The organism is Pseudoalteromonas phenolica (assembly GCF_044788725.1).
Classification (GTDB): Bacteria; Pseudomonadota; Gammaproteobacteria; order Enterobacterales; family Alteromonadaceae; genus Pseudoalteromonas; species Pseudoalteromonas phenolica_C.
Genome location: NZ_CP173162.1, coordinates 807,400 through 865,070 on the forward strand (window position 1 = coordinate 807,400; position 57,671 = coordinate 865,070).

The window sequence follows — 57,671 nt, forward strand, 5'->3', positions numbered from 1 at the left end:
TAATGTCTTTATCAGTATTGCTTGATTACACTCAATTTTGCGAATTAATCACTTATCAAGCGCACAAACACATAGTTTGATGAAAGGAAAGTTCATCATTAATACCTGACTTAGTCTAAAAATTGACTCAGTTTTGAATAGGCAAGTTCAAGTTCGTTTGTGCCATAGAGTCATCGACAACAGCAATTAGCGGAGCAAAAAATGGCTAACTCTAAGGAAAGTAACAAAACCCACAATATCACCTGTACCTGTGATGATGATCCCATCAAATGTTTAGAGCATATTTTTATTGATATGGTGCAAAAAGAGCGCGTGGCACAGGGGCAGTGCCCAGTTCGTCGTCCGGTATTTTTAAGAACACATGGCTGTATGCGTGGTGAAATTGAAATACATGACAGTATTAGTGACGATTTAAAGCATGGTATGTTTGAACAATCTGGTACTCACCCGGTTTATGTCAGATATTCATCAGATTTAGATGATGGTCGCCCAGATTGGAAAAGCACAATTGGGTTAGGGATCAAGATATTTGGTATAAGTGGGGAAAAAGCTCTAACCGATGATGGTGCGAATGTTGCGGATTTAATTTTACAAAATGTGCCTTACTTTTTTGTCGATAATGCTCAAGAGTTTTGTCAGTTCAACAAGGCAAGTTTTGAAGGTTGGGGCGAAAAATGGGTGCAGCAAAATTCTCCAGATACCGACATACTGCTAGATGAGATGGAAAAACCAATACGCTCTGTGTTTGGTACGTCTTTATGGAGTGTGATCCCGTTCAAATTAGGAAATGATAATCACTGCAAATATATTGTCAGGCCGGGTAAGTCTACATTTGCTGATGAAGTTAATACCGATGATCCTGATTTCTTAGGAAAAGATTTAGCTGCTCGGATGAAAGCAGGTAAGGCAACGCTCCATTTATATATACAAAAACGCCCGACCACAGCACAATTTGAAGAAGCCTATCTTAAAAAATACTTCCCGCTTGATAAAGCCAAAACGGTGTGGGATGAAACGATTGCAAAACCTGAGTTGGTTGCGACGATCACCTTGCCTAAACAAGATATTAGTAACTTAGAGCAACAGACTTATGGGGATTGGCTCGACTTCAATGTTGCTCGAGTACCTGAAGAGAATGCGCCTGTAGGCTCTATTGCAGAGGCAAGAAAAGCCATTTATGCGGCATCGGCAGCATATCGCCATGAGAAAAATGGTCAACCTAATACACAACCGAGCAGTCCTGATCAGCCAAAGATTATAAATCCATCTTGTCCATTTCCACATAAACCTAAACCAGATCCCAAGCCTGAGGCTTTAACGTCTGAGCAAATCGACCGCATTACCCAAGTGAGAATTCACCCGGGGATCGGCATTGCCCGAGTTGGCGATAGTAAAAAATTCACCATTGGCCCTGAAGTATTAGAACCTAAATTAACAAAGTTTGGTGGTACCCGTGATAAGTCTGGCGCAATTAAGCGTCAAGCAGCCCGTTTTCGTGTGTATGGATACGATGCTGATGGCAATGTGGTTGCTGAGATACAACAGTCAGATAACTCTACTATTGAATGGTCTGTGCATGTTGCGAATAGAAAAGCCCAGTGGTACGAATTTCAAGCTGCGATGGACTTGCCGCAAACAGCCAATGTGTCAGTGCCTCTCAGAAACCCAGACGTGAAGGAGCAGTATAGAAACGCTCTAGCAATAGACCCCGGAGAGTGCAAAATTCAAGGCTTGAGCATGAAAGATGCAAGCTTTGCTATGACGGGAGAGTTCCAAGGTACTGCCGTTTATTTAGGTGAATTACGAACAGATTCAGTTGGTCGCTTATTGGTTTTACCTGGTTTTGGTAAATCAGCCAGTCCTACAAATAAACCGGTTTATCGCGAAGCTGTACCGACAAGCTTTAACAATGCGGCTGGTTGGTACGATGACATAGCAGATGGACCAGTTCATGCCAAAGTTGTGCTAGGAGATAAAGTTTTTGAAGCCGATCCAGCTTGGTTTGCTTCTGCACCACCAAATTATGGACAGAACTTGGTGGGCTGGCGCACTATGGATGATTTAATGCGTGAGGTTTGGACCAACGCTGGTATGTTAAAACAGCCAGAGAAGGTTGAATTCCAAAGAGATATTCTGCCTATTTTAACGCGGCTTAACGAACTACAATGGGTTAATAAAGGCTTTTTTGCGACCTTTGGTAAAGGTGCGCCTTATGATTTTTCTGACCAAGCATTATTAGAAAAGCTTGCAACAGCGCCATTAAGTAGTGATTACCCAGATCCATATGCAGAATTACGTCGCACTGTTTTTAACAGCTTTAGAAGTGCCAATAGTGTGGTTATTTCTGATGGTACACAAGGACCTGCAGTCAGTAGCCAAATTACACAGTGGCCAATGATTTACGGTGATCTTTATGGTGAAACTGTTAATGCTGGTGACAATGCTGCTTCGACTTACTTAAAGCTTCCAGCTTATTTTGATTATGTTTTGACGTGTTGGGTAAATGGTGAGTTTGTGAGCGACTATCAACCGAAAGCAGAGTCGGAACATAAGCTGTCTAAGTTATCCCTTCAAGAGCAGCCGAAGATGCTCGACAAAGCCAATATGCACTATTGTTTAGCAGATGCGTTTCACCCAGGATGTGAATTAACTTGGCCGATGAGACATGCGTCCATGTATCGCGCACCGTATCGGATCCGAGAACGAGCTAAAGGTAAAAACGCACCTTATTATGGCACTAAATTAGATCAACAGCGGGTACTTGCTTTCGGTGGTCCACTGTATGAACAAGGACCAGGAGATTTAACTAAATGGATGGCATTGCCATGGCAAGGAGATACTGCATTTTGTCGCTCAGGCTATGACAAAGAATATGATCCGTTTATGCCAACTTACTGGCCAGCAAGGGTTCCTAACAATGTACTGACCCTATCAGATTACAACATTGTAGCCGATAAAACTCAGCCGATGGCTCTGCGTATTGCCGCATTTAGAAATCGACCAAGTTGGTTTAGGCAATTACCTGATGGGGTAGAAAATGCAATGAACTATATGGTGGCTCACTTCAATGAAATGGGGATTTTAGAGGCGAAAGACAGACCGGATGACCTTGATTGGTTGCCTGAGAAGTTATGGGTTGAAAACCTGACAGACTCAAAACAGGCTGAACTGGATGAAGCGTATAAAGTGTTCTTGAAGAAATATGCCAAGTTAGGTGCCACCGACAAGCTGCTGCAAGAAGCAGGGTGGTTTAATGAGGAGCAGCGTGATGAGTACGCAACCATAGTCAAAGGTGAATAATTTAGAAGGAAATGAATTTGTATTTTGACTGTGTAATTGCAGGTACAGGCCCCGCTGCTTGTGCCTGCGCTTTAGTGCTAAAAAAGGCGGGGGTTAATGTTGCGTTAGTCGCAAAAAAGAGTAACAAACAACCCGCCTTTTCAGTGGGAGAGTCACTTCCAGGAGCGGCTTTGCCATTACTGAATAGAATAGGCGTCACTGATTTGGCTGAGCTGCTGGCAAAGGTGCAATTTAGTCGCTGTACTGGCAATGCATCGGCATGGGGCTCGGACCAATGGCATAAAACGGATGCTATTCAAAACCCACAAGGAGGAGGTTGGCATATTGATAGAGCCGCATTTAATCATGCACTTTTGAATTTTACTGTTTCTCAAGGCGTTACTTTGCTTTGTTCACAGGTATTAGCGGCTGAGTATAAATCTTGCTGGCACGTGACGCTTAAAGCGAAAACTGATGTATTGCGCTGTGATTATTTAATAGATGGCACAGGAAGAGCATCGTCGCTCGGTAAACTGATTGGTCGCAAGAAGATTCATTTAGACAAGCAAATGGCAATAGTGGCTTGGTTTGAATCTAGTGACGATGATCAAGAAAAAATGACCAGAATAAAGGCTGTCAGCGATGGCTGGTGGTACAGCGCGAGGCTGCCAAACAAATCAGCAAAAGGCTCACCGATAAGGGTGGTTGCTAAATTTATGTTGCCTGAACAATCAAAAGCATTAAACACGCCACAAGCTTACTTGAGGCAACTCAATAATAGTGCCCTTTTACCTGTCGAGTTTAACGTGTCGCAAATACTCAGTGGCCCCTATTTTACCGATGCCAGTGTGAGTAAGTTAGATGAATGCAGTAACAATACGCTGCCATTTTTAGCGATTGGAGATGCTGCATTAAGTCTAGATCCCCTTTCATCGCAAGGCATGTTTTTTGCCCTTTATAGCGGTATTAAAGCTGGTGAACAAATTATTGAAGCAAAAGCCAATCAAACTAATCAATTCGCAAATTATGATAAAGACATCAATGCGGTTTTAAATGCTAATCAAAAGGCAAGAAAACACTATTATGTGAGTGAGCATAGATTCGCTGAAAGTGAATACTGGCAGAGCAGGGTGTTATAGTCGCTTAAAACTTGCTTAAGATTATGTGAGGGGCTAGCGCTTTTCGCCAAAGTGCTAACCCTTTTAAGTCCGCATTACGTGAGATTTTACACTGGGCTTACTCGCCTTAGTCTGAACAACGCCAATGCGGCAACAAACAGCACCAATAGCGCACTGCTGAACAAGGCGACAAATTCTATTTTTGTCGCTGATTTTTTTGCCTGAAATAATGGGAAGTTTTCTATATCTATTTTTGAAATTGGTTTGGCAAAGAATAAAAAGTCGTAAAAATAGTGACGCACTTGCTGATGGTACTGTGCCACTTCTTTGAGGTAAGACTGACGATCTTGCTCTGCCGTGTTGGTTAACTGATTCAGTTTAAGCTGAAAAAACAGAGTCGGCGATAGTTTACTTAAGTTGTTTAAACTTGTTTGACGCGCATCTAAATTCTGTAAATAACTTTGCCATGCTTGCTCAACCGCAAGATCGCTTAAATGTTGCTGAGCAAAATACCATTTCCAATCAAATGCCTCGCCAAGTGGAGCTGTATTTTGCCAAGTCGGTTCATGCTTTAAAAACGCATCAAGAGCGGCTTGTTTGTCTTTATCCCACCCATCGTTCATCGTCATTCGCTGCTGTAAGGTAATTTGCAAAGGGGTATTGCTATTAAACTGTTGGCTTAAAAACAAATGAATGGCACCGGGAATTAAAATAGCCAGCAAAACCCAGCTGCTTAAAAATGCCAAACTGTTAAATACACTGCTCTTGCCTAAGCTCATAAGCCATGCGGCTAGTGCGAACCAAAACAGCATATAGACGGTGCAGGCAATGAGTACAAACGCAAATAGCGCATCAAGTTTTATCGCAAGCGCCCAAGCAGCCGCAAATAGTAAACCGGCAACTAATCCCCAAATAACCGCAAAACGCAGGAGTAACTGTTTAAGTATTAAACTAAACGCGCTTTTGGGAAGTGCATTTAACATTCGCCATCGGCCAGCATGTTGTTCATCTGAAATTAAAGTGACGGTTAAAATACCAATGACCAAAGGCAGCAGATAAACCAGCACAAACCCTAAATCTAAGCCCCCGGCTCTTTGTTGTGTGGGGTTAATAAACTCACGATTATAAATTTGGCTTTGTAATGACAACGCGCTTACTTTTAACGCGGCCATAGCTGTGCGTGATTCTCCAACAAAGAGTGCAGCCCACGGGCCAAGTTGCCATTGTGTTGGTGAACTGGCGTAATAAGCCAACGAACCTGCCTCGGGCAGGTTTTCACGTTGGCTCACATGCTCGCGCTCTTTTTGAAACACGACTTGCGATTTGTATTGATCGACTCGGATTGATTTATAACCCTGTGCTCCCTGGTAGATTGCGAAAAGGCCAGCAACCACAAATAAAATTAGCACGATTTTATTGATGTAGCCGGCGAAAAGTCGTTTACATTCAAGCTTAAACAGTTGCATAAATCCTCCTTTGCATAGGCGCTGAAACTAAACAAGTAAATATCAAGGCAATGGCAATCAAGGGTAAAATCCAAAAAAATGAAAACCCTTTGAGAGACCAGCTTAAATTTGGTGCTTGGTAGTGGAAAGGCTCAAATTCCTGCCAATAAGATTTGCTGACTTTCTGCGCACGGTCGTTGTGCAGATGAATTTTATGAGTGTGTAATTCGTTAAGCTTTTGGATCCGCGCATAGCGATGTGCTTCAGCTTGTTGTTCAAAATCTAAGAAGTGTTGGCTATCAGTTCGAGTCAGAGCCATCGAAAAGTCACGTACAAACAAGTAGGGGTTGAGCCAATAAAACGCACGAATTACGGCATGCTGCTTAGAAAATTGTTCAAGCTGTGCCTGATAATGCTTTTTGTACACTTCAGCGTTTAGTCGCTCGCCCTCAATCATTACTAAACCGCGATAATTAACCGGCAATTGCTCAATAGTATCGACGTTATATTTCTTTAAGGTGTCGGCTTTAAATTGGTTAAAGTAAGGATCATTGGGGTTGTGGCTATTACCAATTTTTCGGTTGTCGAGTTTGATGGCTAATTCAAAGTCGTTTCTTGCTTTATGAGGATGCTGAGTGTGGGCAAATTCAGCCAATATGCGAGGCATTAAAATGGTTAAAATGAACCAAATTGAGGTGAGTAACACCAGTGCTTGTTTTGGGCTTTTTACCCAGCTCGATACTATTAATGTAATACCAATCCAAAAAACACAGTAACCAAGAAATACAAAGAATAATATCATCAGCCTAAGCGGCTCTTCTGAGCTTAATTGAAGACCCGAGATGTGAGCCAGTAGCAAAGCTAAAACAAATACAGGCAAAATAAAGATAAGAGATAGCAACAAATAGCTTAAGCTCTTGCCGAAAATGACTTGCCTGAATGAGACGCCCATCGACATAAGCTGACGCAATGTGCCACTACTTTGCTCAGCACTGATACTGGCAAATCCCATGGCGATGATAAGTAGAGGCCAAATAAGTAACAATACATTGGCACTACTGAGTTCGGAGAATCTGAGTAAGCTACCTGCGTCTTGATCGTTGGCAAAATTTGCACTGTTTTGCTTATGCGCTTCAAGAAAAATACTATCGCCAACCCAGCTATTCACACCGACATCAAAAAAGCTCAGTACGCTTGGCTCGCGAAAGGCAAAGTGACCAAAATGTGCAACCCGGTGGGGGTGTCTATCAGGTTGAGCGAGCCACTGGGCTTCTACTAAGTTTTGAGCAGCGCTTTGGCTTGACACACTTTTTTGGTATTGCTGCCATCCAGTGAACAGAGCAATCATTAGTAAACACTGCATCATAAAAAACAGCAGCCAAAGGCTGGGGCTTCTTCGTTTGCTGGCGAGCTCGTGCCGAAAAATTGCAGTAACTTTCGCATTAAACATGAGTATGGATCCCTTGGTTATTAACTGGCTTTGCGAATGAGGCTGTTACCCGAAATCAGTTCGTGATAAGTCGCTTCGAGCGTGTTGATAGACAGATTTTTATTGTCGAGTAAGGTGAGTAAACGGCCTTGATCCATAATGCCAATCTTGTTTGCTAAGGTGTGGGCGCAGTAAAAGTCATGGGTGACCATTAAAATGGCAGCCCCTTTTTGGGCTAGTTGCTCGATGATGCGAATAAACTCTAAAGTCGCACTTGGATCGAGACCTGATGTGGGCTCGTCGAGTAACAAGACTTTAGCTTGGCGCAAAATTGCAAAGGCGATCCCAACTTTCTGGCGCATGCCTTTGGAATAGTTTTTAAGGGATTTTTTGCGAGCGTTCATTTCTAACCCTGTTTCATCTAGGGCACTGTGAATATCAGACTCATTGATTGTTAAGTCAGATAAATTCGCCAAATATTGTAAGTTTTCAATGGCATTAAATTCAGGATAGAGATTAATTTGCTCAGGAATATAAACTAGCTTGTGTTTGCTGTTATCACTTTGGTGCACATTCACAGAATCGATTAAAGCGCTGCCGCCGTCGGGTTGTAAAAAATTCAGAAACAAGTTTAAAGTGGTGCTTTTACCCGCCCCATTTGCGCCTAATAAACACATGATCTCACCTTGCTCAACTTTAAAAGAAAGCTCGCAAAGCACCTGTTTGTCGGCGAATGATTTGCTTAAATTAATGGCTTCTAACATAAAGGGTTCCTTTTAATTAGCCACTTAAATAAATTTAAGCGGCTGGTAATTTAGACTTTAATAATTATGCCGATTGAGTAACGGGCACAAGAAAGCTCGCAGAGCCTGTAAATGCACCATCTTCAATAGAAAACTGCGCGTTTTTGTAATACACCAACTCTTTAGAAAGCGCTTTTTTACAGTGCGTAGGAAAGAAGGCTTCAAATTTAACTTCTGTCAGCGAATTGACCGTGCGTTTGAATTTAATATCAAAGTCTCGCAGATACACTTCGCCAGCTTTTTCGGGAAGCTGATTGTCCCAACAGCCGTAAATAATGCCCAGTTGTGAGATCCATAACATGGCACTTTGCGCGCTAAAGTGAAATTGACCATCTCCGGGCATTTGAAAATGATCAACGTTGATTTTGGCCCGTATGTAACCTGGCTTGATCTCGACGCTGCTAAACGACATTTTTTCTTCACGCCAACCATTTTCCAAATACTCAGACATGTAAGCTCGTTGCTGAGCTTGAGTGAGTTGTATCATCTGTTTTTCCTTACTTAATGATAGAGTGGGTTATTGCTTGCTCTGACTCAGTCTCGTTAGGAGCGCTGAGCAAAACAAAGTTTAAAAATGCGGTGAATAGGCCAATAACAATTAGGCAATACCAAGCGAGGTTGGTATTTATATGTGCAAAGTCGAATGCAGTACCGACTAAGCTGCTGCCTGCAATGAGCCCACATCCAGCAAACAAATAGAAAAATCCATAATGTGTTGCTACAGACTGGTTGTTCGCTAATTCAGATATTTGGCTGAGAATAAAAGGAAAACTGACTAAAGTGCCAAGGGTAAAAACGACGCTGAGCACACCTAACGCAAGCCAGAATAACAACTGATTTAGAGCGGTAAAGTTTGGGATAAGTGCTGCAAAAGCGACGCCCATAAGTGCAATGCCAATGCTTATCCAGTGGCGCGGTGTCAGATATTTTTCACAGAGTTTAGTTACAGGAAATTGCAAAAAAATCGCGATAACAGCACACAAAATCATCACCCAAGCGATGTGTTCATGCGTGTATGCCTGCTGGGTAAGATAAAGTGGTATTGCAAATGAAATCTGATTTATCAGCATAAAATAGCCGCTCATTACCAGCGAAAACATCACAAAGCGTTTATTGCTCAGCACGTTTGTTAAGATACCGCCGCTTTGATGAGAAGGATTATGAGAGTCAGAGGTTTTTTGGGGGAGGGTGCTTTTGTCACTTTTGAGTAGTTTCAAAAAGATCAGCGCAAAAAGCGCAAATGGCAATGCAGCGATAACGCATAGCAACTCAAAACTTACTGCAAGTAACAATACACCGCACAGTGGGCCAATTAGTTCTCCGGCATTTCTGGCGATGCCAACTAATGAGAACATTTGTGCGCGTGTTAATACTTGTTGAGTCGCAAAGTAAGCTTGTGCAGCAGGAGTGAACAAAGCGCCAGCAAAGCCGGTTAACAATGCGGCGCTAAAAAGCAGATAAATATTGTCAGAGAATAAAAATAGGCTAAAGCCCAACGCCCTTAATAAACATCCAATTACGATAGGCTGTTTATGGCCAAGGCGATCTGCAAGCAGCCCACCAATTAAAAATAGTCCTTGCTGGCAAAATGATCGCACTCCGAGTACAACACCCACCAAGGATGCACTAAGCATTAAGTTGTCTGTTAGGTAGCCGGCTAAAAATGGGATCAGCATGTAAAAGCCGAGATTAAAGACAAAGGCAGCGAACAACATACAGCGGAACTGCATGGGTAGTTTTAAAAATGAATGAAAAGCAGTCATGGTGTTTACAGCGGCTTTTGGGCAATCAAAATTGAATGAAAATTATCGGCATAGGTTTGAATTTTCAGTTTTAATTGAAAAGGAGAAAGCGCCTGTTCGCAAATGCTGGGATAAAGTAAAGTCCGCAAGTTAAACGCGGTTCGAATAACCATTAATGTGCCGGGCTTAACGTGTTGGTAGAGGTGTTGAATAATTTTATGCTTGATGGTTTCGTCACCGACTAATGCGGCAAGCCAAACAACGTCATAGTCAGCTAGATCTTGCTCAAGACAAATATCATTATGAATGAAAGCCATTTTTTCATTAGGGGGGAGGGCATTACATACGGCTTTACCTAACAGGAGATCGGCTTCGTTAATATCTAAATTGGTGATCTCATAATGATGTTTTGCCAGCGCAATTGAAGTAAGCGGTAAAGCCCCTGAGCCAACCATCAATACTTTTTTAATCGTATTAGGAGTCAGCGCTTGTATCGCGTTTATTTCTAACCCAGTCGCCCTTTGATAATGCTGGTAATACGGATATTGCTGCGTTAAATAAGCTTCTGGTGATGGGTTTTGAATGATCCGTTCTGCCCAATAGCGTTCATATAAACTCGATGCCTGACTAAATAAGCTTTGCATCTGTAATTTTTTCGCTTGGATTGCCGGGTGGGCTAAAACCTGTTCAGCCTGAGCTGCGCTCACTTGGTTTGAAAGTAAGTTTAAAAATTGATGAAACAGGTGCATCGTTTCATCATTTATTTGTAATTTGGACAAAGCTGTAATGGCGTTAAATTGCTTGAGAATTTTATCAGCGTGCTCGCACGCTGCAATATCATGGTGTGTTAGCGCATTCATAGTTAAACAATTTCCTTATTTAAACTGGCGTAGTAAAGAGGCGTATTTATCGGCCGCTTTGGTTGCAATTAAGTTGTGATTTAAGAGCCGCAGGCATGCTTTGCCTGCGCCTCATCATTGGTTTTAGAATTGATAAGATGTTGAGAGTAATACTTTTCTTGGCTCTCCCGGTTGTACCCACATCTGCGTATAAGAATTGGTGAAATGGGTTTTATCAAATAGGTTGTGCACTTTGGCACTGACTGACCAATTATTGTTAATCTCGTACTGGGCGAAGAGGTTAAAAGTCACATACGAGGGCAAATAAAAATCGCTGCCGCGCTGACCTAACCGCTCATCGACATATTGAAAACCTAGGCCTGCAGAGGCGTCTCGTCCAGCTATTTGGTAAGCTTGAGTAAGCTGTAAACTGGCTGAGTTTTCAGGAATATTCAGTAAGTCATCGCCTTTTTTAATGCTCACATACAAGCCCGTATCAACGGCGTCTTTTTCTACTTGGGCATCTAAATAAGCGTAAGAAAACTTCAGAGTGATATCTGCGGGCAATTGACCTGCAATATCTAGTTCAAGTCCGCGGCTGCTGGCTTCGCCGATTGCAGCGTGATAACCCGGATTATTTAGGTCGGCCACAATAATGTTGGTTTGCTCGCTGTCAAAATAACTTAAGGTGACTTCGAGGCGGTTATCAGCTAGTGAGAGTTTACTGCCGACTTCAAGTGATTCACTCTGATTCGGTGCAAAAGTACCTCCTTGATAGTCGGTACCAAAATTTAAACGATAGCCTTCGGCATAACTTGAATATAAAGACCAAGCGTCACTGAGTTGATATAACACACCAAACTGAGGGCTAAAGTGGCTTTCTGCTTGGTCGACTTTCAATTTTCTTACTTTGTCGTCAATGGTCTGCTTTAAATCATCAAAGCGACCGCCAATACGCACTTGCAAGGCATCTGTTACAGCAATCTGATCTTGAATATAAACACCTGTGGCCCACTGATTTTGTTGTCGAATTATTGCTGGTGTCATCTCGCCTGCAGTGTATTGGCCATACACGGGGTTAAAAATATTAATGGCATATAATTGCGCATCGCTCGGCTGGGTGCTTAAGTTTGGCGCACGCGCCACGCGATAGTCGCGGTCGAAGTCAAAGCGGTCGTAATCTATGCCAGCCAGCAGGCTGTGTTTTAGCCCCGTGGTTTGAAAGTCACCAGCAAGCTCAAAACGGACAACGTATTGCTCGGTGTCATAGGCTCTTTGGCGATGTTGGCGTGTTAATGTTTGACCATCGAAGTAAAACTTTTGTCGTTTTGGCGACACGTCTGCATCGCTTGATAAACTGTCTAGTTCAGTTTGTCTAAAAGCAACGGCCGAACTTAACTGCCAAGTTTCATTGATTTCATATAACCACTGTAATTGATGACCATGTACCGAAGTAGTAGTGGGGCCATCACTTGGTTCACCTAAAAAGCGTTCAATGGGTAGAAAATCAAAATTTCCGTTAGGGGCAATGATCCCGCGGTCAAAGGGAATTTCTTGCTCGGCGTACTCTAAGTCATAGGTCCAGGTTGAGTTGGCCGATTGATCAAATTGAAACGCAGCCGAAATGCCATGCTTTTGCGTTTCTATGGTTTCTCTAAAGCTATCTTCTGTTTGATAAAAACCAATCAAGCGTGCCGCCGTGTCGTTACTAAACGTGGTATTAATATCGGCTTCAAGGCGTTGATGTTGACGGCTTCCTGCAGTGACAGAAAGTTGAGTTGAAGATGCAAAGGTCGGCTTTTTAGTAATAATATTAATTGAACCACCAGGTTCGCCACGACCGAATAAAGCGGCTTTTGGGCCTTTGAGCACTTCAATGCTTTCGATCCCTGATACGTCTCTAGGCCCAGAAAATCCGCGGCCTGCATTAAAGCCATTAACCAAATACCCACTAGGTACATTTTCATCACCGAAAAAGCCACGAATGGCGAAGCTATCCCATAAACCACCTAAGCTATTTTGTCGGCTAACCGATGCTGACATATCAAGTACTTGGGTTAATCCTGTGATACCTGCTTGGGCAATCAGCTCTGAGTTAAATTCAGTAACGGCTTCAGGAGATTGTAAGTAGCTAAATTCGCCACGATAGGCTTGTCGTTGTTTGTTAACTTCAATTCTTTCGATGCTTGATACATCTTCTGCATGTGCAAAACAGGCTGAAGCAATTGAAATGGCGAGAAGACTTAAACGGCAAGTACGAACTACGGGGGTCATTATTAATCCTTTTAATATGTTATACCATATCAAATTATCATGGTATTTTACCCGTGTTAAGAATTAATAGATGAAATTAGGAAATTATTTTTCTAATTTAGAAACATAAATAAGAGGGAGAGATATTTGCAAAATAGTCAGTTGAGTATGAATTTAAAGCTTAATTCTATTTGAAAATCGGGTTTGGTTTTTTGTTAGGTTGTTGATATTTTTAGCCGGATTGTTTTGGCCGCTTGTTAGGGTTAAGCAATAGCATATAAAAACTTAGCAAGCTTCATATAGCTAGCGGCCGAGTTGGTGTTACAAGCCTTGCTCAACCATCGCTTTAATTTTTAGCGCTTTTTCGAAATGATCTAATTGATGGGTTTTTATCCACCAAGTGGCAGCTTCCATCAGTTGTTCAGGATCGTCGTTTTTATTGGCAAAGAACGCATAAAACGATACCCCGACGGTTTCGCCTTTTTTGGCAATCTTTTGCTCACATACAGAGATGATTTTATCTCTTAAACTTTGACGCATTGTTATTCCTTGAAGTCACTCTAAATTGAAGTCGCATGTTAACTGAGAGATGTATGTTTATGAAAGCAAAATAGTTTATAGAAGGTGGCAAGTAAACGTACAGTATATAAAGAAAGGTTAAAAATAACCGGCTCAACATCCTGTAAAGCCGGCCATGACGCATCTAATTTTTATTGTTGTTATGACTCTGCAAATTTGCAGAAGCTATTTTATATCAAGTAATTATGGATTGATTATGGAGTGCGTCGTTTTTGCAGCAATTTACTTGTCAGTAATTAAACGATTTACTCATTGTGCTAATTCAATCCAATTCGATAATAAAGGTTGTCAAAAGTGTTTTGTTAGCCGTTGTTGATTTCCTAAATTAATTACCATATACGGCCTGCATTAGAGCTCGCAGCACTTGTTGGTCTTTTTCGCCCTTTATCAAAGTTTTTAAACGAGGTTTTAGTTCAGGATCGGTTTTAGCTTGTGCTGCTAAAGCCTGAATAGACGCTAATCTAATCTCTCTTGGCTGTGATTGGCTGTAACTAAATAAACCATTAATTTGCTGGTTATCTAGCTCATTATTGCCCATAGCGCGCAACAATGATGCTTTAGTGTCTTTGTCAGTTTCGACACCTAGCTGCTCGGTGATGTATTTTAAGCTTTTTTCGTTGGGCATTTTGCCAAGAGAGTCAGCGGCTTGCTGCCTAAGTTTTGGCTCGCTGGCCGTTAAAAAAGGTGCAATTTGATCTTGCTGCTCGGCATTTCCGCTATTTCCGAGGGCTGCTAAAATACTGACTTGGCGTGAAGTTTGAGAAGTCTGTTTTAACTGTTCAACTAAACGTTCTCCCATATAAGTCGCAAACTCGCTCCCAGCCTGATTTTTCGCAATCACACCCAGTACCATCATGGCACTATTACTTAAGCGTCTTTGCTCACCAGTGCTGGTTTGGCTCGCAGACTCAAGCACTAAATCGACCAGTTTTGGGTCTAGGGGCTGTTCGGCATATTTTAAGCCCATTAAGCTTCTGAATCTTTGCTTGCCTTGAATTTCGTTATCTAGGTAAACGTCTACCAATAATTGGTGGGCGTTTGGCGAATCGTTTTTACCTATCATCAATAGCAAACGACCCATGGCTTTATCACTCAAGCTATTGGATTTAATCAGTTCTTTCAGAGCCTCAAGATACTGCTCGTTATCGTAAAGCAACTGGGCCAATGCTTCGCTACTGAGTTTGGCAAGATCTTGTGCTCGTAGTGTCGAAATAAAAGTTTGTGCGTCTTTCAGCGGTTGTGCTGGTGGACGAGGATAGAGCACTTTAGCACTGAGTTGTGGCCATTTTAACGGGTTTATATCTAAGCTGAGCAGCAACGCGGCGCTAGGAATAGGCGCTGGGTTTAAGCTAAATTGAATATTTTGCTCAACAGAGATTTTGATGTCTCCGCTTTTTGTTTTTACTTCGGTATGGTTTTGGCCTGTAAGCTGTTTTAGGCCGCAGTGATCTAATTGCAATTTAAATTCATCGGTATGCAGCTTTGGGGTCGCAAAATCTAATAAATTAGCACCCTGCTTAGCATTCACATATTTTAATTTTTGGCGTGTTAGGCTGTTATCTGGATTGCTTTGATATTGCACCTTGTATTGGCCTAAGTTGTCAGTTTCGGTGAGCGTCAGTGGAGTAGTAATATCGCGTTTATGAATATGCTCAATATGTAGGCTTTGGTAGATCGCCAATAGCTTTTGCTCATCGGCGGGTTTTAATTTTCCTGCAAAATGATGCTCAACAATCGCTTTTGTTTGGCGATTAATTTTTACAGCAAACGGCACACCGTAAAGCTCTGCGCTAATGGGCTTTTTATCTAAAAAAACCTTAGGATTAACCATTTGTAGCCCCAGCCAGTAGTGCTTTTCATCTTTGAGCAATGGTCGATAAAGCAAGTTGCCAGATAAGACCAATTGATTCTCACTCGGCTTATTGAGTGTAATCATGTGGGTGTTTGCTTGGGTTTTAAACTCGCCCCAAAATGTGCATTGTGTGCTCGCTTGCACGCTACCAAAAGGCAGCACACAAAGCGAGGTTAAAAGCGTGAATACTTTTTTATAGTTCATGGTTAAAACTTAAAGCTATCGCTGTAGTTGATCATTTGCCAAGTTTTATCGTACAAGGCACCCGTGTTATAGAGAGTTTTTGTTGCTGTTTTTGTTGGGAATGAGCAGCAGAACTTATAACCCGGATATTTCACCCATAAATAAAACTCACCTTCGATGGCTTTCATGTGGTTGCTGACATCAATACCGTAACCAATCTCAGAATCAGAAAGTGCTTTGCTAATGTCGACATAAGCGGTTGCAGAAAGGGTGTCTGAGATAATTAAGAAATCGACACCAATACCACCACTGGCAATCCACAAGTCAATCCCTGCCGTTGCATAGGCGTCAAGGCTTGCGCTAAGCACGTCACCACCAATACTGAATTGCTGGTTTTCGTATTTAAGTTCAGTGTTTACGCCAACCGAGCCGGTAATACCAGCCGATACACTAATAGGAACAATGACAATGGTAAAAGTGGTAGAGAATAACTTTTGTTCTTCTTCCCAGTCATAACCATAAGATTCATTCAGCGCAGTGACGGTTTCTGACTCTTTGATTAAGCTGTTACCCAATAAAGACACATTCATCGCATAACTCGCTGTACCATTTGAGCCATTTGCAATGCCAGAAGCACCAGCAGAGAATAAATTTACATGCTTGTTGAACATATACAGGTCAAAACTACCTGAGGCAACCGTCCATGCAAAGCCACCATTCACTGACATTAATTGCACCCAAGACAAAAAGCTTGGCACTACGGCCACTTTAGATTTATCACCATAGGTTGCAGAGTAAATTTCATATGCCCATAAAAACCCAGGTACATTCACAAAGCCTGAGATCCCTTGTGGGCCGTCTTTGAGTGCATGAGCTGGAGCAAAACTAGGTTGTTGTTTTGCAGCGCTGCCTTCATCTGACGTCACTGGCGCCGTTAAATTATGCTGCTCAAGCCAGCTTTCATCGGGCGCTTCATGATCGTATAACGAATATGGTACGGTGATCTTGAGGGTGTTATTCTCAACGTTTGCTTCGCTATGTGCCGATAAGTCTTCGATTGTGAAGGTTAACTCGAAGGTGTTTTCGTCGGCTTCTTTGTCATAACTTTGCTGCAGTTTGTCTAGCAAAATGCCATTAACGGCGATGTCATAAGGGAAGTAATGGCTCTGTTCGTGATCTGCAAATTTGATCTTCATGGTGTCATGATAGACATCTTCGCCTTCTTGCCAAAAGTGGGCATCAAAATCAACACCTGCCACAGTGACTTTAGCCGATACCATGGCTTCATTAATGAGGTGGCCATATTTGCTGGCATCAAAATGACCAACAATATCAGCACGTTTATGAGAAGGTGCATTTTGAGAGGTGGTTTCTCTTCTTCCTACATCAGGAAACATCGCAAAACCATCGCCGACATTTAATGTGTCAAGTGCAAAGTCATGGTAAAAGGTGCTATCGATAGTGATTTTGGCAAATGTTGGCGCGTTATCGCTATAGTCTCGAGAGCGGTTATCATCTGTGTTCGCTTCGTTCTCAATCAAGTTCGCACTATCTACATAGGCGGCAATAACATATTCATCGCTTGGTATTTCCTCATTTGGCAGCATCAGTTTTGCGGTAAAACTGTGCTCGCCGTCGGCAAGCTTTGCAATGTAATGAGTGCCAAGATCGTAGCCCTCAGGCTCTTGGTGTGAGCTTAGCTGCTCAACTTTGTCTTTTGCGATTGCCATAAAAGCAACACCAACATGCTCAGTTTCTAGCAGTTCACTACTGATTTTAAAATCAATTTCAATGGGTTGCCCAGGTTGAAAAGTGTCTTGCTCTGGCGATGACACGGATTCGAGGCGAACATTCGCAATCGGTTCAGGTTGTTTTAATGAGCTTTGAATGTCGTTGTCAGCATCACTAAAACAGCCACTGAGTAGGGTGATGACACTAATACTTAGTAGGGTTTTGCGCATGGTTAGGTTTCCTTCTCTCTAGTGTCGCAATATTGTCAGTAAAATGTGGAGCTAATATGGAGTGTTTTTCGATATCGAAATTGAGTTTTTCGTTATTGAAAAATGGCATTTCATGCTTTAAACGAAGCGGTTTAAGGGTAATTCTTTCAGTATGTTACGATTTGATGAGCCTCTTTTATAAATGCTTTGAAACAGCTTTATTACCAATTTGCGTTACCGCTCTTAGAAACTCGCTTTCACTTTGTTCTTCAGGTTAAAATTTAAGTATTAATAATAAATCTAATAAAAAGGGATTATTTTGCAGTTTAGAGAGTTTGTTTTTCTTTCATCAAAGCGAGTTTTTGCGCTTGCTTTGTTGTTTATTTCCGTGTCCTTAGCGGGCTGCACTTTTCTATTTGACGAGGCCCATGGTTACCGCGGACCTGTTGAAATAACCATTAAGACGGAAGATGGCTCAATTCCTCAGTTCCCCTTTTTAATTGATACTGGATACGCTGAACCAGGTGGACATGGTGGAAGTGGTCATGAAAGGGGATATGATTATTTAAAGTTGGCATATGCCGGTAAAGTGGTCACTTTTCCAAGAGAGCGTTTAGACTTATTACAACCTAATGCATACGCTATGGTTCACTTTGTAGTCCGTCATCCAAATTATCATATACAAACTTTAAGTGTAGGTTTGGGCCCGATTGACGCTGATGACCCTCACAAGCTCACAATTACAGTTAAGCCATTCGAAGACATGATGCAAGTGATAGCTGAGCGTGCTGAAGCCTTCAAAATTAAGCGAATGCAATTTCAGCCGGATTCCAGAGAATACAAATCAGCAGACTTCACTTATCAACAAGAACGCTTTGTACTAGGTAGGGCAATACATAGTCAAATAGATAAAACAAGAGACGTATACCTACCTGAGCTACCGTTAACTCTTCAGCAAGAAGTAATTGATAAGTATCAACCAATTTTCAAAAAGTGGTACTACAGTGTGCCAGAGACTGACTGTCATAACCAAGTGCTCTGTAAGTATCAAATATTAGAACCTCGAAGGAAAGAATATGAAGGGTTGTAAATTCGAAGGAGTGTTGTTTTAGATACATTGTTTGGTTGAATATGTCGGCTGTTATCCATTAAAAATAGTCGACAATTAATTCAACTCTTTTAAGGCATTTTTCAGCGAATAAAGTCCTTGTTGATTCGTTCTTTTCTCTCATTTTCTTCCATTAGGGTCTGAACACTATGGAAATTTTATCGAGCCCGTTTCGATTTCGATAAATTGTTTTTCGGTTTCGAAAATAACATTTCTATTTTTTCATATTTATTTTTTAAAACTCATATATTTCATGGTTTTACGTTTTGGCACGGCACTTGGTTTAACTACTGTATTAAAGAGTAAAAACAGTATGGGATCGAGTTATGGATGTGGTGTTAAAGCCTCAAAAAAATACCAAAAGGCAACTGAGCATTTTAGCGTTTGTTTGCTTGCTACTGGCGGCATGTATTTGGTTATTTTTGCAACCGAGTCATGCACAGCAAATCAAAGCCAATGAGATTTGGTCGGCGAAGGTCGAGCAAGGCGTATTAAACTTAGAAGTGTCAGGCTTTGGCCGTTTAAAGTCGAAAAAGCCGCGTTTACTCACTGCCAAAAGTCAGGCAACGGTTGATGAAATTATTTTAAAACCGGGTGCGGAAGTAACGCCTGAGAGTGTTATTTTAAAGCTTTCAGATCCGAATATTACCCAATCGGTGCGCGATGCAAAGCGTGCATACATCGACAGTCAAAATCAGCGCATTCAAACGGATATTAACCAAAAACGCGAATTGCTTGCTCAACAGGCAGAGTTAGCTCGCATTCAAGCTGATCTCGAAAGCGCTGAACTCGAAGCGAACGCACAGAGTCAATTGGTCAGCAAAGGTATCGTCTCTAATATCGACTACCAGCGTACTAAGTTGCAGGTCAGGCAGTTAACTCGTCGTTTAGAAATTGAAACTGCACGCATTACCCAGCTCGAGGCCCTGCATGCTGCCAATTTAAAAATTGCCGACTCAAATATTTTGGCGCAAAAAGAGGCTTTAGATTTAGTGCAGCAGCAACTGGACAGCCTAACTGTTAAAGCGGGCATTCATGGAGTGGTGCAATCGCTGAGTGTAGAACTCGGGCAAGCGGTGAATTTAGGGGAGCAATTGGCTTTAGTCGGCAGTACCACCGACCTTTATGCTTTGCTGAACGTGCCACAGTCAAAAATGCAGTCTATTCAACTGGCGCAAGCGGTGCGCATTAATACTCGTCGCGGAGAGATATTAGGGGAAGTGATCCGTATCGATCCGGTAATAAACAACGGCAATATACAGGTTGAAGTGGCGCTAAACGGCGCGTTAACCGACAACGCCCGACCAGAGTTAAACATCGAAGGCACAATTGCCGTGGGTCAATTAGAAAACGCTCTGTTTATTAAAAAGCCCGTCAACGTAAAAGCTTTTTCAAATTCTACCTTATTTAAATTAACCGATAACGGCTCGGCCATCGCTACTCTTATTCAGTTTGGTGCAGCAACAGACGAGCAAATTCAAATACTTGCTGGCGCACAAGCACATGAGCAGTTTATCCTTAACGATATGACTCGCTGGCAAGCACATACCCACATTGCCATTGTGAAGTAAGTCAGGCAATCGCGATATAAAAAGGAAAGACCATGAGTAATAACAAAATAAAGCTAACCAATATCACGAAAAAGTTTGTCACCAGCGAGATGGAAACCCATGCATTACGTGGCGTTGATTTAGAAATTAATGAAGGTGATTATGTGTCGATTTCAGGACCTTCTGGCTGTGGTAAATCCACTCTATTATCGATATTGGGATTATTAGACACCGCGTCGGACGGTGAATATATGTTAGCCGGGCACGATGTCAGTAATCTTAGCGTTAATCAAAGAGCGAGTATGCGAAATGAGCATATTGGTTTTGTATTTCAGTCGTTTAATTTGATTGATGAGCTATCAGTTTTCGACAATATTGCGCTGCCATTACGCTATCGTGAACAGCCGTTATCGCAAGAAGAAATTAAACAAAAAGTAGAGGCGTGTTTGGCTAAGGTTGAAATGACGCATCGAGCGGGTCATAAACCGAATCAGTTATCTGGCGGTCAGCAGCAGCGCGTTGCGATTGCCAGAGCCCTAGTCAACGACCCGGCAATTTTACTCGTTGATGAGCCAACCGGTAACCTAGATTCTAAAAATGGTGATGCGGTTATGATGATGTTGGCTGAGCTAAACCGACAAGGCACTACCATTTGTATGGTAACCCACGATCCAAGATATGCCGATATGGCAAAACGTAAACTGCATCTGCTTGATGGCGTGATGGCCGATGAGTTTAAAATGGAGCTGGCGGTATGAGCATCATCAAAGAAGAATTTAAACTCGCAGTCAGCAGTTTATTAAGATTACCGGGGTTTAGCTTAACGGTGATCACCACCCTAGCTGTGACATTAGCTGCCCTTGCGGTGGTACTGAATATCAACTATTTGGTACTGACCAAGCCCTTGCCATACCCGAATGCTGATAAGCTCGTGGTTACCGACCAAAGCGAAACCATTAACGGCGAGACGCAATACGGCTTTCAGATTTTGTCGGCGCAATATCATATTTATAAAGACGAGCAATATATTGAACAGATGGCACTTATGAGTTTGTTTGGTGCAAAGCTTAGAGATCTGCCAGATACACCTTACCTTGATGGCATTCGTGTCACGCCCGAATATTTTTCTATGCTCGATGTACCGATGCATTTAGGCCGTGCATTTAATCAACAAGAAACCATTAATGATAAACAAAGAGTGGTGGTGTTGAGTTTCGAGGCTTGGCAAACACACTTTGGGGCTGACTCACAAGTGATTGGTACTTATACAACCATAGGGAATGATAAGTATCAGATAATCGGTGTGGCAGCGAGTCATTTTAATGCGCCAGAAGTATTTGGCAATTTTCCTATGTTTGCTTGGTTTAGTTTCGATCAAGAAATTAGCCGTACCAGCAATTGGGGTAATATTACCGGTGGTGTAAATGGAATTGCGTTGCTAAAAGAAGGCACTTCAATTGAACAGGCGAGTTCAGCATTAGGTCAGCAAATAAATGAGCTATACCAAGGTCTAGATGATGTGGCTGCAAACACAGCGATTGGTGGGCGTTTCGTACCATTAAAACAAAAAATAGTCGCTGATAGTGGCGAAATGGCATTGTTGCTTTTGGCAGGTGTGATTACTTTGCTGTTCATTGCCGTGACAAACATTTGTAATTTGTTTTTATCTCGCGCGGTGCAGAAAAAGCGCGTGATGGCCATTCAAGCGGCATTGGGGGCGAAAACACAACATATCTTTTTAGGCATGTTTAGTGAAGCGCTGTTGCTATCTATGCTTGCCTGTATTTTTGGCTTGCTAATTGCCGGCTGGTCAATGGTCTGGTTAGCCAACGATTTGCAGTATATGTTCCCGAGAATGCAGCATTTAACTCTAGATCCAGTGACAATTTCGGCAAGTATTATTGTCAGTGTATTTATCAGTATCGTCATGGCGAAGCTCGCCAGTCAGCAGGTGCCTTACAAACAGCTTAATCAAACATTGCAAAGCAGTGGTAAAGGTACGGGAGCACAGATCTCAAGTCTTACCAGAAATGTACTGGTTGCCTTACAAGTTGGCCTAGCCACAGCTTTGTTACTTGGCGCGACAACCGTGTTATCTCCGGCCATTAATAAACTAGTTAAAGATGCAGGGCTGAATGCCACAAATGTGAGTTATATTCGAGTCGATACAGGTAGCTTGACTGAAGGTTTTCATGACGTTTCGCAACAAGTTAAAAACCAACTTAAATTGTTACCGCAAATTGAAGATGCAGCGCTGACAATCACGTCTCCTTTGCAAATGGGCTGGGAAAATTACTTGTACGATGAAAATAACGAAATGTTAGGCATCGTCAGTGTTGGCTTCTTTGACGAAAACAGCTTTGCCTTACTCGGTATGCCGATGCTTGAAGGGCGCAGTTTTAGTTCATTACAAGATTCAGAAAATACACCGCAAGAAATTATTATTAGTAAAGCACTCGCAGAGCGTCTGTTTAAATCAGAGTCTGCAATTGGCAAAACATTGCAAGCAGCACCGAATGAGCCACTCACTGTTGTGGGCGTAGTAGACAATATCTATGTGCCAGACAACCGTGATAGCTATGCAGAAGAGCGTTATTACTTACCGTTTGAAGCCGGTGCTCGTTTTGCGTTAACGTTTAAAAGCAATGGGCTTGTCGATAAAGCGCAATTACTAGAAGCCTTAAAAGAGGTTAATCCGCAACTGAGTATTGCTTACTTTGAAACGCTAGAGAATATGTTAACGACTCGATTAAGGGCCTCAAAACTGGTTGCGATTTTAACGATGAGCTTGATTGCACTAGCATTAACTCTGGCTGCAGCGGGTATTTATGGGGTGTTGAGTTATAGCGTGCAAATGCGTCGGTACGAGCTGGGCATTCACCTATCCCTTGGTGCGCACACAGGACATGTCATCAAAATGGTATTAAAGCAAAGTATGCAGCCTGTTGTATTTGGTGTGATTCTAGGTGGCGTACTAGCGGGCATTGGCTATTTAATTGGCACACGATTACTTGCGATGCAAATCACGGGGGAGTTCACAGTGCTATTGCTGGCAATCCCGGTTATGGTGGCGATTTCTGTATTGGCCTGCTACTTACCGGTACGTTCTGTGGTGAGCTCAGATCCTTTAAAAGCGCTACGTAACGAATAACTTTGAACTTGTATTCTGAAACATAGCAAAGCATTAACCTAGTCTTATTCAATGAGACTAGGTTAAACTCGTTTTACAGCTTACAGCTTACAGCTTACAGCTTACAGCTTACAGCTTACAGCTTACAGCTTATAACTAAATAACATCCAAGGAGCAGTATGGGCATGCCAGCAGTAAAGCAGCATATTTTGATTGTAGAAGACAGAGCCGACGTAAGGCTCAGCCTACGTTTTTTGCTAAACAATCATGGTTATGAGGTGTTTGAAGCTGAGAGCCCTGCTGTTGCAAGCGAGCTTTTAAACTCGCATCACATTGACTTAATTCTGCTCGATATGAACTTTGAGTTTGATACCACATCGGGCGAAGAAGGGCTGGCGTTTTTGCGTGCACAACAAAAAACAAGCTCTCCACCTATTCTGGCGATGACTGCTTGGTCGAGCGTCTCTTTGGCTGTTGAAGCCATGCAACTGGGCGCAAAAGATTTTTTTGCCAAGCCTTGGGATAACCATGCGGTTGTGATGATGGTGAAAAAGCACCTTGCTTTAGCACAGATTGATCATCAGAAAACAATTTCTCAACAGCATGAAGCTGCTCAGCTTTGCAAAAGCGATACTTCATCAAATGACAATTCAAAATCAATTTTGTGGCATAGCCCACAAATGCAAAAATTAAAAGCGCAGTTAGAGCGTGTTGCCAAAACTGATGCGACGATATTTTTGCGCGGTGAAAATGGCACGGGTAAAAGCTGTATCGCAGAGTATGTACACGCTCACTCATCGCGCACCGGTGAGTTTGTGTCGGTAAACATGGGCGCCATTCCAGAAAGCTTGTTCGAAAGCGAGCTATTTGGCCACAAAAAAGGCGCATTTACCGATGCTAAACAAGACAGAGCGGGGCGCTTTGAACTTGCCAATAATGGTACATTGTTTTTAGATGAAGTCGCGACAATGGGGCCCAATCAACAAGCTAAACTGCTGCGAGTGCTTGAGTCGAAACAATTTGAGCGAGTCGGTGATACACTGACCCAACAGGCGAGTTGTCGCATTATTGCGGCATCTAATGCCGACTTTGAGGCCATGCTTGAAAGTGGTGAGTTTAGAACCGATTTATATTTTAGATTGAACACCATAGAGCTCACCATTCCTCCTCTAAGTGCACGCCCCGAAGACATCATTGTGTTGGCAAAGCACTTTATTGAATTACATGCCAAACAATATGAACTAACTCCGTTACCGTTGAGCAAATTAGCCGAACAGGCTTTGCTTGATTATGCATGGCCGGGTAACGTACGAGAACTCAGTCATATGATGGCAAGAGCGGTTTTAATGGCTGAAGGTGATTGTATAGACGAGCAAGATCTTGAGTTTAAAGCGCTAGACAATTCTTCAAAGAATGGATCTTCAAAAGATGACATTCCCTTAATGACCCTAGAAGACGCTGAGAAAAAGCTCCTTAAAATGGCACTGGCGCAAACTCACAACAATGTAGAACAAGCAGGCGAATTACTTGGCATAAGCAAAAGTGCCATTTATCGTAGGTTAGAAAAGTTTGCTATGTCGACTAAGTAAGTTGCTAAATAAAACAAATAATGAGCCAGCACATGTTCAAACTAATCAACAAGCTCACAGAGCGACTAGAATTACGCTCCATCGAAAGCATCCTGACACTGTTTATTGGCAGCTGCTTGCTGGTTTTATCGGGCCTTATGGGCTTTATTCTTTGGTATAGCTCGGCAAGTATCTTAGTAGTTTGTACGGTATTGGTATTATTGCTTTGCCCGTTTGCGCTGCTATGTTGGTATGTAAGGCGTGCTTTGCTCAACCCTTATTACCGTTTTTCAGCAGTCCTAGAAGCGATAAGAAATGAAGACTATTCACTGCGCGCCAACCCCAAATTTAATCAAGGCGCAGTTAAACTCTTAGCAGATGAAATCACCACCATGTCGGCAGACTTACAGAGCAGAAAATCGCAATATGACCAACAAGCGGTGTTAGTACTTCGGCTCATTGAGCAGCTGGCAACGCCAATAGTAATTTTAAATAAAGAACATAAATTACATCATGCCAATGAGGCTTTTTCTAATTGGCGCAAGCAACCATGGCAGACCCTCAGACACACAAGCGCCGATGATTTAGGCTTTACGTTATCCGCAAATAAATGGCAATTAAGTGATGAGTCCCTTATTGCAAAATGGCAGTTACGGCATAGTCAATTCACCATGCAAGAGCAAAGTTATCAGTTGTTGGTACTAACTAACATTGAGCAAGTGGTGTATCACACTGAGCAGGTAGCTTGGCAGAAAATGACCCGCGTATTGAGCCATGAAATCAATAATTCGTTGTCACCCATTAAGTCGTTAGCGCAAACACTTCAAGATATGCTTAAAGGCAATAATGACTTTGCTAATTTAGACCCGGCTTTACAAGTTATAGTTGAGCGCAGTGACGGCTTAATGCAATTTGTAAATCGCTATGCGAATTTAAGCAAACAATTCGATGTTCACACAGAGCAGTGCGAGATTGCGCCGTTATTGCAGTCGGTGAGCAATTTATTTGATTATCCCATAGAGATTAAATGTGATGCACCTTATGTGCTCGCTGACAGAGTGTTGCTTGAACAGGTGCTGGTTAATTTAGTAAAAAACGCCATTGAAGCGAGCAAATCACAACAACTTATTGAGTTAAAAGCTTACAAGCAGGGCAAGCAAATTGTGATTGAAGTAAAAGACTCTGGGACGGGGATTCAAAACATCAGCAATCTATTTGTGCCTTTTTATACCACCAAAGCGCAAGGTAAAGGCATTGGTCTTAATTTGTGTAGAAACATGATAGAGCAACAAGGTGCAAAACTAACGTTAAGCAATCGCGAAGACAAAACAGGCGCGATTGCTCAGTGCTGGTTTAACATTTAGATATTAACGAATACCAAAAAGGTTATCGTCAGAAAATACTTTTAGCAGCTTAACTGGGGCACTTAAGCCATCAATCATATTGCCATTAACTGCTGCATCGAGTAAATCTCGTAAAACGTGATATTTACTGTCATGTTCTTCTTCAAGGTTGATCATATTCATTGTCCAACGAGAGAAAGTGCGGCCTTTGGCGGGTTCGAGATAAAGTACCTTGGCTTGCATGTGCCGATCGTCTTGCTCAATTTTTCGGTAGAGGTCTTGAATAACAGGTAAATCACCTTCTAAAACTTGTAAAAACCAGCCGCCGTTATAAAACAGACTGCCCGTTACACGAAGATTGATATTGTTTTCGCGTGCAATTGTTAAAAGTTTTAAAAAATCTACGCTGTCGAGTTGTCGACTCGCTTTACTGAGATAGATGAGTTGATGGAGTGACATAAATAATCCCGTATTTTAAAGCTAATTTTATTTATAGGTTCTAACTGTTTAAAAGGCAAAATAAGCAAGCAAATAAAGTGACAAAAAAGATGTGAAAACTTAATCGATCTTTTTTATAGGCTGTGACGTAAAAACTGCCATGTAGAGTTTTTAGGTCTTATTTATGCAATTACCCGTTTTTCCACTACCTGTATTTTTGCTTCCTGAAGGGGTAACACGCCTTCGTATTTTCGAGCCGAGATATAAAAAACTGGTATCTATTGCAACCAAAGAGCAAGGCTTTGCACTCACCATTTACAAGCCAGATGCCGAGTTTGAAGTATCTGAATGGGCGGCTTGGGTAGACATAGTCGATTTCTTTGAAGAAAAAGGCATGCTACATATTGATGTAAAAGCAAAATCGCTCGTAAAGCTCAGTGATGTTTATTTCGACGAAGATAACTTACGCTTTGCTAATTGCGAGTCTATCCCGCACTGGGCTCAAGCAAGTTCAAGTGAAAATCACATTGCGTTAGCCGATAAACTAGAAGAGATATTTTCTTTACACCCAGACATTCAAAGTCTGTACCCATCACCGCAGTTTGATAATCCAAATTGGGTTTGTGCGCGTTACTTAGAGCTATTACCGCTTTCTATGGAGCAAAAAGAAGTGTTTGTTGATCAATACAGTTTTGATAAAGCGCAAAACTTCTTACACACCATAATGTTAGGTTAATTTTGTAGAGTATCCTACAATTAAAAAAACTAACCAATCTAAGTGATCCGAATCTGTTTTCAAACGTACTTAATACGAAATGCAATTAATGGGTTTAGTCATGGTGAGCACAGAAAATAGGAATTCCCATCCTTCGATGAGCACAACAAAACAGTCTCAAACTATGCCTGCTGAAGTAGATGGCAAGATGTTGTCATCTTGGTTAATCAGTGTGGCTCAAGAGCGTGATAGACGTGCCTTTGCTAACTTATTCAAATGGTTTTCTCCAAAAATCATTGGTTTTGGGCGCAAGCAGTTCAACAATCCAGTGATGGCAAATGAATTATTGCAAGAGACCATGACTAATGTGTGGCGTAAAGCGCACCTTTATAATGTAGATAAAGGTGCTGCAACAACATGGATCTACACGGTTATGCGTAATATCAGTTTTGACATGTTGCGCAAGATCCAATCCAATCAAGAAGACACCATCAGTGAAGAAATTTGGCCTTTAGCTGAAGCGCAAAATAGTGATGATCACATGTTTGCCGATCACTTAATGGACAAGCAACTTGCGCAATATCTTAATAAGCTGCCTGAAAATCAGAAGCAAGTCGTTCACGGCGTTTATTTTCAAGAGCTTTCTCAAGAGCAATTATCAAAGCAACTTAACATTCCGCTTGGTACTGTGAAATCACGTTTAAGACTTGCACTGACTAAACTCAAACAACACATAGGAGCAGACTATGATTAAGCACCACCCTAAATTAGAGCTGCTCGAAAGTTATGTGGCTGGAGAATTACCTGCTTCAGTGAGTGTGATGATTGCGGCGCACTTAGAAATGTGTCCTAAATGTCAGCAACAAATCACAGAGTTGACAGCAAAAGCCGCTGATAATTGTTTTGATACAGATGCGTTTGCCTTTGATGGATCAGAAATACAGTTCGACTTTGATGCTTTTATTGACGAAGTGACAGAAGACACCAGTATCGATGAATTTGTTGAGCCTGAGCCTCAAGAAGTGAAAGTAGCAGACACACCATATTGCTTACCTCAGGTTCTGTGTAACTTAGAGCGCTCAAGTTGGTTAAATTTAGGCAAGCTTTCTCGTTCACGCATAGAGTTAGAAGATGGCGACCTGCGTATGAGTTTGTTACACATAGACGCTGAAGGGTCTGTGCCTAATCATACACACAATGGCTTTGAGATTACCTTGTTAGTTGATGGTAGCTTCGAAGATGAAATGGGCACTTACAATCGTGGTGATTTCATTTGGCTCGATGGTAAAAACACGCATACGCCTTTTACCAAAGAAGGGTGCTTGTGCTTAACTGTATCAAGTGATTCCCTTCACTTTACCCAAGGACTTAGCAAATTGCTTAACCCAATAGGTAAGTTTATTTACTAGGAGACAACTATGAATGAGTTTAATCCTGAATTCTCTTCGCCAATTAAAATTGGTATTAGCGCTTGTCTAACGGGCGATCAGGTCCGTTTTGACAAGAGCCATAAAAAATCTGATTTCTGTATGAATCAGTTAGGCAAACATGTTGAATATGAAAAGTTCTGCCCTGAAGTGGCAGTCGGTTTGCCTATTCCAAGACCGACTATTAGACAAATTAAATATGATGATGTGATTGCGGTTTCGCGCCCTGATGGCTCAATGGATGTCACAGAGAAAATGACCGAATTTGGTCAAAAGGTAGCATCTCGCATCGATCACTTGAGTGGTTTTGTGTTTATGAAAGGCAGCCCTAGCTGCGGCATGGAACGTGTAAAAGTTTATTACGAACATGGTAAAGGCTGTGAGCATAACGGTGTCGGCTTGTTCGCTAAGCAAATTTTAGACGCTCACCCAAACTTACCTTGTGAGGAAAATGGCCGCTTAAATGATGCCGTGTTACGTGAAAATTTTGTGATGCGTGTATTCACTTATAAGAAATGGCAAGAGCTGGTGGCGTCGGGTCTCACCAAACACAAATTGATCGAGTTCCACAGCCAAAACAAATATTTGGTCATGAGCCATAACCTCGAAATGTACCGCAAAATCGGCAACATGCTCGGGCAATCGAAAGAGCCATTAGAGGTCATTGCTGAGCAATATATCTCAATGTTGATGTCAGCTTTGAAAAAGCCAGCTTCACGTCGTAACCATACGAATACCTTGCAGCACTTACAGGGTTACTTCAAAAAAGTACTCGATAAAACAAAGAAAGAAGAGTTAACCGAGCAAGTCATGGCGTATCGTCAAGGCCTGGTACCACTACTTGTACCTTTGACTCTGATTAATCATTATTTACGTGATTACCCGAACGAGTATCTGTCAAAGCAAGCGTACTTAAACCCATATCCTGCAGATTTAAAACTAAGGTATAGCCTATAATGAGTGCCCTTTATTGGATAAGGAAAGATTTTAGACTCGACGACAACCCCGCATTAATTCAAGCCCTATCGCAAGGATGCAAACAGGCAATTTTCATTTCTACTCCTCATACTTGGCAACGCCATAATGTTGCACCTATTCAGGTCGATTTTATGGCACGTCACTTGGCATGGTTTGAGCAGCAGCTTAACGCCCAAGGTGTTGAGCTGACTGTGTTAAACGGCAGTGATTTTAATAGCCAAATCGAGCAATTGTTGAGCTTTTGCTCTGAGCATCAAATCACGCGAGTGTTCGCAAATAGCCAGTTAGAGATAGATGAAGTAGACAGAGATAAGCAAGTAGCAGCACGTATTGAGCTTAATCTGTTCGAAGCCGATGTGATGTTGCCAAAAGGCTCTGTGCGCAACAAGCAAGGCGAGATGTTTAAGGTCTATACGCCATTCAAAAAGGCTTGGCTACAAGCGGTTAAACAAAGTGGCTTCGATCAAAGCTATTTAGGCAACTTAGCGGCAGTTGATGTTGAGTTCGATGAGCACAAATTTATTTTCGATTACCCAAAAGTTGAGTCGTCGAAATGGCCGTTGGCAGATACTGCGCTAAGACAAGTATTGCCACGTTTTTTAGCTGAAAAGCACGATGACTATGAGCTATACAGAGACAGACCAGATTTAAAAGCAACCAGTGGTTTATCACCTTACCTAGCCATAGGTGCTATTAGTCCAAAACGAGTTTTCATTGAGCTAATTAATCATATGCCAAATGTGCTCGAAGATATGAAAGCGCCACAATTTAGCTGGTTGAATGAGTTGATCTGGCGAGAGTTTTATCGTCATCTTTTAGATGCTTTCCCAAGTTTAAGTAAAAACAAAGATTTTCAAGAAAAGTTCCATGGCTTCAAATGGCCTGATCATCAAGCAAAATTTGAACTTTGGTGTAATGCACAAACTGGATTCCCAATTGTTGATGCTGCAATGAAACAGCTTAAACAAACCGGTTGGATGCACAATCGTTTACGCATGATAGTTGCCAGCTTCTTAACTAAGCATTTGCTGGTGGATTGGCGCAAAGGCGAAGCGTTTTTTATGCAGCATCTTATTGATGGTGATTTGGCCGCTAATAATGGTGGCTGGCAATGGGCGGCGGGCACAGGGTGCGATGCACAGCCGTATTTTAGGATCTTTAACCCACTCACTCAGAGTGAGAAGTTTGATCCCAACGGAGATTTTATTCGTAAGTATTTACCAGAATTAGCAAATGTGCCGACCAAACACATTCACGAACCGCAAGCTTATTTGGCTGCAACAGATCAAAGTGATGTGTACTGCGATGCGATTGTTGACTTAAAAGAAGCAAGAGTTCAGGCACTAGAATATTACAAGAGTGAGCTGCCTTAATTATGTCGAGTACTGCCTTGATATCAGATTTTTTGAAACTGTATAACCAACTAGACAAGTCGAATCTTGAACTACTCGGTGAAGTGTACGGTGACCATATTGTGTTTGAAGATCCGCTTCACAGAATAGAAGGTTTGCCTGCGCTTACCGACTATTTTGCTAACATGTATGAAAACCTGAACCAAGGCCAATTCGATATTCACACCTCATTTGAGCAAGACAACAAAGCCAGTGTGTATTGGGTGATGACTTTTTCACATAAAAAAATCAAACAAGGCCAACCGCTTAAAGTGAACGGTAACACTTACCTTGAGTTTGAAAATGGCAAGGTTGTTTACCACCGTGATTATTTTGATGCAGGTGAAATGATCTATCAGCACCTGCCCGTGTTTGGCACTGTGATTAACTTAATCAAACGCAGGACGGCAGCATGAGTAGCCACTCTATGGTAGTTGTCATTACCGGCGCTTCTTCGGGCATTGGCGAAGCCTTGGCGCTTGAATATGCGCAACAAGGTTTTGCTGTATATGCGTGTGGAAGAAATCAAGTAAAGTTAGATGCGTTAAGTGAAAAATCAGCAAACATCACACCGTGTATTTTCGATTTAAATGACAAAAACGCACTTAAAAGTGCATTGCCAAAAGACTTAGCTATTGACCATTTAATTCTCAATGCGGGTACTTGTGAGTATATAGATAACCCTAAACAGTTCGATGGCACATTGTTTGAGCGAGTCATTCAAACCAATTTAATTGCTGTGGGTTATTGTTTAGAAGCTTGGTTAAAGCAATTGAAATTTGGGGGGCAGGTTGGCTTGATGAGTTCAAGTGCCGCCTATGTGCCACTAACACGCGCTGAGGCGTATGGCGCATCAAAAGCAGGTATTACCTATTTGGCTAAAACGCTCAGTGTAGATCTAGAACCTCAAGAGATTGGCATCAGTGTGATCCATCCTGGGTTTGTAAAAACACCGCTTACAGACAAAAACGACTTCGATATGCCGGGCATTATTGAAGCCGATGATGCAGCCAAAGCCATTTTCAAAGGCATGAGCAAAGGCATATTTGATATTCATTTTCCTAAAGGCTTTACGTGGACGCTTAAAGTCTTATCTCTTTTACCCTTTAGTCTCTGGCGTCCGCTCGCTAAAAGGATGATAAAAACATGAAGAAAATTGCCATCATAGGTAGTGGTATTTCTGGTTTAACCTGCGCTTACTTGTTATCGAAAAAATATGATATCAAGTTATTTGAAAAGAACGATTATATTGGTGGTCATACGGCCACTGTTGATGTTGAGGTCGACGGTAAAGAGTATGCTATCGATACTGGCTTTATTGTTTGTAATAACAAAACCTATCCAAATTTTTTAAAACTACTTAGCCAAATTGGCGTTGACTATAAAGACACTGAGATGAGCTTTAGTGTCCATAATGTTCAATCGGGCTTAGAGTACAATGGCAATAACTTAAATTCGTTATTTGCTCAGCGCCGTAACATTTTGAACCCTAAATTTTGGGGGCTAATTAGAGAAATTTTACGTTTCAACAAAGCCTGTAAAGCGTTACATGCTCAGCAAATTGCCCCACATTTAACACTGGGCGATTTTTTAGACGATCAGCATTTTTCAGACTATTTTAGCCAGCACTATATTTTGCCAATGGGCGCAGCAATATGGTCAACCAGCTTGCAAGAAATGCGCGATTTCGAACTGCGGTTCTTTGTGCAGTTTTTCTATAACCATGGTTTGTTAAACATCAGCGACCGCCCACAGTGGCATGTGATTAAAGGCGGATCTCGTGAATACGTGAAGCCATTAACGCGTGAGTTTGCAGACAAGATTTGTCTCAATAGTAATATAAGTTCTGTAACGCGTAACGAAGATAGTGTTGTGGTAAAGCTTGCCGATGGCAGTGAAGAGCTTTTCGATGAAGTGGTATTTGCATGCCATTCAGATCAAGCCCTTGCATTATTGGCAGATGCGAACGAACAAGAGCAGCAAGTACTTGGTGCTATACCTTACAGTGAAAACCAAGTGGTGCTTCATACCGATACCAATATGCTGCCAAAGCGTCCACTTGCTTGGGCCAGCTGGAATTACCGCTTAGACAATACCAATATGCGCCCAGCTGCGGTGACCTACAATATGAATATATTGCAGGGTCTGCAAAGTGACACCACATTTTGTGTGACATTGAATCAAACGGCCATCATAGATAAATCTAAAATATTAAGAGAATTCACCTATCACCATCCGGTGTTTAACAAGCAAAGTATGGCGGCACAGCAGCGTCGCTCTGATATCTGCGGCAAAAATCGCACCCACTTCTGTGGCGCATACTGGTATAACGGCTTCCATGAAGATGGAGTGCGTTCAGCACTAGACGTATGTAAACGATTTGAGTGTGAGCTGTAGTTATGAATAGCGCGATTTATCAGGGCCAAGTTAGACATAGACGTTTTAGTCCAAAAAATCATGAGTTTAATTACACCATGATGCAACTCGCGCTAGATTTAGATGAAGTTGAAGAATTAGCCGCAAATCATTCAGTATTTAGCTTGAAAAAGTTTGCCCCTATGAGTTTTTTTCAAGCTGATTATGTAAAAAATGAACCGGGCAATTTAAAACAACGTATAGCAAGTAAAGTTTCCCAATTGGGTGGGAAATGGGATGGCGAAAAAGTCACGTTAATGGGCCAGTGCCGATGTTTCGGTTTTTATTTTAGCCCTGCAAACTTTTATTTTTGTTATCAAAATGACGGTGAGTGTCGCTATATGCTGGTTGAGGTAAGCAATACACCTTGGCTTGAGCGTCATTACTATTTGGTCGATTTACAAGGCGATATGAAAACTCAAAAAGATTTTCATGTGTCTCCTTTTATGGACTTAGATATGCAATACCATTGGCGGGTAAAGCCGCCTGCAGAGCAGGTTTTGGTTCATATTGAAAATCATAAAGACCATAAGCAATTTGATGCCACGCTTGCGATGAAAAAGCGTGAAATAACAAAAAGCAGTTTGTTCAAAGCGTGGCTGTCGGCGCCACTAATGCCAATTAAAGTCGTTGCAGGCATTTATTGGCAAGCTGCTAAATTGTTTGCCAAACGTATCCCATTTATTGCGCACCCTGAGACTAGAGGTTAATAATGGAACAGTCATCTACCAATGTCACCGCAACAACGAATCTAGAGCAACTTTCTTGGTTTGAGAATAAATGCCGTAACCTAGTTTTTTCGTTACTCGATAAACTAGAAAAAGCCAGCTTAGAGATAGAAGAAGCTGGGCAGATAACACGTTTAGGTAACGCAGATGCCAAGCTGTGCGGCAAGATCATCGTGCAAGATACGTCTATGTATGTCGATTTCGTAAAAGGGGGCAGCATTGCAGCAGCTGAAGCTTATATCGCGAAAAAATGGACTACGCCAAACTTAACCGAAGTTATCCAAGTATTTGCCCGTTGCCAAGAACAGCTTGATGAAATCGAGAAGCAGGGCGCGTGGTTTACCCAACTGAAAAATAAGATTTTTCATCGTAAAAATGCCAATACTCAAAGCGGTTCAAAAAATAACATCTTGGCGCATTACGACTTAGGCAATGAGTTATACACCCGCTTTTTAGACAGCACTATGATGTACTCGAGTGCTATTTATAGTGACACGGCAACCGAGTTGCATGAAGCACAACTCAATAAACTTAAAACAATCTGCGACAAATTAGATTTAAAGCCGACCGACCATTTAATCGAAATTGGCACTGGTTGGGGTGGCTTGGCAATTTTTGCTGCCGAAAACTATGGCTGTCAGGTGACAACGACGACAATTTCAGATGCACAATACGAATTTGCAGTAGATAAAGTAAAAGCCAAGGGGCTTGAAGATAAAATCACTTTGCTTAAAAAAGACTACCGCTTACTCGAAGGCAAGTACGATAAGTTAGTTTCAATCGAAATGATTGAAGCCGTTGGTCATGAATTTATGGCGGAATTTTTCGCTAAGTGTAATAGCCTGCTTAAAGATGACGGCTTAATGCTTATTCAAGCTATTACCATTTTAGATTCGCGTTACGATCATTACCGTACTAACGTTGACTTTATTCAACGTTATATCTTCCCAGGTGGGTGTTTGCCGTCGATTGCGATAATGAGTAAACACGTTGCCGAGCAAACCAATATGATGCTCGATAATATTCAAGATATCGGTTTGCACTACGCAAGAACTCTGGCAGATTGGCGAAAAGGCTTTGATGCAAATTGGCAAGCGCTTACTGAGTTTGGCTTCGACGAGCAGTTCAAACGATTATGGCATTTCTATTTGGCGTACTGTGAAGGCGCGTTTTTAGAGCGTGTGATAAGCACTCATCATTTAGTGCTTCGTAAGCCTAATTATCGAAACGATACCGATGAACAAATTTGCCGTTATTAACTTCTTCCTATTCCAGCTTGTATGGTTTACCTGTGCTTTGTTAACCGAATATGCAAGCTGGCTTTTATTGCCCTTAATTACTCTGCATTTCGCAGTATTTAAGGATCGATCCCGAGACTTCAAGCTGCTATCGATTGCCTCTGTTGGTATTGCATTTGATTTTTTGATGTTCAAGTTGGGTATTTTAACCTTCAATGAGAGCTTCTTTCCGGCTTGGTTATGCCTACTTTGGCTGATGTTTGTGCTTAGTCTTAACTATTCTTTTGAGTGGATGAATAAACTCAATGTGTTTATTAACGCCTTAATAGGTGGCATTTTTGGCCCGCTGAGTTATTTTGCTGCGGTTAAATTTGGTGCGCTGGGTATGGGCGTCGCGCAGACACAATTTTTGTTTATTTATGCCCTTGGTTGGGCGTTAATCATGCCACTGCTGATCTTTTTAAATAACAGACCGTATTACAAGTTAAGCTAAATCAACAGGAACACGTCATGCGTGTGATTTTTTTAATTTGTTTTTTATTTTCTTTCAACGGCTTTGCCTCACCAGTACAAGACCTTACAAAATACGGTGAGGGTCAAATGTCTGTGATGTTTTGGGATCTGTATAAAGCAGAATTGTTCGGACAAACACCCAGCTATCAAGCCGACACCTCTCCAATCGCGCTGAAAATCACTTATCTAAGAGACATAGACAAAGAAGACTTGATAGAAGCCACGTTAGATCAATGGGTTCACATTGGTTATGAAAATGAATCTATTCCAAATTGGGCAACGCAACTTGAGCAAATCTGGCCCGATATCGAAGAGGGTAGCCAGCTTACTATTCGCGTTCACCCCGATGGCTCGTCAGCTTTTTATGATGCAACGCGCAAAATAGGCAGTATGGAAGATCCGCAATTTGGCAAAGCCTTTCTCGCGATTTGGCTCAGTGAAAAAACCTCGGAGCCTAAACTGCGTACGCAACTTATTGGAGAGAAAAAATGATCAGAGTGCTAACACTCATCTTAGGATTCATGTTTTTAGTAGGATGTTCAAGCAATCATATTGATGATTACGTCGGTAAAACACCAGAGCTTAAATTGGAGGAGTTTTTTCAGGGCGAACTTAAAGCTCATGGTGTGGTGCTTGACAGAAGTGGTGCATTTCAGCGTAGCTTTACCGTGAAGTTAATCGGCACTTGGCTGCAAGAAAATGGTCAGCTAAAAGGCAAACTAGATGAGTGGTTTGTTTATGACGATGGTGAAAAAGACACGCGTACTTGGCTAATAACAAAAACCGCAGACGGAGAATATACGGGCACTGCGAATGATGTAATTGGTCAAGCAAACGGTCAAGCTCGTGGTAATGCCTTGTACTGGCGATACGACTTAGAAATTCAATATAAAGGCGACCCTCTGGTCGTTACCCTTGATGATTGGATGTATTTGGTGGATGAAAACCGCTTAATTAATCGCACTGAGATCATTAAGTTTGGTTTTAAAGTAGGTGAAGTTTTGCTAAGTATTGAGAAGGTGTAAGTCACCTTCTCAATAACTATCCATTGGAAATTACAATATATTCAATTTTTATAGTATTTCACGTTAGTTAAAGTATTTTGCGTAAAGGCTGACCTTCACCCCGATAAAGGCTAACAGGTGTCAGTGTTATTACTTCATTTTTTTTCCTCAGTTTGTAGTAGTTTTCGGTACATTCAAATGAAAATGCATTATCGGCTCTTAAGGTTAGGCGTCGCTTAGGTTCGTCATTTATTTGCGCAAAAACCTGCCTACTTTCTTGTGAGATAGTCATGATGCGTTGGTCAGTGAATTGATACTTTCCAATTAAGTCTTCAGTGAAACCTTTATTAATATCAGTGGTTGGCGCAGGTGATAACTTTAATTGTTTCGCAATTAAATCTAGTACTAACGGCCCTGGATGCTTAGCATCATTATTACTAAATGCTACGGCATAGAGGTCGTTCTCTGGCAGGTAAATTGACCATGTCATAAATCCTGGGATCCAGCCTTCGTGGTTAATGGTCATTTTGCCGCTAATGGGGTAATTATAGAGGCCAAATCCGTAAGGCGAAGTTTCTCCGTTATTTAAAAGCGCTGGGGTAATCATCTTTTCATAACTTGCCTTCGAAATGACTCTGCCATTAATGAGTGCTTGATGCCAGCGGCTCATATCTTCAAGCGTGGAAGCAATCGCGCCAGATGCATGCACCCAGCTTCGGTCTACTTTGAAAGATGCATCATTAGCGCTGGTGTAGCCCGTTACTCCTGTCTCGCCTTCACCGCGTTCTATGACGTATGAGCTATTCATTTGTGTAGGCTTGAAAATATGCGTTTTGAGATAGTCAGAGTATGTTAAACCCGAAGCGACTTCAATGACTTTGCCAAGCAATACATAACCTGTGTTGGAGTAGTGAAATAGTTCTCCCGATTTTGCTATAACAGGCTGTTTTACAATCTTTTTTATGATGTCATCCAAGTTTGTGTAAACATGCCATCTATTTCTGACGCTGACATCGTTATTGTAGTTTGGTAAACCTGAAGTATGGCTAAGTACACGTTCAATGGTGACTTGTGAGTAGTCTTTTGGCAGGCCTTCAATGAAATTTCCAAGTGTATTCGAGAGCTTTAATTTACCTCGCTCAGCGAGCTGTAAAATGGCTGCAGCAGTAAATTGCTTTGATACTGACCCGATTTGAAAAACGTCATCAAGTTTGAGTTGTTGTTTGTGTTGTATATTTGCAAGACCTGCTACACCGCTGTAAATCACTTCTCCTGATTGCTCTAACCTGACGGCTACTCCGGGATTTGAATCAGAGCTATGACAGGCGAGAGTTTCGCTAAATGGATTTTGTTTCGCGAACGAAAGAGGGGCAAATAAAGTGGCAATGAATACAGCAGTCCTAAGCATGTGTTTTCCTGAATTGATGTGTAGTTGAAAGTTAGCCTTTGCTTCAATTGTTATTATTGCAGTAAAGAAGCACCTGATCCTTGAATTAAAGAAACTTAATCAAGTAACAAAACATGCATTACTAAGGGATTAAAGCTGAACCAATTATGAATAAATTTAGTGTGGTACTACTGTCATTCATTTAAGAGGTGGGTTTGCTGGTTAATCAGCATCAGCATTGAACGAATAGCTTATTTAAAGAAAAGGCCTTAAACAGTGATGTCTAAGGCCTAGATAACCTGAGCTCAGGCTACATAAGTTATGCTTAGTCTACTTTCTTAAGTAAAACTTCAACTGCTTTTTCGATTTGTTTATCACGACCTTGTTCAACTGATTGAGGGTCATTCTTAACAAGGTGATCTGGCATGGTTTGGTTGTTTTCTAGGTATTCACCTTTGGTGTTCTTAATGCCCACTTGTGGCACACCAGCGCGGAAGTCGCCTGAAATCCCCATTTCCCACCAAACTGCGGTCATTGTACCTGGCACCGGCATACCCACCATTTCACCTAAATCTAATTGATCGTAAGTGTAAGAGAATGCATGGGCATCACTGTAGTTGCCTTCGTTGATAAGCAGCACAGATGGCTTGTTCCATTGATCGAGCGGATCGCCGTGATACTGACGGCCGCGAACATGCATGGTGAAGTACTCTTCGCCACTCAGTAGTTTTGCAAGATCGTTGTGTAGCCAGCCGCCGCCATTAAAGCGAGTGTCAACAACAATGGCTTTCTTATCAAAATGTTTACCTAAAAGACGAGAGTACACGGCTCTAAAGCTTGGATCGTTCATGCCACGCACATGCACATAGCCAAGTTGACCGCCTGATAATTCTTCTACCAGAGCTTCTCTTGATAGCACCCAGCGATCGTACAGTAAGTTATTAATAGTACCGCTGTTTGTTGGTTTAATGACTTCATCAAAAAACGCACCATCAACATCTGCAAAAGTGAAACGTACACGTTGACCTGCAGTGTGGTTTAACAACTTGAATAAGTTTTGTGACTCGCTTAATTCAACGCCGTTTACAGCTTTAAGCGTTACCCCAGGTTTTACCTTGCTGCTGGCTTTATCAAATGGACCTTTAGCCAGTACCTCTTCAACCATAAATGGGTTCACATCATTGAAAAACAAACCTAAACGGCCAGTAGCATCATCCGTTGGCTTAGGGGCAGGGCGGTAAGATGAACCAATATGTGATGCATTTAGCTCGCCAGTCATTTCAGCAAATAGATTCGCGAAGTCACGACCATGGCCCACTGATGTCACTTTCGCACGATAAGATTGACCAACTTGGTCCCAGTCGATGCCGTGATAGTCATCGCGATAGAATTTATCATCAATGATGCGCCAGCTGTGATCGAACATAAATTCACGCTCTTTAGCAGCTTGTAGTTGCATCACAGGCTTGGTCGAAATTGGTTTAAGCGCAATTTTGTTGCCTACTTTACCTTGACGTAGCGTACCATCGGCAAGAATAACAATGTTCTTTTCATCTTCGCTAAACGTCATGCTTGCTCTGCGTGCATTTAGTTTTGCAACCAACTCTGTTTTTCTATCGCGAATTGAATGACGCCATAAGTCATAGCCTTTTTCAAAACGCGCAAAGTAGTAAAGTGCCTTGGTGTCTTTTGTTAAATACGCTTGACCAAGATCTGACGCATGAACAGTCAGACGCGCTGTGCGCTGTTCGATGTTATCCCACTCAATCTCAAGCTTTTCAGCTTTGTCTTCGGTGTTCTTATCGTCTTGTTTTTCTGCTTTTGAGGCTTTTTTCTCTAGCTCTTTATGCAGTGCATATTCTTCTTTAGAGAATCTAAAACGGTCATAGCTGTCTTGTGTTAAGAAAGCGGCCATAACGTCGAATTCTCTGCCCCAACTGCCGTGATCACGTTGGCCATAACGGGCACTCGCCCAAAGCACTGCTTCACCATCGGTATGCCAAGAAGGTGAGGTATCGTTATAACCCGACAAGCTGATATCGCGAGGTTGCTGTGAACCATCTGATGGGAAAACGCCGATATTTGTCACAAAAAGTCGACTTCTTGGTGCGAAATCCGCAGTCATCCAATAACTATCTGGTGCCCATGCAAAGGTGATATCGCCATCTGCATACGAGTAGTTATGCTCTTTACCCAGTGCAATGTTTACTTTTTTAGATTCACGATCGATAACTTGAATTTCATCGCGAGCTGATAAAAACGCAATTTTTTTACCATCTGGTGAGTAAATAGGCTGGAAGCTATTTGTATCTACTTGATGAACGACTTCTTCTTTTAATTTAGTCGCGGCAAAGAAATAAGGCTCTGACTCATCGGCAATCGATGTTTCATATAACCCCCAGCTGTTGCCTCGTTCTGCAGCGTATAACAGGGTTCTGCCATCTTTATGGAATGACACTGAACGCTCTTGCTGCGGCGTATTGGTGATTGCGCGTGTCGTCCCGAATTCTGTGCTAGCAACAAACACTTCTCCACGCGCCACAAACGCCACTTCTTTACCATCTGGCGAGACAGAGTATTCGGTGATTTTGCCACCTAGCATGGTTGGCATCATATCGTCTTCTTGCACATCATTGGCAATATTGATTTTAACGTGCTTAGGCTTGCCACCTTTTGAGGTATAGACACTGCCATGGTGCACAAATGCCAGCGTGCCATTGTCACTGATAGATAAACTGCGAACAGGAAATTGCTTAAAGTCAGTGATTTGCTTTTTGTTATCGCCATCTAAATCGGCGCGCCAAACGTTAAATGCACCCGACTTTTCTTCAGACGTATAATAGTAAGTATTGTTATCAGCCCAAACCGGGTTGTGATCGCCGCCCGCAAATGTTGTCAGTTGGGTGTGTTTGCCTGACACTAAATCTTGTAGCCAAACATCACGAGCAAATGCAGATACATCGTGCTTTCTAAATTCGTTTTCGTAAGCCTTTTCATCACGATAAAGTACTTTCTTGCCATCAGGAGAAAACTGTAATTCTGATGCTGGAATGGTTGATAGCATCTTAGGTGTGCCACCATTTAATGACACCGTGTAGCTTTCAGTTAAGCGTGCAGTAGGAAAAATCGTCGAGTCTTTAGAATCTTGACGTGCAGATGTGAACAGTACTGTTTTATCATTTTTGGCGAAATCTTGAGGCACATCATTGGCTGAATGGTAAGTCAAACGCTTAGCTTTACCACCCGATGATGGCATAAGATACACATCTAAATTTCCATTTCTATCACTAGCAAAAGCGATATGCTTGCCATCATTAGACCAAACAGGGTGACCATCCCAATCACTGTGTAAAGTCAGAGGGCGAGCAGTGCCACCTTTAGTTGGTACGGTATAAATGTCACCCTTATAAGAGAAAGCTATTTGCTTACCGTCTGGAGAAATGTTGCTGTGTAGAAACCACTCTTCGCTTTTAGAGGCATGTGCTTGAGCAGTTAAAACAGCTAATGCACAAAGCGTATACTTGGCTGATGGCATTGATGTTTCCTTATTCGATTTGGTCTTTGTTTTAATTTTCAGTGATAGTGTAACAAGCTCTCAAACAAAGTGCGTAAAGATTAGATGAGTCGGTTATTAAATGAGGCAAAACCAATTTCATAAAAGCAATGTAATAAACGCCTAGTTTGATACAACAATTGTGAGAATAATTGTTCCTTTTATGGGGGGATAGCAAGTTTTATGAACCAATTTTTTGTAACAACGTATATAAGAGTGAAATCAATCATTTTTAAAGAGTTGTTTCAAGAATGAAGTTAAGCAAACTTGAGCAGTATTTTTATGTTGATAAATTAATTTATCACTCGTTAGATCTGGCTTTGTACAACGTCAGTGCGGTAATAGATGGCCAAGAATACATGATAACGAATGAGCGCGGAGAGCGATTGAAATGTCACAACTTTGTTGTGCTCCAAAAACAGCTCAAGAACGTCAAAGCCAAAAAGCAAGTCATGCGTCAATTGAGTGCTTATGATGAAATGGTTGGTGGACCTGAAAAAGCAGATAACTTATTAGAAGTGCCACTAGGAGATAATCAGCTTTATTAACACATTAAACATTTTGCCTAAATGTTTTTATTTCCCTTTATTTGTGTCGAAAATCTTAATTTCTGATTAAGTGAAATTTATTAAATTCTTTTTAAAAAAGTTTTAAAAAATTCTGATCGATTAAAAAAAGCACTCCGTAAGCTTGTATGAACTTTAAACACAAGAGGAATGTCGAAGTGATTAGAACAATAAAACTGGGTGCAATTCTTGGCCTGTCAATGATGTTATTCGGTTGTAATGATGATGACACCAAAGAAGTTATTACACCCCCTGTTAAAGAAGCAAATACCATTGTAGACGTGGCCGTTGCCAATGGTAATTTCACGACACTTGTTACGGCACTTCAAGCAACGGGTTTGGATGATACCTTGGATGATGCAAATGCATCTTTTACGGTTTTTGCGCCAACCGATGCGGCATTTGAAGCACTTGGAGAAGAGACTATTTCGGCTTTGTTAGCTGACACTGACAAGTTAAGTAAAATCTTAACCTATCATGTCCTATCCAGCGAAGTGAATGCCGAAGCGGCAATTTCAAGCGTTGGTAGCACGGTTGATACTGTAAATGGTGCCAAGCTAGCATTGTCACTTTCGGGTGATAATTTATTAGTAAATACCAGCACAGTTTCGGTAACGGATGTAATGGCAGACAATGGGGTTATTCACGTCATTGATGCTGTACTCATGCCTCCGGCATCCACAACTTCTGAGGTTAATATTGTCGAAACCGCAAAAGCGGCCGGAAACTTCAAAACATTAGTTGCGGCGTTAGAAAGAACAGGCTTAGACAGTGTGTTATCTGATCCCTCGGGTACATTTACAGTATTTGCACCAACTGACGATGCTTTTGCCGCGGTTGGTGAGAAGATGATAAATACGCTGTTGGCAAACCCTTCGGTACTATCAGATATATTGAAACAGCATGTACTCGCAGTTGGAGCCGATTCTGTTGCTGCAATGTCGCTCAACGGTCAAGCACTAGAAACTGTACTTGGAAACGAGTTAAACATCACAATTAACCCAGAAACTGATAGATTGCTTTTTTCTGGTGCGAATATCGTTACAAAAGATATTGTTACTACTAATGGCATTATTCATGTCATTGATTCTGTAATTATTGCCGATGTAGCGCTCCCAGAAAGTTACGGCACTATCGCAGACGTTGCTTCTGAAAATGGTAACTTTGAAACATTATTAGCTGCTTTAGGTGTGGCAGGCTTAGATTCTGTGATGGCCGATCCAACTAAAATCTTTACTGTGTTTGCACCTACTGATGTGGCGTTTTCAGCATTAGGCAAAGATACCGTTGAAGCACTATTGGCCGATACAGAAGGTCTCAAAAATACCTTGCTTTATCACGTAGTGGCAGATCAAAAAGTGCTTTCAGACAGTGCTGTTACGGTCGCAAATAGTGATGATAATTTTGTTACTATGGGTAACAATGATAAAGCTTCACTTAGTTACAAAGACACCACCTTGTACATCAATGATTCTGTAGTTTCTGTCGCAAATGTTACGGCCGACAATGGCGTAATACATGTTATAGATAAAGTGATTATGCCGCCAAAGGCAATGGGTGAGCCAACTAAAACCGTTGCTGAAACAGCCCTTGGCACTGATAGTCTTTCAACATTGGTTACAGCACTTCAACAAGCCGATTTAGTTGATGCTCTAAACAATCCTGATGCGAATTTCACAGTATTTGCGCCAACGAATACGGCATTCAAAAAAATACCTGCTGAAACATTAAACTCCTTACTTGCAGACCAAGATGCATTAACAGCTGTGCTTTTACAGCATGTTTTGTCAACAGAAGTCACTAGCCATGCGGCGTTTGCTGCAAACGGTGCTGAAGTAGAAACCTTGCAAGGTAACAAACTTTCAGTGAAATTAGTAAACTTTGCAGGTGTTTCAAACACTACTAATGACGCGATCACTTACAGTAAAACTACAGGTACCTTAACCACTGGTGCTGCGAGTGAAATGCCAGGTAAAACCTTGTACGTCTTCGATAACGACTTAGAAACTGCGATGAGTCAGTGTAATGACGCATGTGCTGAAAATTGGCCGCCTGTTATTGCCAATGCACAAGAGATCACAAATATTCCAGGTCTTTCATTAATTGAAAGAGCTGATGGCATGATGCAAGCTGCTTATCTTGGTCGCCCGCTATACACGTATGTTCAAGATACAGAATCTGGTGACATGAAAGGCGACGGGTTTAATAACCTTTGGTGGGCGGTGAAACTGCCTACTTCTGGCTTGCAAATTGAAGGCTCGAATGTCACAACAACTGATATTTATACTTCAAATGGTGTTGTACACTTAATTGACACTGTTATTACTGAAGTAAAATAATACTAATCCGCTTAATTAAGAGGTTGAATTTTAATAAATAAATCCCTGTTGGTAGCTCCGTAGATATTTCGTTATCTAGATGTTCTAAATGAGAAATCTTTAACGCAGCTATCATCAGGTTTAATCACTCAAAATAATTGAGTCTTTTTGTGGGTTGGTACAGCTCTTAATCTGACTTTGATGCGTCTTGCATATGGAATGGTGAAGGCGCATTTTCTTTATTATTTTGGAGCTGAAGCTTTGTAATGACTGAGTACTCTGACAAACTCTTGTTCCGAAACCGGTTTGGCAATAAAGTCATCCATACCAATACTTAAACACTTTTCTTTATCTTCACTAAATGTATTTGCGGTCATAGCAACAACAGTCGGACGTTGTTTCTTATAGCGTTCAATAATGCGTTTAGTCGCATCGTAACCATTCATAACAGGCATTTGTATATCCATAAATACAAAGGTGTAATATTTCTGTTCGAGCATATCGAGTGCAACCTGTCCGTTTTCTGCAATATCATAGGTATAACCAAGCTTTTGCAGTAACAAGCCTGCTACTTTCTGGTTTATAAGATTGTCTTCAACAACCAATATTGTGTGCGGTTGAAGTTGTGACTTTGCCAACTCTGAAGTTGCTGGTTTTATTTTATCTTGATCACTTTCCGGCACAAATTTTAAAGGCAAAGTTACAACAAATGAGGTGCCCTGTTTAGCTTTGCTTTTCACCTCTATATTGCCGTGCATGGCATAGGCGAGTTTAGAAGCAATAGCTAGGCCTAAACCTGTTCCACCATACTGCCTCGTAGTAGAGCTGTCACCTTGCACAAACGGTTCAAACAGCCAGTTTTGGGCGTCTTCGCTCATACCTATGCCTGTATCGGTCACTTTTATGTGTAGCTTAAATTGTGTGTTGCCTGTTTTTTCTCCATAAGCGAAAACAGAAATACTGCCTTTTTCAGTAAATTTAACTGCATTGCTAAGCAAATAATTTAATAATTGCTTTATTCGCAATGCATCTCCAATTAACTGCTGCGGCATCGATGCTTCGATATTATTTTTTAATATTAACCCTTTATTTTTCAACTCAGGCTCGATTGTTGATAACAACTCGTTGAGTAACTGTTGAAATGAAAATGGACTTGCAAGCAGTTTGATATTATTGGTTTCTAACTTACTGTATTCCAATACGTCAGTTACTACACCGAGTAAGTTTTCAGTACTTTGATAAATTGTATTCAGCATGTCCAACTGAGACTGAGAGAGCTCTGTGCTTTGAAGTAACTTCACTAAACTCAAAATACCATTCATCGGTGTTTTAAGTTCATGAGACATATTTGCTAAAAATTCAGATTTTAACTGATTAGAGCGAAGTAAAACTTGGGCTTCGTTTTTTAATTTAAGTCGCTTATGCTCTTGCTCTTTGGTAATCAATAAGCGCTTAACGGCTGCACTAAATAACTCAATGATAATCAATGAAGATGAATTAAAAGCTTGGTTTTGTTGCAAAAAAATAAGAATGTTGGATTTTTCATTTTCCAGCGGTAGCACTTGATAAATTAAATAATACTGTTGCTGGTTTATTAGGACTATGGTGTTATTTTTTAGTTCTTTGACTGGCAGCTTCTCGATTGTCTGGCATAGCGTGTGTTCGTTCTCACCATATAAACACTCAGCTTTATTGTCATTGTCTATCATTAGGCAATAGTCAAAATTGAGGGTCCAAAGGAGCTTGTTTACAGCATTTAATAGTATTTTGTGTGATGATAAGTCAGCATGCATGCTGTCATCAGCGAGGTTGCTGGTCAGTTCGATCAGCGAAGATAATTGATAAGAATCGATTACACTGCCATTCATAATTAAATTACAACATTATCTTTGAGTAAATTTGCAAAATCTTCGTCAACGACCAGCATCATGCCCTGGGCTAAGGTGTTTGAATAATTCACCACACTGGCGAGCGACATAAGCTCAAACACTTGATTCTTCGATAATCCACTGTCTAATAAATTTTGATGGTCTTGCTCTGTGACTAATGCGCTGTTCGTTGCCATTTTTACCGCAAAGTCTATTGAGACTTTTACCCGTCTCGGATTTAAATCAGACGATTTTTGTAAGACTTGATTGATTGTTTCATCGTCTATGTTGAGGTATCGACACATTGCACAATGAATAGAGGTGCAATACGCACATTCCCGCTCGTTCGAAATGGCAATAAATACGAGCTCCTTTAATGCTCTTGGTAGCTCTCCAGTGAGTAAAACATTTTTAAACAACGCCCAAGTCGTCGATAAAATGTGAGGGTTATAGTTGCCAAGTACTTTAAAGTAATCAACCAGTCCTTCGTTCCCTAAATGCTCAAATATATCATCATAAATTGCTTTGACTTCATTGCTTGAATCTGAATATTCCAGCGTGTTGTAAATTCCCATATCAAAGCACTCCTTTTTTGAAATGTTAGTTAAATAACTACCCTTTAGTAAAGGTTAGTCCTTTTTCATCAGATCAAAAGTATAAATGACAATTTTTTATGATTTTAATGCTTTATTTTCTGATAGTTTTTTCTGAAACTTCAAAAGCTAAGAAGAAAAAGCAAAAACGGGGGTGTTAATGCTGAGAAGCATTTAAAATTTGCTTAAAAACATCAGATTTATCAAGTGTCTCAAATGCTTTTTTGATTTGCTTTAAGTGTTCAGGCGAGACTGATTTTTTACTTAATGCAAAATATACGGGCGCTTCATTGATAATTAAGGGGTGAATAAAAGCATCTTTTGGTGCAAGTTGATGTTTTATTTCGTATTCAACATTAAGTTGTTCTTCTAAAAAACCGAAAATACGGTCTTTGATGAGTAAAGAAAGTTTGGTGTCATTATTAGGTACCTTAAAAAAGTATTGCTCGGGTGATTTAACTTCCCTCATGAATCGACTAAATTCTACTCCATAAAAAGCACCTTCTTGTATGCCAAGTGGTAACTGAGTGTTTAGAATATCACCGAAGTTTTTTAAAATGACACTCGGGTTCGCTTTGCTGACAACTCTGATCCTTTCGACTCGCTGCGGCCCAATAAAAGTAGCAAATTCTTTACGCGCTTCGGTTTTACTTACACTAAGCATCATGTCTAACTCACCACTTTCAAGCATGAGCAAAGCCCGTCCCCATGGGACAGGTACAAACCGATGGCGACATCCTGCTTGAGCTAAAAGTGCTTTTGTTAATTCGATATCAATGCCTTGCCATTGCTGATTTTCATCGCGATGTGATTGAGCTGCGTAATCTTCAACACGCACAAGTAAATCACAACTGAATACATGAAAGCTTATCAGAGTAAAAAGCGTTACTATTTTGTACATATTTAAAGGCTCTTCGATTGGTGGATATATCAAAAAACTTTTTAAATATAGTTCAGTGAAAGTATTCACCTCAACAGCAATTTTGCCTGAACGGTTAATTCTTAGGAGGGAGTGTAAAAAAATCGTATTTTTTACAGTGTGATTAATGTTTTGTTGGTTTTTTGTTTACATTTGTCTTTTAAATGGTAACATGCGCACCCAATATTAAGGAATTTACTCAACTCCTAGTAATCATGGAAAAGTTTTACATAATATTTTTAATTATTTTCTGTTTATATTCTCAACCATCAAGCGCGAAATATAACGATAATATGCAAGGTACGCTCACAGGTGTTTATGTATACACAGACGGAGACTATATCTATTTCACACTTAATAATCAGCCAACAAGCCATCCAAAATGTAAAAGTAACTACTTTGTTATTCCTTCAACAGTTCCTCAAAATAGACGTGAAATGCTTCTTTCAAGATTACTCACCGCTTATTCAATGAAAGAAAGGGTCAATATTGGTTATGACAATAGTGTCGAATGCGCCAATGGGTATATTAAAGTACATAGGGTAGGCTAATAACATGGTTAGAATAATAACTTTTCTATTGTTATCTATTAGCCATCTCGCCATAGCAAAAGGGCCTGTAAACTCAAACAAAATCACAAAAGTTGCTTTTCAGACTGGTGGCTTTTTTATGTATGCAACAGATTGGGAAAACCCAAATAATTGCACAAGAAGTAATGCTGTTGTACTTAAAACTTCCGATAGCAATTACGATAAAGCGTATTCGTTGTTGCTCGCAGCCTATATGTCAGAAAAGAAAGTCTCAGGGTATTCAGATGGGTGCGTAACCTTTGATGGTCAAACATATAACTCGATCAGAGGCTTTAAATATTTAGTGATTGAGTAATTCTGACAATAAAAAACCATAAGGAGATATGGATTTGAAAAATACCCAAATATTATTATTGATAATAATTGGTGTTTTACCATTTTGTACTCACGCAAAACGTTACTGGCCGGCTAAAACACTTACCAAATGGTCTTTATACATGAATAACGGTGTTGCTTATATTCGTTCAGATGAATTTGCATCACACTGTAGTTATTCCCGTGGGCAAATAAATATGGATGGAACAGAATTTAACCGCGCACAGTATTCTTATGCATTATCTGCAAAAGCTAGAAATAAAAAACTTCGATATGTTGTCGATAGCGATCAAACAGTATGCATCATTACTGGTTTACAAGAGGTCGACTAAAAACAATGAATAAACTTTTTTCCACTCTACTTATTCTTTTTACTTCATTTTCAGCAAAGGCAACTTTTAACTGCTCCGTAGATGTTAACCGTGTATTAGTTTATGGCAATGGTGGTATTAACATTCTTCATTCTGGTCGAAATGATTACACGGTGATTTGTAATCTAAATACTGATTGGAAAGGAGTGAAACCAGTAACCTGCGCTATGTGGGTAGGTCTTTTACAAAACGCACAGGTCAATAATAAAAAGGTCATTTTTTATTATAACGGCGAAGGAACATGCGGCACTTTACCGACTTATGGCAATACGCCAGCGCCAGTTTATATAGGGCTCATAAAGTAATGAATAAACTAAAACAGATCCTCTTTATTACGCTGATCGTGTTCACTAAACCAGCGTTTTCTATGTCTACAGCTTCATACTATCAAATTCAAGATATTTGGACTTGGGCTGATTACACCTCAGGTGTAATCAAAATTCGCTTAAAAACCCAGACACTAACACTATAGACCTTTGTCCTATGGGCTTTTGGATTGATAAAACGAATAGCAGTAACGCCCAGCTTTTAAGTGTTGCTTTGTCTGCCTACCACACAGGTGCAAAAGTAAAAATATACGCTAGCGAAGCTGAAGATTGGAGTGGTTTGAGCTCTAAAGAATGCAAGCTAAAACTAATTGTTTTAGAGCCTAAATAGCACGAGTAAAAGATAAATAAATATGAAAAAGCTTATTTTAACTATCACTTTGTTAATTGCTCCTTTTTATTCATTTGCTGAAACTTGCTCAGCAACTGGTTGTATAGACAAAATTCAAATGCTTTATGTAAACGCTGATGGTGATATTTATATTGGTATGCCAGGAGATGAAAAGCTAGCAAACTGCACGCCAGTCAGTGGCGTTTATTTTACCCTACCACCAACAGCAGAAAATAAAAATGAAGTCTATTCAGCACTTTTAGCTGCGCAAATGGCAGATAAAGTCGTGCATGTCAGAGTGAAAGAAGGAACTAGCAAATGCGAAGTTTTATACGTCACTCTGGATATCCGTAGATAGTAATAATTCATCAATAGCTAAATATTAAAAAACATTAAGAAAACAAAATGACAATACTCAATCATGGAAGAGCATTACTCTTCAAATTAATAGCGCTGCTGGGTATCGGCTCTGTGCAGACGGCCTCCGCATTTGTTGCAGAGCAATTTGAGCAAGCCTATGCGCCGATAATGGTCGGCAATATCACGACGTTTATACCGATAGATTTAACACCTGATGCAGTTGTACGAGTATCAAGTAAACAAGTCGGTGACTACACCCAGCTAGCTTGGACGCCTTCTTCAAATGCTGAGTATTATAAAGTCCTAAAATATAATGGCAGTACATGGGTAACCGTAATGCCGAAAGTTACGAATAGTTTCTATACCTATAATGGTACTGGGCAGTTTAGAGTTGTTGCATGCTTTAAGTATGGGTGTCAAAAATCTACAGCAACCAGCGTAGATGAAAAAAATGAGTTGTCTATCAGTGCCTTCTACACACAAACAAACGCACAGACAAGCGAAAATAGCCAAGTGACAGTGGCTTGGCAGCTTGCGGGCTCTACAAGTGCCACTGTGACTCATACTCAAAACGGCCGAGCAACAACTAAGCCAATCACAGCCTTACAATCAGGCTCTACAAGTTTTTATGTACAGTCAGACTCTAAATTTAGATTAATAGCTAATGGGTTTAATGGCGAAACTACTTCAACAGAGATCCATGTTGCAGCTCAAAGAGCCAACCCCTTCTTAGATAAAGGTCTTAAGAGTGAATATAAACAACCGTTTTATAATCTCGGGTTAGATATTATTCAGCGAACCATTTTACAAACTGAGCACCATTTAGTTTTTGCTACACATGACAACAAACTATTCTTTTATAGAGCTTATCAAGAACAGGGGCAGCCAGTTTCTTGGCAACAAGAATGGCAGCTAACGCTTGATGGTGTTGTGAACAGTGTTCCTAATTTAACAGAAAATTATTTGTATTTTAGTGAAACCAATGCAAGCAACCAAGGACGACTTTGTAAAGTACGCTTGACCGATAAACAAAATTTAATCTGTTCAGATTACTATGCAGAGCCATTGTTAACGAGCCCTATCATTGTCAATAACGATGGTGATTACTCTGCGAAGTTCGTCGATTCTATTTCTCAAACAACAAAAGCCACAGGGATATATGCATTTTTTCATAATGGAGATGTACGTATTTTTGACCAGCAAAATTTAGCACCAAAACCGCAAAGTTTTACCTTATCAAACGATCTTGAGCATCCGGTGATTAATACACCGACTGTGTTTTTAAATAAAAAACGGATTCAAGGTATCAGTCCTCAATTTTTGATTAAAGAGCGAGACAACGTAATGGGTGTAGGCATTCCTACAAATCAGATTGTGCAACAAGCCCAAAGCTTTGGGGTGCTGGCTTATGGTCAACAAGCTACGCCTAAGCCAATGACAGTCATTTGGAAGGGTCAATTATGAAAATTGTCTTAGGGAAAGTATTTTCTTTTTTAGCTTTAATAGCAGTTTCTTTTACAAACAGTGCATTTGAGAACTCTTGCCCTGACATTGAGTACACTCGTGCAGAGGATCATATTGACACTAAGAATATACCTTATTCACACAGTTTTTATGAAGCTTTGAGAGACAAATATGGAGCTTCAAAAATTCTTAGTCCTAGAATTTACAAAGGTTCAACCCGACTAGCTACTTCATCTTGCGGACTTTGGGGTGTTGCTCCAAATAGAGGATGTTTAGAATCAAAATTAGGTTTGGGTCGGCATAGCTTAACGTTGAAAGTTCCTTATAATGTTGGCAATGGCCATAAGGATGCTATTTGTAAGACTGTACTGAATGTCGTTGAGAAGCCGGAAGATTTTAATGTAGTAATAGATGCTCCTTCGGATAATGAAATTTCAATTAGTCAAGGTACTCTGACAATCAATGCTAAAGCACAAAATAATCCGCACTTTGGAGTGGATTTAATGCTCTGGAGTATGTGGAGTAATCCCATACATTTTAGTAGAAGAGGAACTTGTCCCAACCCAGAAATAAATAAAAATTGTGAAATTACTTTTGATCTCAATGAAATATCATCTGGAAGCCATACCATCACCGTTGAGGCTCGTGATAGTCAATACCCGCCTAAAGTTGTTACAAAATCATACAGTTTCACGGTGGTAGAGGTTAATAACTTCCCGCAAATAAGCGATATCACAGTGTCTAACAATCGTGCTTTATCACCAGGAGAAGACGCACTGGTTTCGTTTACAATCACAGACTCAAATGTGCAATCAGGCAATCAGTTAAATTTAAATACCTTCAGGCTTAACGAGAGTAATAGTTTTTTAGGTTCATGCTCTTCTAGCGCAACCGAAATAAAATGTGAAAACCTGGCCGTTCGAGCAACAGAAGAAGGTAACAGCAACAAATTCCCAATTACCGTAGAAATAAGTGATAACGCGGGTGCGAGTGCTTCAAAAACTGTCGAAGTAGAATTTGATTATGCGCCAGAAGCTAATTTTGACGACATGCCTCTATCTGCCTTTAAAAACGACAACTTGTCAATCAAAGTCCATGCAAGAGACAGCAGCGGTTTGAAAAGTACACAAATTTGTGTCATGCCCAGCACAAATGAAGACGCGAGCACAACAGTTTGTAGAAAAGAATTGGCAATTTGTGAAGGTGATAGAGCATCTGAATGCTCAGCAAACTTTAAATTTAATGATCCTGAACATAGTTATCAAACTAATCAGCTCGACTTTTACATTGTTGTAAAAGATGAAAATGATAAACCATTACGAGAAGGCGTGAAGCATAGGGTCGCGTTTAAAGATCGATTTAATCTATCAGGCACTATAGAAAATAACGGCAATGATCATAAATATAATGTGGGTGATACCGTTACTGCTGTGATTAAGGTTGGCCAGTTTTCAAGTGATGCCAACTGGTTAAATGCTGTGAGTATCAGTGGTGTTGATACAAAAGACCTTACCTTTAACCCCGAAATTCCTACGGATCTGCCTGTTGTAGATACAGGTGATCCTGAAAAGGCAAAAACGATTACCATTAGCTGGGAAGCAAAGTCTGCTGTGTCAAGTCAACAGATTTCCGTGACAGCAACCGCGGGAAGAAAAAACGCAGATAATAAACACCCAAATAATATCACGATTAATAATAGACATATCGGTGATATCACTGTCATCGCTCCTACACCACCGAGTCCTCCAACGCTTAGTTATGTTGAAACTGACAATTTATACGAATTGAAGATTGAAAAATTTAATCATACTGATCAGTTTGATGTAAAAGCGATTGTGGCGGGCACAGTCGAAAAATCACAAACTATATCGGTAGCAGGTAAAACATCAGTTGATTTTACGTTTAGATCTATGCCGAAAATGCACGGTCAAAATTTACACTTTACAGTAAAAGGTCGTAATAGCTCTGTTGATGGCGATGTGTATCGCTACCCTCAGAAAGGTTACATTAAAATTAATCATGAGATTGCCAGACCTTTGCCTCCTTATTTTAATGAACAGCAGCGACAAGAGTCAGGCTCTTACACATTAACTTGGCCAAGTCCTGATGATTCGACTTCATATCATAAAGTGAATTACTGGAAAGGGCTGCCGAGTCAAAAATCATCGTCTACTCAGCATATGTCTGGTGCAATAAACACAAATAGATTTTATGTGCCTGGCTCTATGAGTGAGCAATTCTCGGTGCAGCAGGGTCAATACACTTTTGAGTTAATAGCATGTAATGCAAAAGATGAGTGTACTGCGGGCCAGCAAATCACCATAGATCATATGGCGCCAATTTTACAATCTTTCGTCGGGCCAAACTGTGAATCGTTATCGGCGTGTGATGTAAATTATAGCTGCGAGCAAGATCAAAGTTGTAATGACCCAGTTATCTTTAACTTAAAAGGGTTATTTTTAAATGCCTCACAAGGGGTGATAACAGCAAGAGTACGTGCAACGGGTGAGATATTTACAGGCGTAAATAAAGCACTTTCAGGCAATGATCTTTCTGTACAATTTAATAAAAAAGTGTATCAAGGTTATATGCAGGGCGGGTTAGAAATTACCGCCTCTAATGGTGTTTATCAAGGTGATAAGAGATTAATCAGTACGCTCGTGGTTGATTCTACAGGCAGTGATGGGCAGCCAGACTTATTAGATAGCCCAATCGCAGTAAGTGACAACGGCTATTTATATGCCGGCCGAGATACAGGTTTGGCAGGATACAAATTTAATGATAGCAATGGATTAGATGAACTTTGGTTATATCAACCTAGAACTAATAACAGTGGACGCGATGATGTCGCAGCCAAAGTGGTTGCGCGCCCATTGGTTGAGAGTATTGACATTGATGACCATATTTATTTTGGTTCTGTGAATCATCAATTTTACAAGCTACGTCATAGACCAGCACAAGCAAGCGAGTCAGCAAGAACAGTTCAAGACTGGTTGTTTACGTCTAAAGGTCCGATTGTTGCACCAGCACAATTAGATGAAAACAGTAATTTATATGTTGGTTCAATGGATGCAAGCTTGTATTCATTAGATAAAGACACAGGTCATGTACAGTGGCAGTACCATTTCCCAGCCGGAATTAATCATCAAGTTGATGTTTCGTCAGCAGGGCAAATTTATGTAAAAACGTCAGATGGTGAATTACACGTAATAGATCGTGAGATGATCTCAGCCAATGCCATTAAATGGCGCGACTTTGGTGTGCTTTATGATGCATTCAGAGAGCAAATAGAAGAATGGAAAAGCTCCCGTTGGACGCCAAATCAAGAACACCCAGAACTAACTAGATTAACCAAAGCCGCTGTAATATTACTACAACGTGCACCAACTCGAGATCAATTGAGTTTACTGACCTATTTATATGATATGGGTCACCCATTTAACGAGCTGATCAGTGCACTTATTAATGCCAACCCAGACTTAGCCACTGCGGATGACGCGACCTTTATTCGTACCTTGTTTGAATATTTCCTTGGCGACGCTACTGCCAGCAGTAGAATTGGCGCTGGTAACCAAGCTTATTGGGTTGGTCAATTACAAGCAGGTGAAACACGCGCGGAAGTCTTTATTGCGATGTTAAGTGCAGGTGCCGAGAGGCAGCAATATAACGTCATCGTTTACAGTTTACTGTATGATTTTTACGACTACTGCATGCCAGCGAGGGATTGTAGTTATGATTATGACTCAGATGGCGATGGTTTAAGTAACTTAGTTGAAGCTCACTTAGGTACCAATCCGATTGATGCAAGTGATGGGTTAGCAACGCCAAGTTTAACCGCGACTGATAATGGACAGGGCACCATTGAATTAGCAATGGGTACAACCGGGCTTGTGCAAGAATATGAGCTTTATGTATCTGAAAATGGCAATGGCTACTATCGTGCAGAGGTTATTGCTGCGCAAAGTGCATCAACTGAGCCTGCAAATGGCGACACAACCTCATGGTTTAAAGAATTCGATAACGGTGAGTACCGTTTCAAGGTAAAAGCTTGTGTTCGTGTGGTATTAGAAAACAACCCGAGAGTTTTACACTGTAGTAATAATTATTCTAATGAGAGAAGAGTACTCGTTAACGACAGTATTAAAACATCGCCATTGAGTGTTTCTCTTCCCTATACACAAGCGCCAATGAATGCACCTAGTAATGAAATACTGTTAGAGCACGCTGGTTTGGCGCCGACGCTTGGCCAATTTAGAGTCAGCGAGGCAGGCTCCGCTACGTATAATATTCCAATTGAGCTTCCTGCAGGTATCACAGGCGTTAAACCTTCTGTTAGTTTAGGCTACAACTCACAAGCACCACGCACGAATGTAGCATTAGGCTGGAGCTTAAGTGCGGCTTCTAGCATTAGCCGCTGTCGACAAACTAAGGCACAAGACGGCCAGTTTAAAGGTATTACATTCAGCGAAGATGATAGATATTGTCTTGATGGTCAGCGCCTAATTAAACTTGACACAAACCTGTCTATTCCTGGTTTTGTTACGCTAGCTGCATATGAAACAGAAATAAAAAGTTATCAAACAATTATCAAAGTAAGTCACGATGAAACAGGCAGAGATATGTTTGTCATTCGTGGTAAAGATGGCAGTTATAAATACTATGGTGGTACTGAAAACAGCGAAGTTACTATCACCGACAGTAATGATGAAACACAAGTTTTAACCTGGTTAATTCATACTGTACAAGACAACCTACAAAATGATGACACAACGATTTCATATACTTATACCACAGAGGCATCTAATTCAAATCAGTTAGGCGCAGGTGAAAGAGTTATCAGCCAAATACATTATAGTGGTAATACAGTCTCGTTTGAATACGAGGCACTGCCTGTTTATCGCTCAAGTTATATTGATGGTAGCAAAATGGAGCAAACTTCGCAGCTCACTAGCATTGTTGTTCGAAATCATAATGGCTTTGAGTTAGGCCGATACGAGCCTAATTATAGTTTTGCAACTAATGGTCTACGTTTATTAACCAGTATTGCGCAATGTCGTAATAATGTATGTAAACGCCCAATTACGTTTGACTACAATAGTTATACAGCCAACATTAATTTTGGCTCTTCGAGTACCATATTTTCTTCATCGGGTGATAACAAGCTTGCTGCTATGACCCTGTTAGATACCCAAGGTGATGGCACACCAGAAGTTGCAACACTGGAAAGAGTGGGGCATGAAAAATATGAGCTATGCTTTTTTGAAGGCAACACTTTCGAAAATCCAACAGAACTTGCGTGTAAGCTTATTGGCCGTTTTGACAATGAAGAGTCAGTTGTAATGGTTGCATTAGATGAAAACGGCGACGGTAAGCAGTCTCTTTGGATAAGTAAGCGAAAAGAGCTTGACGGACATAGCCTAGAAAATCGATTTAACTGGGAAAGAGCAACGCTGATACAGCGTGGTGGCTATAGTTATGTAGAAATAGGTGCTATTCCTATCACTGGTGATTATGCCGCTTTCATTAAGAGCTTACAAACTGCAGATTTTAATGGTGATGGTTATGGTGATTTAGTCTTTTTGCAAAAAGAAGTTACCCTATCCAGTGGCAATGAGTGGCACTCATTGTTCAGTGATAAAAATGAACTATTTGTTGCCATGTATGATACCGAAACTGAGAGATTTTCGGTGCCAAAACAGTTA

46 protein-coding genes (1 of these 46 running past the window's edge) are annotated in these 57,671 nt (G+C 41.0%); 30 read left to right on the forward strand and 16 right to left on the reverse strand.

Going from position 1 to position 57,671, the window contains the following annotated elements; all coding sequences use genetic code 11:
• The first annotated feature begins 201 nt into the window (after positions 1-201).
• Positions 202-3,300 (forward strand): LodA/GoxA family CTQ-dependent oxidase, encoded by a 3,099-nt coding sequence (locus ACH784_RS21035; protein WP_404395738.1) that lies wholly within the window; start codon positions 202-204, stop codon positions 3,298-3,300.
• 11 nt (positions 3,301-3,311) lie between these two features.
• Positions 3,312-4,418, forward strand: coding sequence for an NAD(P)/FAD-dependent oxidoreductase (locus tag ACH784_RS21040; protein ID WP_404395740.1), 1,107 nt, complete (start codon positions 3,312-3,314; stop codon positions 4,416-4,418).
• An 86-nt stretch (positions 4,419-4,504) separates the two neighbouring features.
• Here the strand turns inward: ACH784_RS21040 and ACH784_RS21045 are convergent, their stop codons facing one another.
• From ACH784_RS21045 to ACH784_RS21090, 10 genes are all read right to left on the reverse strand, one after another.
• Complete coding sequence (locus ACH784_RS21045) at positions 4,505-5,863, reverse strand: DUF3526 domain-containing protein (protein WP_404395741.1); 1,359 nt, start codon at positions 5,861-5,863, stop codon at positions 4,505-4,507.
• Positions 5,850-7,292 carry an ABC transporter permease gene (locus tag ACH784_RS21050; RefSeq protein WP_404395743.1) on the reverse strand — a complete coding sequence of 481 codons (1,443 nt, stop codon included), beginning with the start codon at positions 7,290-7,292 and terminating at the stop codon, positions 5,850-5,852. Before ACH784_RS21050 ends, ACH784_RS21045 begins: the two co-directional genes overlap by 14 nt.
• A 20-nt stretch (positions 7,293-7,312) precedes the next feature.
• Positions 7,313-8,035: an ABC transporter ATP-binding protein gene (locus ACH784_RS21055; protein WP_404395745.1), complete on the reverse strand. Its 723-nt coding sequence runs from the start codon at positions 8,033-8,035 to the stop codon at positions 7,313-7,315.
• 64 nt (positions 8,036-8,099) lie between these two features.
• A complete protein-coding gene (locus tag ACH784_RS21060) occupies positions 8,100-8,561 on the reverse strand; it encodes a hypothetical protein (protein ID WP_404395746.1) in 462 nt (153 codons plus the stop codon).
• A gap of 10 nt (positions 8,562-8,571) precedes the next feature.
• Positions 8,572-9,837, reverse strand: coding sequence for an MFS transporter (locus tag ACH784_RS21065; protein ID WP_404395748.1), 1,266 nt, complete (start codon positions 9,835-9,837; stop codon positions 8,572-8,574).
• A gap of 5 nt (positions 9,838-9,842) precedes the next feature.
• Complete coding sequence (locus ACH784_RS21070; RefSeq protein WP_404395749.1) at positions 9,843-10,676, reverse strand: nicotianamine synthase family protein; 834 nt, start codon at positions 10,674-10,676, stop codon at positions 9,843-9,845.
• Between the two features lie 123 nt (positions 10,677-10,799).
• A complete protein-coding gene (locus ACH784_RS21075) occupies positions 10,800-12,929 on the reverse strand; it encodes a TonB-dependent siderophore receptor (protein WP_404395751.1) in 2,130 nt (709 codons plus the stop codon).
• A gap of 300 nt (positions 12,930-13,229) precedes the next feature.
• Positions 13,230-13,448, reverse strand: a complete 219-nt coding sequence (locus ACH784_RS21080; protein WP_404395752.1) for a DUF6500 family protein — start codon at positions 13,446-13,448, stop codon at positions 13,230-13,232.
• Between the two features lie 364 nt (positions 13,449-13,812).
• Positions 13,813-15,543, reverse strand: a complete 1,731-nt coding sequence (locus ACH784_RS21085) for a HEAT repeat domain-containing protein (RefSeq protein WP_404395753.1) — start codon at positions 15,541-15,543, stop codon at positions 13,813-13,815.
• A 2-nt stretch (positions 15,544-15,545) separates the two neighbouring features.
• Positions 15,546-17,483: a hypothetical protein gene (locus ACH784_RS21090; protein ID WP_404395755.1), complete on the reverse strand. Its 1,938-nt coding sequence runs from the start codon at positions 17,481-17,483 to the stop codon at positions 15,546-15,548.
• Positions 17,484-17,781: 298 nt separating this feature from the next.
• Between ACH784_RS21090 and ACH784_RS21095 the strand changes: the two genes are divergently transcribed.
• The 6 genes from ACH784_RS21095 (at position 17,782) to ACH784_RS21120 (ending at position 26,182) form a co-directional block, all read left to right on the forward strand.
• The gene (locus ACH784_RS21095; protein ID WP_404395756.1) at positions 17,782-18,552 is read left to right on the forward strand and encodes a hypothetical protein; all 771 of its coding nucleotides are present in this window, start codon (positions 17,782-17,784) and stop codon (positions 18,550-18,552) included.
• Between the two features lie 344 nt (positions 18,553-18,896).
• Positions 18,897-20,141 (forward strand): HlyD family secretion protein, encoded by a 1,245-nt coding sequence (locus tag ACH784_RS21100; protein WP_404395758.1) that lies wholly within the window; start codon positions 18,897-18,899, stop codon positions 20,139-20,141.
• Positions 20,142-20,173: 32 nt separating this feature from the next.
• Complete coding sequence (locus ACH784_RS21105) at positions 20,174-20,878, forward strand: ABC transporter ATP-binding protein (RefSeq protein ID WP_404395760.1); 705 nt, start codon at positions 20,174-20,176, stop codon at positions 20,876-20,878.
• Positions 20,875-23,271, forward strand: coding sequence for an ABC transporter permease (locus ACH784_RS21110; protein ID WP_404395762.1), 2,397 nt, complete (start codon positions 20,875-20,877; stop codon positions 23,269-23,271). Before ACH784_RS21105 ends, ACH784_RS21110 begins: the two co-directional genes overlap by 4 nt.
• A 164-nt stretch (positions 23,272-23,435) precedes the next feature.
• Positions 23,436-24,839, forward strand: coding sequence for a sigma-54-dependent transcriptional regulator (locus ACH784_RS21115; protein ID WP_404395764.1), 1,404 nt, complete (start codon positions 23,436-23,438; stop codon positions 24,837-24,839).
• 32 nt (positions 24,840-24,871) lie between these two features.
• On the forward strand, positions 24,872-26,182 hold the full coding sequence (locus ACH784_RS21120) for a sensor histidine kinase (RefSeq protein ID WP_404395766.1): 1,311 nt from the start codon (positions 24,872-24,874) through the stop codon (positions 26,180-26,182).
• 3 nt (positions 26,183-26,185) lie between these two features.
• Here ACH784_RS21120 and ACH784_RS21125 read toward each other — a convergent pair whose 3' ends face one another.
• Positions 26,186-26,620 carry a BLUF domain-containing protein gene (locus tag ACH784_RS21125; RefSeq protein ID WP_404395767.1) on the reverse strand — a complete coding sequence of 145 codons (435 nt, stop codon included), beginning with the start codon at positions 26,618-26,620 and terminating at the stop codon, positions 26,186-26,188.
• Positions 26,621-26,783: 163 nt separating this feature from the next.
• Here ACH784_RS21125 and ACH784_RS21130 point away from each other — a divergent pair, with 163 nt between their 5' ends.
• From ACH784_RS21130 to ACH784_RS21190, 13 genes are all read left to right on the forward strand, one after another.
• On the forward strand, positions 26,784-27,335 hold the full coding sequence (locus ACH784_RS21130; RefSeq protein WP_404395769.1) for an LON peptidase substrate-binding domain-containing protein: 552 nt from the start codon (positions 26,784-26,786) through the stop codon (positions 27,333-27,335).
• A gap of 136 nt (positions 27,336-27,471) precedes the next feature.
• The gene (locus ACH784_RS21135; protein ID WP_404395771.1) at positions 27,472-28,068 is read left to right on the forward strand and encodes a sigma-70 family RNA polymerase sigma factor; all 597 of its coding nucleotides are present in this window, start codon (positions 27,472-27,474) and stop codon (positions 28,066-28,068) included.
• Positions 28,061-28,723, forward strand: a complete 663-nt coding sequence (locus ACH784_RS21140) for a ChrR family anti-sigma-E factor (protein ID WP_404395773.1) — start codon at positions 28,061-28,063, stop codon at positions 28,721-28,723. The genes ACH784_RS21135 and ACH784_RS21140 overlap by 8 nt, the downstream gene beginning before the upstream one ends.
• Before the next feature lie 9 nt (positions 28,724-28,732).
• A complete protein-coding gene (locus tag ACH784_RS21145; protein WP_404395775.1) occupies positions 28,733-29,698 on the forward strand; it encodes a YbgA family protein in 966 nt (321 codons plus the stop codon).
• Positions 29,698-31,092 (forward strand): deoxyribodipyrimidine photo-lyase, encoded by a 1,395-nt coding sequence (gene phrB, locus ACH784_RS21150; protein WP_404395777.1) that lies wholly within the window; start codon positions 29,698-29,700, stop codon positions 31,090-31,092. The genes ACH784_RS21145 and phrB overlap by 1 nt, the downstream gene beginning before the upstream one ends.
• Positions 31,093-31,124: 32 nt before the next feature.
• Positions 31,125-31,526 (forward strand): nuclear transport factor 2 family protein, encoded by a 402-nt coding sequence (locus ACH784_RS21155; protein ID WP_404395779.1) that lies wholly within the window; start codon positions 31,125-31,127, stop codon positions 31,524-31,526.
• 11 nt (positions 31,527-31,537) lie between these two features.
• Complete coding sequence (locus tag ACH784_RS21160) at positions 31,538-32,260, forward strand: SDR family NAD(P)-dependent oxidoreductase (protein WP_404397011.1); 723 nt, start codon at positions 31,538-31,540, stop codon at positions 32,258-32,260.
• Positions 32,257-33,507 carry an NAD(P)/FAD-dependent oxidoreductase gene (locus tag ACH784_RS21165; protein WP_404395781.1) on the forward strand — a complete coding sequence of 417 codons (1,251 nt, stop codon included), beginning with the start codon at positions 32,257-32,259 and terminating at the stop codon, positions 33,505-33,507. The genes ACH784_RS21160 and ACH784_RS21165 overlap by 4 nt, the downstream gene beginning before the upstream one ends.
• A gap of 2 nt (positions 33,508-33,509) precedes the next feature.
• The gene (locus tag ACH784_RS21170; protein ID WP_404395783.1) at positions 33,510-34,235 is read left to right on the forward strand and encodes a DUF1365 domain-containing protein; all 726 of its coding nucleotides are present in this window, start codon (positions 33,510-33,512) and stop codon (positions 34,233-34,235) included.
• A 2-nt stretch (positions 34,236-34,237) separates the two neighbouring features.
• On the forward strand, positions 34,238-35,512 hold the full coding sequence (locus ACH784_RS21175; RefSeq protein WP_404395785.1) for a class I SAM-dependent methyltransferase: 1,275 nt from the start codon (positions 34,238-34,240) through the stop codon (positions 35,510-35,512).
• Positions 35,490-35,984 carry a DUF2878 domain-containing protein gene (locus ACH784_RS21180; RefSeq protein ID WP_404395786.1) on the forward strand — a complete coding sequence of 165 codons (495 nt, stop codon included), beginning with the start codon at positions 35,490-35,492 and terminating at the stop codon, positions 35,982-35,984. Before ACH784_RS21175 ends, ACH784_RS21180 begins: the two co-directional genes overlap by 23 nt.
• Before the next feature lie 17 nt (positions 35,985-36,001).
• Positions 36,002-36,496 (forward strand): chalcone isomerase family protein, encoded by a 495-nt coding sequence (locus ACH784_RS21185; RefSeq protein WP_404395788.1) that lies wholly within the window; start codon positions 36,002-36,004, stop codon positions 36,494-36,496.
• Entirely contained in the window at positions 36,493-37,029 is a 537-nt protein-coding gene (locus ACH784_RS21190; protein WP_404395789.1) for a DUF3833 domain-containing protein, read from the forward strand. Before ACH784_RS21185 ends, ACH784_RS21190 begins: the two co-directional genes overlap by 4 nt.
• Positions 37,030-37,096: 67 nt before the next feature.
• Here the strand turns inward: ACH784_RS21190 and ACH784_RS21195 are convergent, their stop codons facing one another.
• Complete coding sequence (locus tag ACH784_RS21195; RefSeq protein WP_404395791.1) at positions 37,097-38,416, reverse strand: serine hydrolase domain-containing protein; 1,320 nt, start codon at positions 38,414-38,416, stop codon at positions 37,097-37,099.
• A gap of 304 nt (positions 38,417-38,720) precedes the next feature.
• Positions 38,721-41,930 (reverse strand): S41 family peptidase, encoded by a 3,210-nt coding sequence (locus ACH784_RS21200; RefSeq protein ID WP_404395792.1) that lies wholly within the window; start codon positions 41,928-41,930, stop codon positions 38,721-38,723.
• A 269-nt stretch (positions 41,931-42,199) separates the two neighbouring features.
• Here ACH784_RS21200 and ACH784_RS21205 point away from each other — a divergent pair, with 269 nt between their 5' ends.
• Positions 42,200-42,496 (forward strand): DUF6482 family protein, encoded by a 297-nt coding sequence (locus ACH784_RS21205; RefSeq protein WP_404395794.1) that lies wholly within the window; start codon positions 42,200-42,202, stop codon positions 42,494-42,496.
• 176 nt (positions 42,497-42,672) lie between these two features.
• On the forward strand, positions 42,673-44,853 hold the full coding sequence (locus tag ACH784_RS21210) for a fasciclin domain-containing protein (RefSeq protein ID WP_404395796.1): 2,181 nt from the start codon (positions 42,673-42,675) through the stop codon (positions 44,851-44,853).
• A gap of 221 nt (positions 44,854-45,074) precedes the next feature.
• Here the strand turns inward: ACH784_RS21210 and ACH784_RS21215 are convergent, their stop codons facing one another.
• From ACH784_RS21215 to ACH784_RS21225, 3 genes are all read right to left on the reverse strand, one after another.
• Positions 45,075-46,700: an ATP-binding protein gene (locus tag ACH784_RS21215; RefSeq protein ID WP_404395798.1), complete on the reverse strand. Its 1,626-nt coding sequence runs from the start codon at positions 46,698-46,700 to the stop codon at positions 45,075-45,077.
• 2 nt (positions 46,701-46,702) lie between these two features.
• On the reverse strand, positions 46,703-47,275 hold the full coding sequence (locus ACH784_RS21220) for a carboxymuconolactone decarboxylase family protein (protein ID WP_404395800.1): 573 nt from the start codon (positions 47,273-47,275) through the stop codon (positions 46,703-46,705).
• 175 nt (positions 47,276-47,450) lie between these two features.
• On the reverse strand, positions 47,451-48,194 hold the full coding sequence (locus ACH784_RS21225) for a substrate-binding periplasmic protein (protein WP_404395802.1): 744 nt from the start codon (positions 48,192-48,194) through the stop codon (positions 47,451-47,453).
• Positions 48,195-48,767: 573 nt separating this feature from the next.
• On the opposite strand from ACH784_RS21225, the gene ACH784_RS21230 reads away from it, so the two are divergent.
• The 7 genes from ACH784_RS21230 to ACH784_RS21260 form a co-directional block, all read left to right on the forward strand.
• Positions 48,768-49,097, forward strand: coding sequence for a hypothetical protein (locus tag ACH784_RS21230; protein WP_404395803.1), 330 nt, complete (start codon positions 48,768-48,770; stop codon positions 49,095-49,097).
• 28 nt (positions 49,098-49,125) lie between these two features.
• Positions 49,126-49,449 (forward strand): hypothetical protein, encoded by a 324-nt coding sequence (locus ACH784_RS21235; RefSeq protein WP_404395805.1) that lies wholly within the window; start codon positions 49,126-49,128, stop codon positions 49,447-49,449.
• A gap of 5 nt (positions 49,450-49,454) precedes the next feature.
• Positions 49,455-49,793 carry a hypothetical protein gene (locus ACH784_RS21240; RefSeq protein ID WP_404395806.1) on the forward strand — a complete coding sequence of 113 codons (339 nt, stop codon included), beginning with the start codon at positions 49,455-49,457 and terminating at the stop codon, positions 49,791-49,793.
• Positions 49,793-49,960, forward strand: a complete 168-nt coding sequence (locus tag ACH784_RS21245; protein WP_404395808.1) for a hypothetical protein — start codon at positions 49,793-49,795, stop codon at positions 49,958-49,960. The genes ACH784_RS21240 and ACH784_RS21245 overlap by 1 nt, the downstream gene beginning before the upstream one ends.
• A 207-nt stretch (positions 49,961-50,167) precedes the next feature.
• Positions 50,168-50,503 carry a hypothetical protein gene (locus ACH784_RS21250; RefSeq protein ID WP_404395809.1) on the forward strand — a complete coding sequence of 112 codons (336 nt, stop codon included), beginning with the start codon at positions 50,168-50,170 and terminating at the stop codon, positions 50,501-50,503.
• Positions 50,504-50,550: 47 nt separating this feature from the next.
• Positions 50,551-51,969, forward strand: a complete 1,419-nt coding sequence (locus ACH784_RS21255; protein ID WP_404395811.1) for a hypothetical protein — start codon at positions 50,551-50,553, stop codon at positions 51,967-51,969.
• Positions 51,966-57,671: the 5' portion of a SpvB/TcaC N-terminal domain-containing protein gene (locus tag ACH784_RS21260; RefSeq protein ID WP_404395812.1), read on the forward strand. The gene runs 5,529 nt beyond the window's last position; the window shows 5,706 of its 11,235 coding nt (coding positions 1-5,706); the start codon lies at positions 51,966-51,968; the stop codon falls past the right edge of the window. The genes ACH784_RS21255 and ACH784_RS21260 overlap by 4 nt, the downstream gene beginning before the upstream one ends.

What these genes read in the sequence shown, in the direction of transcription:
- ACH784_RS21135 (WP_404395771.1), top strand. Translation starts at nt 27,472, where the DNA reads ATGAGCACAACAAAACAGTCTCAAACTATGCCTGCTGAAGTAGATGGC.
- ACH784_RS21115 (WP_404395764.1), top strand. Translation starts at nt 23,436, where the DNA reads ATGCCAGCAGTAAAGCAGCATATTTTGATTGTAGAAGACAGAGCCGAC.
- ACH784_RS21225 (WP_404395802.1), bottom strand. Translation starts at nt 48,194, where the DNA reads ATGTACAAAATAGTAACGCTTTTTACTCTGATAAGCTTTCATGTATTC.
- ACH784_RS21145 (WP_404395775.1), top strand. Translation starts at nt 28,733, where the DNA reads ATGAATGAGTTTAATCCTGAATTCTCTTCGCCAATTAAAATTGGTATT.
- ACH784_RS21045 (WP_404395741.1), bottom strand. Translation starts at nt 5,863, where the DNA reads ATGCAACTGTTTAAGCTTGAATGTAAACGACTTTTCGCCGGCTACATC.
- ACH784_RS21175 (WP_404395785.1), top strand. Translation starts at nt 34,238, where the DNA reads ATGGAACAGTCATCTACCAATGTCACCGCAACAACGAATCTAGAGCAA.
- ACH784_RS21090 (WP_404395755.1), bottom strand. Translation starts at nt 17,483, where the DNA reads ATGCGCAAAACCCTACTAAGTATTAGTGTCATCACCCTACTCAGTGGC.
- ACH784_RS21205 (WP_404395794.1), top strand. Translation starts at nt 42,200, where the DNA reads ATGAAGTTAAGCAAACTTGAGCAGTATTTTTATGTTGATAAATTAATT.
- ACH784_RS21215 (WP_404395798.1), bottom strand. Translation starts at nt 46,700, where the DNA reads ATGAATGGCAGTGTAATCGATTCTTATCAATTATCTTCGCTGATCGAA.
- ACH784_RS21160 (WP_404397011.1), top strand. Translation starts at nt 31,538, where the DNA reads ATGGTAGTTGTCATTACCGGCGCTTCTTCGGGCATTGGCGAAGCCTTG.
- ACH784_RS21050 (WP_404395743.1), bottom strand. Translation starts at nt 7,292, where the DNA reads ATGTTTAATGCGAAAGTTACTGCAATTTTTCGGCACGAGCTCGCCAGC.
- ACH784_RS21085 (WP_404395753.1), bottom strand. Translation starts at nt 15,543, where the DNA reads ATGAACTATAAAAAAGTATTCACGCTTTTAACCTCGCTTTGTGTGCTG.
- ACH784_RS21070 (WP_404395749.1), bottom strand. Translation starts at nt 10,676, where the DNA reads ATGAATGCGCTAACACACCATGATATTGCAGCGTGCGAGCACGCTGAT.
- ACH784_RS21190 (WP_404395789.1), top strand. Translation starts at nt 36,493, where the DNA reads ATGATCAGAGTGCTAACACTCATCTTAGGATTCATGTTTTTAGTAGGA.
- ACH784_RS21065 (WP_404395748.1), bottom strand. Translation starts at nt 9,837, where the DNA reads ATGACTGCTTTTCATTCATTTTTAAAACTACCCATGCAGTTCCGCTGT.
- ACH784_RS21195 (WP_404395791.1), bottom strand. Translation starts at nt 38,416, where the DNA reads ATGCTTAGGACTGCTGTATTCATTGCCACTTTATTTGCCCCTCTTTCG.
- ACH784_RS21075 (WP_404395751.1), bottom strand. Translation starts at nt 12,929, where the DNA reads ATGACCCCCGTAGTTCGTACTTGCCGTTTAAGTCTTCTCGCCATTTCA.
- ACH784_RS21055 (WP_404395745.1), bottom strand. Translation starts at nt 8,035, where the DNA reads ATGTTAGAAGCCATTAATTTAAGCAAATCATTCGCCGACAAACAGGTG.
- ACH784_RS21220 (WP_404395800.1), bottom strand. Translation starts at nt 47,275, where the DNA reads ATGGGAATTTACAACACGCTGGAATATTCAGATTCAAGCAATGAAGTC.
- ACH784_RS21255 (WP_404395811.1), top strand. Translation starts at nt 50,551, where the DNA reads ATGACAATACTCAATCATGGAAGAGCATTACTCTTCAAATTAATAGCG.
- ACH784_RS21125 (WP_404395767.1), bottom strand. Translation starts at nt 26,620, where the DNA reads ATGTCACTCCATCAACTCATCTATCTCAGTAAAGCGAGTCGACAACTC.
- ACH784_RS21120 (WP_404395766.1), top strand. Translation starts at nt 24,872, where the DNA reads ATGTTCAAACTAATCAACAAGCTCACAGAGCGACTAGAATTACGCTCC.
- ACH784_RS21130 (WP_404395769.1), top strand. Translation starts at nt 26,784, where the DNA reads ATGCAATTACCCGTTTTTCCACTACCTGTATTTTTGCTTCCTGAAGGG.
- ACH784_RS21105 (WP_404395760.1), top strand. Translation starts at nt 20,174, where the DNA reads ATGAGTAATAACAAAATAAAGCTAACCAATATCACGAAAAAGTTTGTC.
- ACH784_RS21170 (WP_404395783.1), top strand. Translation starts at nt 33,510, where the DNA reads ATGAATAGCGCGATTTATCAGGGCCAAGTTAGACATAGACGTTTTAGT.
- ACH784_RS21060 (WP_404395746.1), bottom strand. Translation starts at nt 8,561, where the DNA reads ATGATACAACTCACTCAAGCTCAGCAACGAGCTTACATGTCTGAGTAT.
- ACH784_RS21235 (WP_404395805.1), top strand. Translation starts at nt 49,126, where the DNA reads ATGGATTTGAAAAATACCCAAATATTATTATTGATAATAATTGGTGTT.
- ACH784_RS21040 (WP_404395740.1), top strand. Translation starts at nt 3,312, where the DNA reads ATGAATTTGTATTTTGACTGTGTAATTGCAGGTACAGGCCCCGCTGCT.
- ACH784_RS21250 (WP_404395809.1), top strand. Translation starts at nt 50,168, where the DNA reads ATGAAAAAGCTTATTTTAACTATCACTTTGTTAATTGCTCCTTTTTAT.
- ACH784_RS21240 (WP_404395806.1), top strand. Translation starts at nt 49,455, where the DNA reads ATGAATAAACTTTTTTCCACTCTACTTATTCTTTTTACTTCATTTTCA.
- phrB (WP_404395777.1), top strand. Translation starts at nt 29,698, where the DNA reads ATGAGTGCCCTTTATTGGATAAGGAAAGATTTTAGACTCGACGACAAC.
- ACH784_RS21165 (WP_404395781.1), top strand. Translation starts at nt 32,257, where the DNA reads ATGAAGAAAATTGCCATCATAGGTAGTGGTATTTCTGGTTTAACCTGC.
- ACH784_RS21100 (WP_404395758.1), top strand. Translation starts at nt 18,897, where the DNA reads ATGGATGTGGTGTTAAAGCCTCAAAAAAATACCAAAAGGCAACTGAGC.
- ACH784_RS21230 (WP_404395803.1), top strand. Translation starts at nt 48,768, where the DNA reads ATGGTTAGAATAATAACTTTTCTATTGTTATCTATTAGCCATCTCGCC.
- ACH784_RS21185 (WP_404395788.1), top strand. Translation starts at nt 36,002, where the DNA reads ATGCGTGTGATTTTTTTAATTTGTTTTTTATTTTCTTTCAACGGCTTT.
- ACH784_RS21200 (WP_404395792.1), bottom strand. Translation starts at nt 41,930, where the DNA reads ATGCCATCAGCCAAGTATACGCTTTGTGCATTAGCTGTTTTAACTGCT.
- ACH784_RS21110 (WP_404395762.1), top strand. Translation starts at nt 20,875, where the DNA reads ATGAGCATCATCAAAGAAGAATTTAAACTCGCAGTCAGCAGTTTATTA.
- ACH784_RS21080 (WP_404395752.1), bottom strand. Translation starts at nt 13,448, where the DNA reads ATGCGTCAAAGTTTAAGAGATAAAATCATCTCTGTATGTGAGCAAAAG.
- ACH784_RS21245 (WP_404395808.1), top strand. Translation starts at nt 49,793, where the DNA reads ATGAATAAACTAAAACAGATCCTCTTTATTACGCTGATCGTGTTCACT.
- ACH784_RS21140 (WP_404395773.1), top strand. Translation starts at nt 28,061, where the DNA reads ATGATTAAGCACCACCCTAAATTAGAGCTGCTCGAAAGTTATGTGGCT.
- ACH784_RS21180 (WP_404395786.1), top strand. Translation starts at nt 35,490, where the DNA reads ATGAACAAATTTGCCGTTATTAACTTCTTCCTATTCCAGCTTGTATGG.
- ACH784_RS21035 (WP_404395738.1), top strand. Translation starts at nt 202, where the DNA reads ATGGCTAACTCTAAGGAAAGTAACAAAACCCACAATATCACCTGTACC.